Origin of the sequence: Microbulbifer taiwanensis, assembly GCF_014904815.1 — a bacterium.
Classification (GTDB): Bacteria; Pseudomonadota; Gammaproteobacteria; order Pseudomonadales; family Cellvibrionaceae; genus Microbulbifer; species Microbulbifer taiwanensis.
The window spans coordinates 1-43,132 of sequence record NZ_JACZFR010000015.1; the positions used below are offsets into that span (position 1 = coordinate 1).

Consider the following 43,132-nt stretch of genomic DNA (forward strand, 5'->3'; position numbering starts at 1 on the left):
TTTGGTTTTTTTTTTGTCTGGGCGCGCGGGGGGCGGGGGGGGCGCCCCCCCCCCCCCCCCCGTTCCTACAACTACCGATCAAATAGGAAGCCAATGGCAAAACTCTATCTGCTGCTCGCCGCCCTCCTCGGCGCGACCGGCGTCATACTCGGCGCCTTCGGCGCCCACGGCCTGCGCGACAAGGTTGCGGAAAACCTGCTCGAGGCCTACAAGACCGGAGTGCACTACCAGATGATCCACGCGCTGGCCCTGCTCGGCGTTGCGCTGCTGATACAGCAGTGGGGCGCGCGCGCATCGCTGGCGACAGCCGGCGCGCTGTTTGCGCTGGGCATACTGCTGTTTTCCGGCAGCCTTTACGGCCTGACTTTCGGCGGTCCGCGCTGGCTGGGCCCGGTGACACCGCTGGGCGGCCTGATGATGATCGGCGGTTGGGTGGCGCTGTTTGTCGCCGCGTTGAATTACTCCAGATAATTTCCCCGCCGCTTCTACAATAAAGTTCGCAAATGAGGTCGCGAATAATGCAAGACGAATCCGCGGAAGACTTCCCCTACCGCACCGAGTACAAGAAAAAATCCATCCGCAGCTATGTGATTCGCGCCGGGCGCATGACCGAGGGGCAGCGCCGCGCCTTCGACAATTACTGGGGCGGATTCGGCCTGTCATTGTTCGGCGGCCCACTGGAACCGCAGCAGGCGTTCGGCCGCGAGGCGGAGCTGGTACTGGAAATCGGATTTGGCATGGGCGATTCGCTGCTGGCCATGGCCGAGGCGGAACCGGACAAGAATTTTATCGGCATCGAAGTGCACCCACCGGGCGTCGGCCGGTTGATCAACAACGCCGGCAAAGCGGGGGTAAAGAACCTGCGCGTCTATATGGCCGATGCGGTGGATGTGCTGAACGACTGTATCGCCGACGCATCGCTGGATCGTTTCCAGCTGTATTTCCCCGACCCCTGGCACAAGAAGAAGCATCACAAACGTCGCATAGTGCAGCCGGAATTCGTGCGCCTGATCTGTAGCAAACTAAAAGCCGGCGGCCTGCTGCATATGGCCACCGACTGGGAAAACTACGCCGAGCATATGCTGGAAGTGCTCGAGGCGGAGGAGATGCTGGAAAACACCGCCGGCAAAAATCATTATTCACCGCGCCCGGAATTCCGCCCGGAAACCAAGTTCGAGCGCCGCGGCCAGCGCCTCGGTCACGGTGTCTGGGACCTGCTCTACCGGCGCGTCGATTAATCCCTCCCCCGCCGGGTGACATTGCAGTCGACGCGCTGATTGGCGCGTCGTTGCGCTGCCGACATTGTCTGCTATCTTCAATCAGAACCGGGTATCACGCCCGGTGCCGGTAAAAGGAACTTCCGGAGCCCCCAATGACAAAAAGCCGCCCGCTCTTGCCGCTCCTCTTGTGCGTCGTTTTTCTCGGTGTCCTTACTGGCGGGCCCGCGTCGGCGGATGAAGAGGGCACTGCGACCCTGTACCTGAACGGCGGCCAGTACTGGTTCGACAGTGATCGCCTGAATGGCACGCCGCTGAAAGGCTTTGAACTGGAGGACACCACCGGTGGTGGCGGCGGCTACGGCTACATGATCACCGATCGCTGGGCCATGGAAGGGGTACTCGATTACTTCAGCGTGGGTGTCAAGGGTATCGACGAGAAAGTCGACGTCTACAACTATCACCTGGATCTCTTCTACCAGTTCGCCGGTCGCTTCTGCGGCAACTTCTGCTGGCAGCCGTATGTGGCCTTCGGTGCCGGTGAGATCCGCGTCGACTTCAATGATACTTCCGACGACGCCTTCGATTGGCACGATCGCCAGACCATGGTCAACCTGGGACTGGGGGTCAAATACCGCCTGGGACCGCGCTGGCAGGCGCGGGCCGATGCGCGCGCTTTCCAGGGTGTGGAGGAAGGCGGGCTGGACGGGTTCGTCAGTGTGAGTATCGGCTACCAGTGGGTCGAATACCCGGCCGTTTGGAGCGACCTGGATGGCGACGGTGTCGTGGATGGTGTGGACGCCTGCCCGCAGACGCCGCCCGGCGTTGCCATCCAGAGTGACGGCTGCCCGATCGATTCCGATCGCGACGGCGTGCCCGACTACCTCGATCGCTGCGCCAATACGCCCATGGGCACGGCGGTCAATGAGGACGGCTGCCCTTATTAGCAGCGTTGCGGCCCTGCCGCCGCCGACAGCAGGGCCGCAATGGAATCATCCGAACAGGATGGAGCATCCGGGTAACGATGAATAAACCGTCGTTCCTGGGGATCAGTCGGCGCGCGCCGCCTCCAGCTGTTCGGAAATTTCCAGCCACTGCATCTCCAGCTCTTCCAGCACATCCCGCTGCTGCGACTGCTCGCGGTTGAGGCGCGCTATCTCCTCCTGTTGGCCGCCGCTATAGAGACTCTCGTCGGCGAGCCGGCTTTCCAGTTCGGCCAGTTTCTTCTCCGCGCGTGCCATCTGCTGTTCGATGTTCTTGAGCTTGTTGGTCAGTGGCTTCAGCTGCTCGCGCAGTGCGGCCGCGGCGCGGCGCTGGGATTTTCTGTCTTCCACCGGCTTTTCGGCACCGTCGTCTTTGTTTTCCTCGCGACGCTTCCTGTCCCGATCCTTTCTATCTCGATTAAAGCCCAGCAGCCACTGTTTGTAATCCTCCAGGTCGCCGCTGTAGGGCTCGGCCCTGCCGTCGGCCACCAGGATAAACTCGTCGGCGGTATTGGCCAGCAGGTGGCGATCGTGGGAGACCAGTACCACAGCGCCGGGAAATTCCGCCAGGGCCAGGGTCAGCGCGTGGCGCATCTCCAGGTCCAGGTGGTTGGTGGGTTCGTCCAGCAACAGCAGATTGGGTTTCTGCCAGGCCAGAATCGCCAGCGCCAGCCGCGCCTTCTCGCCGCCGGAAAAGCCTTTTACGGTTTCGAAAACCCGGTCGCCAACAAAACCGTAACCGCCGAGGAAGTCCCGCAGCGACTGCTCACTTGCGTCCGGCGACAGGCGTTGCAGGTGCAGCAGCGGCGAGGCGGCGACGTCCAGTGCCTCCAGTTGGTGCTGGGCGAAATAGCCGATCGCCAGGTGCTCGCCGCAGAGGCGCTCACCGCGCACGGGCGACAGTTCGCCGGCCAGTGTCTTGATCAGTGACGACTTGCCGGCGCCATTGGGGCCCAACAGGCCGACGCGCCGCCCCGGCTGTATGCCCAGCTGAACCTTGCACAGCACAGGCTCGTCGCCATAGCCGATATCGGCGTCGCGCAGGTCGATAAGCGGATCCGAAGTCTTTTCCGCCGCGGGCAGCGAAAAGCGAAATGGCGAATCGATATGCGCGGGGGCGATGGTCGCCATGCGGTCCAGCGCCTTGAGGCGGCTCTGCGCCTGCTTGGCCTTGCTGGCCTTGGCGCGGAAGCGGCGCACGAAGTCCTCCATATGCGCGCGCTCCGCCTGCTGCTTCTCATACTGGGCCTGCTGCTGTGCCAGCCGCTCTGCACGGGCGCGCTCGAAGGCGCTGTAGTTGCCGCTGTACAGCAGTAAATTCTGTTGCTCGAAGCTGACGATAGCGTCCACCACCGCATCGAGAAAATCGCGATCGTGGGAGATGATCAGCAGTGTGCCGGGGAAGCGCTGCAGCCACTGCTCCAGCCACAGGGTCGCGTCCAGGTCCAGGTGGTTGGTGGGTTCGTCCAGCAGCATCAGGTCCGCCGGACACATGAGCGCGCGGCCCAGGTTGAGGCGGATGCGCCAGCCGCCGGAGAAGCTGCTGACCGGACGCTGCTGGTCAGCGTGGGAAAAACCCAGGCCGTCGAGCAGCTGCGCCGCGCGTGCCGGGCCGCTGTAGCCATCTATCGCCGCCATGCGCTCGTGCAACTCCCCCAGCCTGTGGCCGTCGGCAGCGACGCTTTCCGCCTGTTCCAGCTGGCGCTGCAACTGGCGCAGCTCGGCATCGCCGTCCAGTACATAGTCCAGTGCCGACTGCCCGCTCGCCGCCACCTCCTGTGCCATATGCGCAATGCGCCAGCCCGCCGGCACCTCCACCCGGCCGCTGTCGCTATCCAGCTGGCGCAGCAGCAGTTTGAACAGGGTCGACTTGCCACAGCCATTGGCGCCGATAACGCCGACCTTGTGACCGGGGAAAATTCGGCAGTCCGCATTGTGCAGCAGCTCGCGTCCGCCCCGCTGCAGGGAGACGCCTTGCAAATTGATCAAAGAAAAAACCTCATACCTGTGGGCAGATGAATGCTAGGCTATTCGAAAACCTGTGGTGCGGAAGGGTCGTTGCCTTCCCCAGTGCCCGTAATAAGTGTGGCCGGATTCTAACGTGACAAAATCCACACCTCCATCTTCCTCCCTGGATAACCCCCTGTGGCAGTTCAGCCTGGATTTCTATCGCCACGGCGAGGTGGAGCAGTTCCTGCTCGACTGCCAGGACAGGAAAGGTGCGGATGTGTGCCTGCTACTGTGGGCCAGTTACGCCACCGCCCTCGATCGCCAACTGAGTGAGGAGAGCTGGCGCGTGGCCGACCGGGGCCTGGCCCCACGGCGGCGCATGATCGCGAGCGTGCGCCGATTCCGGCGCTGGCTGGGCCGGTTGCGCCCTCGCACCCGGGCTGTCTACGAATACTTCAAGCGTTACGAACAGAAGCTGGAGCAGCGCCAGCTGGCGGCGCTGTGGAAACTGCAGGGTGAAACCTGGCCGGAGGATCGCCCGGCCCTGGAGCTGGCGGGGCAGCAATATGGTCTGCTGCAAAAAGATCAGGCCCGCTGGGCGGGCCTGATCGATAGCTATAAAGCCGAGCGAGACTGACTACTCGTCGCCGGGGTTTTCACTGGAAAACAGGCTGTTGGGCGGCGTCGCGGGGGTGATACTCGGGGCCGGCTTGGTTTCGGCCGGGGCGCCGAAGGGGCGCGGTTCCGGGGTCTTGCCCAGGATGGGCGCGCTGCTCGGGGGAGTCGACTCCGGCTTCTTCGCAACCGGCGCTGAGGGTTTCTTCTCTGTCGGTGCCGGCTTGGGTTCGCTCGGTTTGGCTGCGGGCTTCTCGGCTGCCGCTTTTTTTACCGGGGCTTTCTTGACCGGGGCCTTTTTCACAGCGGGCTTGGTGGCTTTCGCGGACGGGGCCTTGGCCGCACTCGCTTTTTTCACGGCTGCCTTCTTGACGACGGCTTTCTTGGGCGCCGCCTTTTTCGGGGCTGCTTGCTTTGCGGCTGCTTTCTTTGGTGCCGCTTTCCTGGCGGTCGCCTTGGTCGCGGTGGCTTTCTTCCCGGCAGCCTTTTTCGCCGTCACTTTGGCGGTTTTTTTCGCTCCCGCCTTTTTGCCTTTGGCCTTACTGCCCGCAGCTTTCTCCGCCTTGGCGGCCACCTTGTTAACGGCCTCCGCCAGCTTCAGTTCTGTCTTGGCCGCCGCTTCCGCCTGCTTGGCCTCCGCCGCTGCGTCTTTCGCCTGTTGCAGGGCATCGGTCAGCTTTTCCACATTGGCCCTGGCGGTATCCACGCGTTTCTGTACCGCTGCAGTCTTGCCCTTTTTGGCCGCGGTGCGGGCCTGGGCGAGTTTGGCCTTGGCCTTGGACAGCTTGTCCTTGGCGGCGGTCAGCGCTTTTGCGGCTTTCTGAGCGGCTTTGCCGGCGTCGGCGACCTGTTTGGCCCGGGCCTTGTCCAGTTGAGCGGTGAGCTTGGCAATTTGTGCTTCCAGTTCTGCGACCGGATTGACAGCTTTACGTTTGGCAGCCATGAGTAAATATCCTGAGGTTTATTATCGATTCGGCGCATCCGGGCAGCGCGTCTACCCGGCGTTTGTAACCAGATGTATGCACTGATCGGTTGTTTCGGAAACGGCGGACCACTCCTGAAAACTCCGAAACAACAACCGGTGGAGGGCCGATAATAGCGCTGTTTCTTTAAAAAATGTATGCCGAAGCCGGCGAAAAAAGCGCTCGCGCCAAAATTTTTTCCAGGCTGTTTGGAACTAGCGCGCAAATGTGGTGCCTTGCACAGTATGAGCGGCCTCGGTATGCACCGCGAGTCATCGTAGGTTAGACTTGCTGGGCACTGGCGATAGGCACAGGGCCGGTCGGAGCGCCGAAGGAGCCCGAAACTGCTTAAAATGCCACTACAGGCCTTGGCCCCGGGTCAGGCGCGAATCAACAAATGCAATACGGACAAAGAGACAACTCCCATGAATAAATATCCTTTGGCTGCAGCAGTTGCCCTGGGCCTCGCGCTGGCCGGCTGTAACGAACAGGAATCCAAACAGGCCGCCGAAGTCACCCTGGATACCCAGGAGAAGAAGGTCAGCTACATCATTGCCGAAGATATGGCCAAGCGTCTGGAATCCCAGGATGTGAAGCTGGATCCCAAAGTCGTACTGATGGCGCTCGACGACGTGGCCAGCGGTCGCGACTCGCGCCTGTCCGACGAGGACAAGCAGCAGGTCATCGCCGTATTCCAGGAAAAGATGCAGGCCAAGCAGCAGGAGATGCTGGCCAAGCAGGAGGAAGAGTTTAAGGCGAGCGCGGAGAAGAACCTGCAGGAAGGCAAGGCATTCCTGGAGGAAAACGCCAAGAAAGAAGGTGTGATGACCACCGACTCCGGCCTGCAGTACAAGGTCATTACCGAGGGCAACGGCGATTCCCCCAGCGCGGAAAGCACTGTCGAAGTGGATTACAAGGGCACCCTGATCGACGGTACTGAGTTCGACAGCTCCTACGCTCGCGGCGAGCCGGTACAGTTCCCGGTCAATGGCGTGATCAAGGGCTGGACCGAAGCCCTGCAGCTGATGAAGGAAGGTGCCAAGTGGGAGCTGTATATCCCCTCGGACCTGGCCTATGGTCCGGGCGGCGCGGGCGGTATGATCGGTCCCAATGCGACACTGGTTTTCGAAGTGGAGCTGCACAAGGCCAACGTCGGCGCCGGTGAGGGCGACGCAGGGGAAGAGAAGAAGGAAGAAGCCGAGCAGGAATAAGCGATTATTCCCGACGGCAATGGTAAGGGCGGACCTTGTGTTCGCCCTTATTTTTTAGCAGTCAGAATGCAGTCCTGAATTCAGGCCAGCTGGTTCTTGTGCGCCGTGTGTAGCAGCGCGATCATCTGGTCTTCGGAGCTGAAGCGGGACTCGAGTGCCTCGCCCAGCTGCGACAGGTCGCTGACCAGGCTGGAGAGATCGTCGGTCTCCTGGTATTTATCGTTGAAATCCACCGCAATATCGGTGGTCTTGTCGATGTCCTTGTAGAGCTGGCGAGCCTGCTCCAGGCCCTGCTTGTCGTCAAACGCCTGGCCCTCGCGAATCAGCTGCTCGTAGACTTCGAAATGGCCTGCGGATACATAGTCCACCAGCAGCTGGCACAGCTGGCGCACGTTCTCTTCTGCTTCGGCGTCGCCCTCGCTGATTTCCTTTTTTTCCGACAGGCTGCAGAAGCGCACCAGCAGCGCCTGTCGCGAATGCAACCAGCGATCGATAATCTCGCTCACGCCGCCCCAACGCTCGCGCGCCGACTTACAATTTTCCAGCATCTCCAAGCTTCCTTTTGTTGCTCTTACCGCTCTGGACCGAACACCCGCAAGGGCGTTCACAAGGCCTTATGGCAAGATAGGAGATTCCCCCGCCGGCGGCAAGAAGGGCAGCGTATTGAGCGCCAAAATACCGCCGGCTAGTATGCGTCATTTCGCGCCTTATGCAGGGACAGATCTATGTATACCCCCAAGTCATTCCGCAATGAAGACCGGAAATCCATGCTTCGCCTGATACGCGAGTATCCGCTGGCAACCCTGGTGATCGAGGGGGCGGATGGCCCCGAGGTCAGCCATGTGCCGATGGTGCTGGATGTGAACGGCGAAGTGTTGCGCGGTCATATTGCCCGGGCAAACCCGCTGGCGCGGCAGTCGGGTAGCTTGCGGGCGCTGGCGGTGTTCCGCGGCGCGGACGCCTATATATCGCCGAACTGGTACCCGGCCAAGGCGGCGCACGGCAAGGTGGTACCCACCTGGAATTATGTCGCCGTACATGTCACCGGCGAGCTGCGGCTGGTGGATGAAGCGGACTGGCTGATGACGCAATTGCAGGCGCTGACGGATCAGCAGGAAACGCCCTCGTCCTCTCCCTGGACGGTCGAGGATGCGCCTGCGCAGTATATCGAGCGACTGGCGGCGGCGATCGTCGGCCTGGAGCTGCCGATTGAATCCCTCGAGGGCCAGTGGAAAGTGAGCCAGAACCAGAGTGGTGAGACCCGTGCGGCCGTCGCCGGCGGCCTGCGCCGGCGCGGGCGCGGCGCCGACCTGGCGATGGCGGGCCTGGGCGCGGGAGCCCCGTGAACCACGTGCGTTCTGGGGACTGAACGACGTCAGTTCAGGGCGTCGACCAGCAGCGGCAGTACAAGGGCGGTCAGGGCGCCGCACAGGCCCATGGCGAGCGCGGCAAAGGCACCGCACAGGGCGCTGAATTCCAGCGAGCGGGCGGTACCCACCGCGTGGGCATTGATACCCAGGGCAAAGCCGATAATGCGATGGTCGCGGATATTCAGGCGCTCCAGCAGCGGTGGTCCGAACACGGCGCCCACCACGCCGGTGAAAACGACGATGCCGGCGGTCAGGCTCTGGGCCGCGTGAATCTTCTCCGCCAGCGCCAGCGCGATGGGAGTGGTAATCGACTTGCCACTGAGCGCCAGCAGTACCGGTTCGGCGGCCCCGAACAGAAAGGCGATGGCGATGGCCACCACCGGGGCCAGGAGCGCGCCTACCGCCAGGGTCACTGCCAGCGGCCAGCCGGCGCGGCGGATAATCGCCAGGTTCTGTTTCAGCGGCACCGCCAGCGCGACCACCGCCGGGCCCAGCAGTGCGTACAGCAGGCCGCTGGCATTCCGGTAGTCGCTGTAGGAGATATCCAGGCTCCACAGGACCGCCGCCACCAGGAAGCCGGCGCCGACAATCGGGTGCAGCAGTGCGGTGCCGCTGCGCCTATAGATGGCGACGCCGAGCAGGAAAGCGCAGACGTTCAGCGGCAGCACAAACAGCGGACTCTGCAGCAGCTCACTCATCGCCGCGCTCCTCGCCATTGCGTGGAGATTGTTTCAGCAGCTGTTTCAGCAGCAGGGCGCAAAGAAGCAGGCTCAGCAGCGTGCCGAAAACCGTGGCGGCGAGCAGGCCCAGCCAGTCGGCTGCAGACAGGTCGCGCAGGTAGAAGACGCCCACCGCTGCGGGCAGGAACAGCAGTGCCAGCAGGCGCAGCAGCTGCTCGCTGACCCGCGCCAGTCCACGCGGCACACCGCCGTACACCATCAGCCCGAGCAGCAACAGCAGCATGCCCAGAACCGAGCCGGGTACCGGTAGGGAAAAGGCCGCGCTGATTTTGCGCCCGAGAAATTCACAGCCCAGCAGTATTGCCGCGCCGCAGAGCCAGTGTGCTATCTGTCGAAAAGAGTCCATTGATCTGTAGGGTGCGCTGTGCGCACCAACTGTGCCGAGGCCTGCGCCGTGGTGCGCGCGGCGCACCCTACGCAATATTCAGTGCTCAATGCTTGCGGAATGCCTGCCAGCCGCCAAACAGTATCAGGCCGGCGAAGCCGATCGCCGCCCAGCCGGGAATGCTGAGCCCCATCAGGGTCCACTGCACCTCGGCGCAGTTGCCGTCGCCGGTCAGCAGTGTCTTGATCACCTCTGCCATCGGGAAGGCATCCAGCATATAGGAAATACCCGGGCCGCAGGCCGGCACCTGGTCTTCCGGCAGGCTCTGCAACCACAGCTGGCGGCCGGCAAAATACAGGCCACCCATTGCCCACAGGGATACCAGCAGCCCGTAGATGCGCCGGCCGATGGTGGCCGGATTGTGCAGGAAGGCAATCAGCGAAACCAGGCCCACGCCGAGCAGCATCACCCGCTGGGTGATACACAGCGGACAGGGCTCCAGCCCCTTCACATACTCCAGGTAAAAGGCGGCACCCAGTAGAAAAATTACGGCGAGAAAAACCAGCAAAAACGTAACGCGCGGGTTGGGCAAACTCATGATTTATTGGATCCAGCTATCTGTTCGCAACCATTTACTTGTTGCTATTCATTCGTTCAGGTGTGCTGTCGAAACTGCTCGGCTTCGCGATTCAAGTCGGAAAACAGGTTTGTGAAATTGTGTTCCAGCGCATCCCGGGCGGCGATCAGCTCGGGCACTGCTTCGTGCAGTGCCACTGGCCGGCGCAGCCGTTGGCCGACCCTTTCCAGGGTGCGCGCTATCACCTGCTCGTCGCCGTAGCTCTCGAGAAGCTTGAACTGTTCGGCGCGCTGCATAAACGCCAGGGCGCGGGGCGGAATATACCGGCTGCGGGCGTGAAAGTCCCGCCAGCATTGGTCACAGAATTGCTCCAGCGGTTGCGGGTGCCAGAGGGACCACTGGTGGCAGAGCAGGTGATCGAACCAGATATCCAGAATGATACCCGCGTAGCGCCGCCAGCCGGGATCGAGTTGCGCCAGTGCATCGCGGTAATCGGGGTGTTCGTCGGTGCGGGCGTCGATGCGTCTGTGCAGGCGGATGCCCGCCTCTATCGCCGCCGGTCGCTCGCCGGTCAGCGGGCCCTTGACGAAGTCCCCCAGCAGCCCGCCCAGGCGCCAGTCCGGGTCGGGACCGGAGAGCAGCAGGTGGGCCAGGTAGTTCATGGTCGGATAATCGCGCCGCTACCGCTGGCAGAAAATGTACTGCGCATAGTAGTGGCCGAGAAAATCCTCGAAAGTTCCCCTGTCGGTGTCCTCGACCTGCGCCTGTTTCTGCAGCGATGCCTCTGCCTGTAGGGCGAATTCCCGCTGGGCGGTGCTGTCCAGCGGCCGCTCCAGGAAGTACTGGCGGTGCTGCTCGGCCTTGTCCGAGGCCCACTGGAAGAAGCTCTGGCCGCGCTCTTTCATTTCCGCGAGCATGTGCGCCGCCGGCGTCAGGGCCTCTCCGCTGACCTTGGCCCGCTGGGCGGCGAGTGCGCGACGGTAGTCGTCGCCGCCCCAGGCGCTGTCGAGCAGATCGGCGATGGGCTCCATTTCGTCCAGCAGGCGCGTGGCCCAGTCGGTCAGTTTCAACTCGCCGCCCCCGCCGTTCTGGGATAGGTGGATCAGCCGCAGTTCAGGGTCGCGGCCGCGGTAGACGATGCGGTTCTGGTTTTCCTGGGTCGCGCGGTAGTCGGCGTCGTCGGTCTTGGGGCTGTCGTGCAGTAGGCAGTGGAGCAGGAAGCTGTCGAGGAAGCGCATCTGCTGTGCGTCTATACCCAGCGGCGCGAAGGGGTTGAGGTCGAGGCAGCGCACCTCGATATACTCGACCCCGCGGTTGTCGAGTGCCGACAGCGCCGTCTCTCCCATCTTGGCCGGGTTCTTGGGGCGGATGGGCGAATAGAATTCATTCTCGATCTGCAACAGGCCGGTGGTCAGCTGCTGGAAATGGCCGTCCGCATCCTTCACACCCAGCTCGTGATAGGGGGCGTAGGGGCGGCTGATGGCCGCGCACAGGGTGGACAGGTAGCTGGGCAGGTCGTTGTAGCAGACGATCAGGGACTGCTGCGCGTCGCTGTTGTAGCCGAGGTCACCCATGCGCAGCGAGGTGGCGAAGGGGGTATGCAGTGTGTGGTCATCGCCATTAAATACTTCCAGGCTGTGCTCGCGCCCCTCGACAAACGAGGCGCACACCGCCGGCGCCGCGCCGAACAGGTAGATCAGCAGCCAGTAGTGACGGCGGAAATTGCGGATCAGGTCAAAGTAGCGGCGGGTCTTGAAGTCGCCCAGGGATTCGTCACTGCCCTCGCGCTCGTGCAGCCACTTCCACAAATCATCTGGTACGGAAAAATTGTAGTGAATGCCGGCGATGGTCTGCATGGCGCGGCCATAGCGCAGCCCCAGGCCCAGGCGGTAGACGGTTTTCATGGTGCCGCTGTGGGAGCTGCCGTAGCGGGCCACCGGAATCTCGTCATCGTCGCCGATACGACAGGGCATGCTGTTGACCCACAGGCGCTCGTCGCCGATCTGGCTGTAGGTGTAGCGGTGGATGCGATCGAGGATCTGCAGCGCTTCCTCCGGCGTGGCCACCGGCGGTGTGATGAACTCCAGCAGTGACTCGGCGAAGTCGGTGGTGATGCTGTCGTGGGTCAGCGCGGAGCCCAGTGTCGGGCCGTGGGGTGTCTGCGCCAGGGCGCCGTCCGCGGCGACCCTCAGGCTCTCTTTTTCAATCCCGCGGCGAATGCCCTTCAGCAGTTGCAGCGTCTGTGGCTGGGCCAGGGCGGCCAGGTGGTGGTTGGGCACTCGATACTCCTTTTTTAGTCGCCGCGGACACCGGGACGACTGCACCGTGACCGGCAGTTAAGAGGCCGATATGGGGGCGGCGGCCATTATCTCAATCGGCCCGCTCAACCGAAGTCGAGTACCGCGGCTCTCGCCCCGCCCGCTTCCGCGCCGGCCTCGTCCGGCTGTTGCGGCTCTATCTCCGGCGCTTCCTCGGGGGTCACTTCCGGGGCCTGTTCGGGCGGAGTCTCCGGAACCGGCTCCGGGTTCACTTCCGGATTGCTCTCCGGCGGTAGCTCTTCCGGTGCGCCCGGCTCGATTTCCGGGTTCCCCTGCGCGGTTTCCGCTGCGGTCATCGCCGACATCTCCCCCAGGGCGTCCGCGGGTATCTGCGGCTGCCCCCTGTCATTCAGTTCACACTGCAGCAGCTCGATACGCAGGCTCACATTGCGGGTATTGGCTTCGAACATCTGGTTGATGGCGACATCCTTGTGTTCGCTGCGGAACAGGCGGTTGACCTCGCGGCCGTCGATCCACTCGTTGCTTTTGCTCAGGAACTGCTGGTGCTGGTTGGTCAGCACAAAGACGTGACTCATGGGGTAGGACAACTTTTAACGCTGTAACAGAAGGGCAGTTTAGCGACGGGGGGACTGTGGCTCAAGAAGCGTGGCGGCGGGGCGCGGTCAGTACCCGCCCCCGCGGGGTAAGGTGCGGGGGCGGGATGGGGTCACAGTGCCTCGAGCGGATAGTGTTCCGGATAGGGCAGCCGCGCCGCGCCGCTGTCCACGGCCGCGCGCGCCACGGCGGCGGCCACTTCCGGCAGCAGGCGCGGGTCCGTGGGCTTGGGCAGTATATAGTCGGGCCCGAAGTTCAGCTCCACGCCGCCGTAGCCGGCGCGCACCGAATCCGGTACCGGCTGGTGGGCAATCTGGCGAATGGCCTCGATGGCGGCCAGTTTCATCTCCTCGTTGATACGTGCCGCGCGTACATCCAGGGCGCCGCGGAAGATAAACGGGAAGCAGAGCACATTGTTGACCTGGTTCGGGTAGTCCGAGCGGCCGGTGGCCATGATCAGGTCGTCGCGCACGCTGTGGGCCAGCTCCGGGGCTATCTCCGGGTTGGGGTTGGAGCAGGCGAAGACCACCGGCCTGGGCGCCATGCGCTTCAGCTGCTCTGCGGACAGCAGGTCCGGGCCGGATACGCCGAGGAAGACGTCGGCGCCCTCGATGGCGTCGTCCAGGGTGCGCATTTCGGTGTCCCGCGCCCACTCACCCTTGTAGGCGTTGATGTCGGTGCGGCCGGAGTGGATGACGCCGCGACTGTCGAGCATGGTGATCTGCTCTTTTTTCGCGCCGGCGGCCAGCATCAGCTTGCAGCAGGCGGTGGCGGCGGCGCCGGCACCCAGGCAGACCATGCGCACTTCGCCGATCTTCTTGCCCTGTATCTCCAGCGCGTTGAGCATGCCCGCTACGGTCACAATCGCCGTGCCGTGCTGGTCATCGTGGAACACCGGCACCTGGCAGCGCTCGATCAGTGCCTCCTCGATATGGAAGCACTCGGGCGCCTTGATGTCCTCCAGGTTGATGCCGCCGAAGGTGTTGGCGATGTCGGACACCGTCTGGATAAAGCGCTCGGGGCTGGGGCTGTCCACCTCGATATCCACCGAATTGATGCCGGCGAAGCGCTTGAACAGCAGCGACTTGCCCTCCATCACCGGTTTGGAGGCCAGCGGGCCCAGGTTGCCGAGGCCGAGGATGGCGCTGCCATTGGAGATCACCGCGACCAGGTTGCCCTTGCCGGTGTACAGGTAGGCTGCCTCCGGGTCCTTGGCGATCTCGCGCACCGGCTCGGCGACGCCCGGGCTGTAGGCCAGGGACAGGTCTTCCTGAGTCTGGGCGGGAGTGGTCACTTCTACCGAAAGCTTGCCCGGGGTCGGCAGCGCGTGGTAGTCGAGCGCGGCCTGGCGCAATGAATCCGTCATCTTGGAAATTATCTCTCGAATACTGCGGGGATGCCTCTGTGGGCCTCGCCCTGGTTACTGCGGGGGCGCTGAGAATAACCGACTGCGCCCTGTCGTCACAAGCGCAAAAATCGAGCGGGACCGTTAATTCCTACTAATTTCGATCGTGAATTTCGAGTCGATGGCAATGAAGAAGCGCTTATTCTGTGGAAACCGGGATGTGTATTTCGCGCCCCTGTCCACCAGCCAGCCCTTCACCTCTATTTGCGCTCCTTGCCAATCGCGCCGGTTCAGCTGGCCAGAATCCCCGGTCAGGGGTAGTCGCAGGGCCACGGGGCCGTCCAGTTCCAGCCACAGGTAGCGGTTGCGTTCGGCCTCGCGCACCCTGCCGCGCAGCAGCACGAAGCCGCCGTCGCCGGGGCGCACATCCGCGGCGCGCTTTGCCGGCCACACGCCGGGCGCCCAGACGCCGCGGCCGCGCCGGCGCGCGGAGGCTTCGTGTTTCGACAGGCACTCGGCCAGGGTCAGGTTGGGTGCCACGGCGATATGGAAGGCCAGGCCGTCGGACAGCAGCGCCGCCTCCAGGCTTTCGCCACGGTGGTTGTAGACATGGGCCAGCAGTCGCCCGTAGCGATCGCGCCTGTCGCGGTCGTAGGAGATTTTCAGGTCGCCGCCGGCCAGGAAGTGCCTGGTGAACGCCCGCGCCTCCCGCGCCAGCGGCTCCGCCGGGCGTCCGTCCCTGGCCAGTTCCGGCGTATTGACACCGATCAGGCGCAGGCGGCGGCCGTCGCGCAGCAGCAGGGTATCGCCGTCCTGAACCCGCTGAAGCGTCACCTCTTCATCCGCGGCACCGAGAGTGCAGCCGGCGGAGGCCGGCCCTGCCGGCAGCAGAGCGGTAATGCAGGCAATAAAAAAAGCACCGAGGGAAACCCAGGGTGCTTTTCTGGCCGGCGCTGTGGGCGACTTTGAAGTCACACTGCGCTCTGCGGCGTAGGCCCGAATTACTTGGCGATGCGGCTGCCGAAACGCTTCTTGAAGCGATCCACACGGCCGCCGGTGCTCGCTTCGCGCTGCTTGCCGGTGTAGAAGGGGTGGCATTGGGAGCACACGTCCAGCTGGATGTCTTTGCCCAGGGTGGACTTGGTCTTGATGGCGTTGCCGCAGGAGCAGGTAGCGGTAACGTCGACGTAATTCGGATGGATATCTGCTTTCATGATTGCCTCTTTTCGAATCCGCCACCCGATCTGTTGCCGGGCACGGAGCCGTCATTGGTGCAGGAACCGGAATGGTTCCGGGCTGTTTAAAAAGTCGGCGCATACTATCAGATTAGCGCGGTGGTTCAAGCGCAAATATACGGAACCGCCCGGCTCGCCGGAGCCGGGCACAACTGCGCTATCATGCGCCCCACGATCCAGCAGTACGGGAGGGGGCACTTGGCGAGCGACGGCGCAAATCCGGCAATTCTGCGACTGGCGGTACCGGTACCGCTGCGGCGCCTGTTCGACTATCTGCCGCCGGAAGGCATCGATCTGTCCACATTGAGCCCGGGCCAGCGCCTCTGGGTGCCCTTCGGCGGGCGCAAGCTGGTAGCGGTGCTGGTGGATATGGTCCCCGAGTCGCCGCTGGCGCAGCTGAAGCCGGCGCTGGAGCTGATCGACAGCGCGCCGGTCTTCGACGGCTGCTGCCGCGACTTCCTGCACTGGGCTGCCGACTACTACCAGGCGCCGGTGGGCGAACTCTACGCCGCCGCCCTGCCCGCCGCCCTGCGCAAGGGCAAGCCGGCGGACCACTGGGCGGAACAGTGGCTGCAGCTGACCACCGAGGGCAAGGGCCTACCGGAAACGGCGCTGTCGAGGGCGCCCAAGCAGCAGGCACTGCTGCAATTGCTACTGGAGCGCGGCCGCCAGAGCCGCACCCAGTTGAAGGCCCTGGATCACTCCACCGCGACCATTCGCGCCCTGCAAGATCGCGGCCTGGTGGAGTGGATCGCCGGCCCCACGGTCCCGCCTGCGATTCCCGCCGCCGAGGCCACAGCGCCGCCAGAGCTAAATGAAGAACAGCGACAGGTGCTGGATGCCATCCCGGTCGATCGCTTTTCCGCTTCCCTGCTCGAGGGCACCACCGGCAGCGGCAAGACCGAGGTCTACCTGCGCCTGATGGAGCAGGTGCTCACCGGTGGCAAACAGGCCCTGTTGCTGGTGCCGGAAATCGGCCTGACGCCGCAGACGTTGCGCCGTATCGCCGCGCGCTTCCCGGACCGCAGTATCGCCGCCCTGCACTCGGGCCTGGCCGAGGGCGAGCGCGCCCAGGCCTGGCTGTCCGCGGCCGCGGGCCAGGCGGATATCGTCATAGGCACCCGCTCGGCGATACTGACACCGCTGCCGAGATTGGGCGCGGTGATCGTCGACGAGGAGCACGACGGCTCCTTCAAGCAGCAGGACGGCGTGCGCTACTCCGCCCGCGACCTGGCTATGGTGCTGGGGCGCAACGCCGGTGTGCCAGTGCTGCTGGGCTCGGCGACGCCGTCCCTGGAGAGCCTGCACAATGCGCTCAGCGGTCGCTACCAGCATCTGCGCCTGCGCCAGCGCGCCGGCAATGCGCGCCCACCGCAGATTCACCTGGTGCCGACCCTGGGCCAGCAGCTGGAGGAGGGCTTCGCGCCCCAGGTGCTGCGCCATATCGGCGAAACCCTGGCGCGCGGCGAGCAGGCGCTGGTGTTTATCAACCGTCGCGGCTTCGCCCCGGCCCTGACCTGCGACGACTGCGGCTGGCTGGCCGACTGCCCCCACTGCTCCAGCAAGCTGACCATGCACCGCCGCCAGCGGCAGCTGCGCTGTCACCACTGCGACTACCGCAGGTCACTGGTGGATAGCTGCCCACAGTGTCACAGCCGCTCGCTCAGTGCCCTCGGCGGCGGCACCGAGCGCAGCGAGGAACTGCTCGCCAGGCGCTTCGCCGACTACCCGGTGATCCGCGTCGACCGCGACACCACCGCCAGCAAGCAGGCCCTGGACAGGCTGCTGGCGCCGGCGCGGGACGGCAAGCCCTGCCTGCTGCTCGGCACCCAGATGCTGGCCAAGGGCCACCATTTACCGCGGGTTACCCTGGTGGTCATCCAGGACGCCGACGGCGGTCTCTTCAGCGCCGATTTCCGCGCCCCCGAGCGCACCGGGCAGCTGCTTGAACAGGTGGCTGGCCGCGCTGGTCGCGGCGACCTGCCCGGGCGGGTGCTGGTACAGAGCCGCTACCCGGAGCACCCGCTGCTGCAGCTGCTGCTGGAGAAGGGCTACGGCCCCTTCGCCCGCCAGCTGCTGCGCGACAGGGCTGTGGCACAGCTGCCGCCGCTGCGGGCCATGGCGCTGGTGCGCGCCGAGTGCGAGGAGCCCAGGTGGGCGGAGGAATTCCTCGAGACGGCGCGCACGCAGATGCAGGCACTGGCGCCGCCGTCGCCACAGCTGTCCTACCTGGGGCCGGTGCCGGCGCTGCTGGAACGCAAGTCCGGCCGCTTCCGCTTCTATGTACAGATCACCGCGGAGAAGCGCGGCCAGCTGCAGCCACTGCTGGCGCGCCTGTGCCAGTGGGCCGAGGGCAACAGGAACCGCCGCCTGCGCTGGGCGGTGGATATGGATGCGCAGGAACTGTCGTGAATTTGAGTTCCGCCCGCCGCGGGCGGGGCGAATGGCGTTACAATTCCCCTGTCGAAAAAGCGTTAAAAAGTTAGGGAAGAGATTTTCATGAGCCGTCGCAACGCCAGCCGCCGCAGCAACAGTGCCACGGGCAAGCCCGCCTGGGTCTGGTTTGTACTGGGCAACTTCGTCGGCGGCTTCGTGGTCTTCATGATCTTCCTGCACGGCCTCAAGCAGGACGGCAAGCCGGTCACCGTCGCCAAACGCCAGCAGCCGGCCGAGCAGGCGGAGGACAAATCACAGGCGCCGCGTTTCGATTTCTACACACTGCTGCAGGAAAATGAGGTATCGGTGCCGCCGCCGAAAACCGCGCAGCCGACGCGGCGCCACGCCGACGATACCGGTTCTAAGAATACCAGTTCTGACAGGGCCGCCAGCGAACCGGCGCTGGTCTACATACTGCAGGCCGCTTCCTTCCGCGATAAGTCGGAAGCGGAGAAGCTGCGCGCCCAACTCACCCTGGCCAACCTGGACGTGCAGGTGGAAACCGCGAGCGACAGCCGCGGCACCTGGCACCGGGTGCTGGTTGGTCCCTACAGCAGCCGCTCCCGCGTCGCCAAGGCGCGCGAGGTGCTTGCTGACCACAGGCTGATGCCGCTGGTACTGAAACGCCCGGCGCGCTAGCTGAGCCCGACCTAGAGCTGCGACTTCACCAGCTTGCGCGTCAGCCAGTGCGCCAGCGGCGCGATCAGCGACACCAGCGGGAAGGCCACTATCCACGCCACCAAGAAGGCGCGCAGCCAGCGCATCCAGAAGCCCGCATCCAGGCCGGTGTTGATAAAGGTGATCACCCCGGACATCAGCAGTGACATCATGCAGGACATGAACAGGGCGAATACCAGGGTGTAGAAGCGCGAGGACAGGGAGCTCAATGCAATTCTCCAGGGGATACAGCTGCGCGCATTATAGCCATCTCTGTTGAAATTCCGCCCCGCCGACCACACTTACTGAATTCGGCACAGATTTCCCTTGTAGATACTCTGTCGCAAAACAAGCTTTAAATCGTTCGTCATACCGGCGAAAGCCGGTATCCAGTTCAGTGGCACCTGGATTCCGGCCTGCGCCGGAATGACGACAGTACTCTGTAGGGGCGAATCTTGTGTTCGCCCGGCCGCGGCCACCTGCAGGCACCGACCCGAAAACCAAGGGGCTCCAATTGGAACAATATCGCGGAACCACAATCCTCTCCTGCCGCCGCAACGGCAAAGTCGTCATCGGCGGCGACGGCCAGGTCTCCATGGGCAACACCGTCATGAAAGGCAATGCGCGCAAGGTGCGCCGCCTGCACGACAACAAGGTGATCGCCGGTTTCGCCGGCGGCACCGCCGACGCCTTTACCCTGTTCGAGCGCTTCGAGGCCAAGCTCGAGGCCCACGGCGGCCAGCTGACCCGCGCCGCGGTGGAACTGGCCAAGGACTGGCGCACCGACCGCGCCCTGCGCCGCCTCGAGGCCCTGCTGGCCGTGGCCGACGCCACCGCCAGCCTGATCATCACCGGCAACGGCGATGTGATACAGCCGGAGGACGACCTGATCGCCATTGGCTCCGGCGGCCCCTTCGCCCAGTCCGCTGCCCGCGCGCTACTGGACAACACCGACATGGACGCCCGCGCCATCGTCGAGCAGGGCCTGAAGATCGCCGGCGATATCTGTGTCTACACCAACCAGAATCACACCATCGAAGAATTGAGTTACTGACGAAGTACCGCACCCCGAATCGAAGGCGGCGTGCCGGGGCAAAGGTTTCAAAACTGTCGGAAACAGGGACGTTTCCGACAGAGCGTACAGGGACGTATTCACAGCGGTTTTGAAACCTTTGCCCCGGTGCGTCGCCGCCACCGCACCAGCTTAGTGGAGCGGGGGGGGTACCAAGAGAATTTGGACCGGGAATTTCCATGTCCGGATCCCCAATGACCCCCCCCGAAAACGTCCACGAACTCGACCGCCATATCGTTGGCCAGCAGGACGCCAAGCGCGCCGTGGCCATTGCGCTGCGCAACCGCTGGCGGCGCATGCAGGTGAGCGAGGAGCTGCGCGCGGAGATCACCCCGAAAAATATCCTGATGATCGGCCCCACCGGTGTCGGCAAGACCGAGATCGCCCGCCGCCTGGCCAAGCTCGCCGGCGCCCCCTTTATCAAGGTGGAGGCGACCAAGTTCACCGAAGTGGGCTATGTCGGCCGCGACGTCGAATCCATAGTGCGTGACCTGGTGGAAATGGCGGTGAAGCTGGAACGCGAAAAGGCCATGTCCGGCGTAGAGCAGCGCGCAATGGACGCCGCCGAGGAGCGTATCCTCGACGCCCTGCTGCCCCCGGCCCGCTCCACCGAGCCCGGCGACAAGGATTCCGGCACCCGGCAGCTGTTCCGCAAGAAGCTGCGCGAGGGCCAGCTGGACGACAAGGAAATCGAGTTAGACATGGCCGTATCGCCCATGGGGGTGGAAATCATGGCGCCCCCCGGCATGGAGGAAATGACCAACCAGCTGCAGGGCATGTTCTCCAATATGGCCCAGGGCAAGACCAAGAAGCGCAAGCTCACGGTCAAGCAGGCCCTGAAACAGCTCACCGATGAGGAGGCGGCCAAGCTGGTCAACGACGAGGAAATCAAGACTCGCGCCATCCAGTCCGCGGAGCAGAACGGCATTGTCTTCCTCGACGAGATCGACAAGGTGGCCAAGCGCCAGGAGAGCGGCGGTGCCGACGTGTCCCGCGAGGGCGTGCAGCGCGACCTGCTGCCGCTGATCGAGGGCAGCACCATCACCACCAAGTACGGCATGATCAAGACCGACCATATCCTGTTTATCGCTTCGGGCGCCTTCCACCTGTCCAAGCCGTCGGACCTGATCCCGGAACTGCAGGGGCGCCTGCCGATTCGCGTGGAGCTGAGTTCGCTCACCTCCGGTGACTTCCAGCGCATACTCACAGAGCCATCCGCGTCCCTGACCGAACAGCAGAAAGCGCTGCTCGCCACCGAGGGCACACAGCTGGAATTCTCCGAGGACGGCATTCGCCGCATCGCCGAAGTGGCATTCGACGTGAACGAGCGCACCGAAAATATCGGCGCGCGTCGCCTGCACACAGTGCTGGAGAGACTGCTGGAGGAAATCTCCTTCGACGCCGACGGCGGCAAGACGATTACCATCGACGCCGAATATGTGGACAACCACCTGGGCGAACTGAGCCAGGACGAAGACCTGTCTCGCTTTATCCTGTAATCCGGATCCCGTAAGAAAAGCGCCCCTCTCCCGCTTGCGGGGGAGGGGGCGAAAGTGGCCCCGACAACAGATAACTATGAAAGCCCCAAAAAAAATCCGCCTAAACCGTGCCGAGAAAACTCTGCAAGTCGCATTCGCCGATGCCGAATACCAGCTGCCGGCCGAATACCTGCGCGTCTTCTCCCCCAGCGCCGAGGTGCGCGGCCACGGCGCCAGTGAACCGGTGCTGGTCAGCGGCAAACTGCACGTGGGTATCGACAAGGTCGAGGCCGCCGGCCGCTACGCGCTGAAAATCACCTTCGACGACGGCCACGACAGCGGTATTTACACGTGGAGCTATCTGCGCGAACTGGGAGAAAACCGCGCGGACAACTGGGAGGCATACCTGCAGCGCCTGCGTTCTGCGGGAAAGGGCCGCGACCCGGACGAGAGCGCGGTAAAAATCATCGGCTGAGAAATCGATAACCGAAAATAATCGGAGAAATAAAAATCATCCTGCCCTGAATAATTTAACAGGCGCGTAATTCCCCCGTCATAATTCCGGACTCTAATGCGGGCCAAATCCATGAGTACCGGAGGCTCTCCATGGCAAAGCGATTTGCCCGCGCACTCGCTGCGTCCTGTCTTTTCCCCCTGATCCCCGCAGCGCAGGCTGCCGACCTGCCGGACTACCAGAGCAACAGCGACTGGTTTACCGACGGCGCCAGCCGGGTCGAATCCCGGGCCGCGGAATCCCGCAGCGACGTCACCGCGAAGAATGTAATCCTGTTCGTCGGCGACGGCATGGGCATCTCCACCCTGACCGCCGCGCGCATCCTCGAGGGCCAGCTGCGCGGCGAGGACGGTGAGGAAAATGCCCTCTCCTTCGAGGAGTTTCCCCACAGCGCCCTGATCAAGACCTACAACACCAACCAGCAGACCTCGGATTCCGCCGGCACCATGACTGCGATGATGACTGGGGTGAAAACCAGGGCCGGGGTGATCAATGTCGACGAGGAGGCCCTGCGCGCCGACTGCGCGGGCAGCCAGGGCAGGGAGCTGAACACCTTTCTCGAGCTGATGGAGAGCCGCGGCAGATCCACCGGCATCGTCTCCACCGCGCGCATCACCCACGCTACCCCGGCCGCCACCTATGCGCGCAGCCCGGAGCGGGACTGGGAATACAGCGCCGATGGCGACTGCACCGATATCGCCGCGCAACTGGTCGAACTCGAAGTCGGCGATGGCCTGGATGTGATCCTCGGCGGCGGCCGCCGCAACTTCATTACTGCGGACGACGGCGGGAAGCGCGAAGACGGCCGCGGCCTGACCGCCGAAAGGCTGCAGCGCTACGACGGCGGGCAGCAGGGCGTGTACCTGCAGAGCGGCGCCGAGCTGGCGGCTCTGGACCCGGCTTCCACCGACAAGCTGCTGGGACTCTTCACCAGCAGCCATATGAGTTACGATGCCGACCGGGTGGCAAAAGGCGCCGATGAGCCCAGTATCGCCGAGATGACCACTGCGGCCATCGACCTGCTGCAGAAGAACGACGACGGCTATTTCCTGATGGTTGAATCCGGCCGCATCGACCACGGCCACCACGCTGGCAACGCCTACAGCGCGCTGCACGATGCCATCGCCTTCTCCGATGCGGTACGGGCCGCGACGGAGAAAGTGGATCTGAAGGAGACGCTCATCCTGGTGACCGCCGACCACAGCCACGTACTGACCATCGCCGGCTACCCGACCCGGGGCAATCCGATTCTCGGCAAGATGATCACCAACGATGCCAGCGGTGCGCCGCAGGCAGAGGCCGGTGCGGCGGCGGACGGCCTGCCCTACACGACGCTTTCCTACGCCAACGGCCTCGGCTATGCCGACCGGGGAGACGAGACGGATGCGGACCTGCGCTACAACCTGGCCGCCGACACCGGGCGTGTGGACCTGAGCGCCGTGGACACAGCGGCGCCGGGTTTCCACCAGGAGGCGCTGGTGCCGCTGGGCTCCGAGAGCCACGCCGGCGAGGACATCAGCCTGCACGCCACCGGCGCCGGTAGCCGGCTGGTACAGGGCACTCTGGAACAGAGCGCCGTTTTTCACCTGATGGTCGGCGCAACCGGCCTGTCGGTGACCGCGGAATAATTTGGGGGTAATTGACGATGAAACCATTCAATAAACTGGCCCTGGCCTTTTCCATCGCCGCGCTGGCCGCGGGTTGCAGTGACGACAATTCCGGCTCCGATGACCTGGCCCTGCTGCCGGAACCGCAGCAACAGGTGCTGGGCCTGTCGCAGGCCCAGCGCGACAGCAGCTGGTTCGTGAGCGGCGAGCAGGCCGTGGACCGCGCGCGCGACCAGGTGATCGACAACACCCCCGGCGCGGCCAAGAACATCATCCTGTTTGTCGGCGACGGCATGGGTATCTCCACCGTCACCGCCGCACGCATCCTGGCCGGCCAGCAGCAGGGCCTGAGCGGAGAGGAATACCAGCTCAGCTTCGAGAAGATGCCCTTCGCCGGCCTGGTGAAGACTTACAACACCAACCAGCAGACGCCCGACTCCGCCGGTACCGCCACCGCCATGGTGACCGGCGTCAAGACCAAGGCCGGCGTACTCAGCGTGGCCGAGGACGTGGCCCGCGGCGACTGCGCCGCCAGCCTGGAGCGGCCGCTGACCACTGCGCTGGAGCTGGCCGAGGGGCTCGACAAGAGCACCGGTATCATCAGCACCGCGCGCGTCACCCACGCCACCCCGGGCGCCACCTACGCCAAGGTACCGGAGCGCGACTGGGAATACGCCGCCCCGGCGGGCTGTGTGGATATCGCCACACAGCTGGTGCAGCTGGCGGCCGGCGACGGCATCGACCTGGTACTCGGCGGCGCCCGCCGCAACTTCCTGCCCGACACGGTTACCGACCTCGAGGGCGTGGCGGGCAAGCGCGCGGACGGCCGCAACCTGGTGGACGAGTGGCAGGAGCGCTACAACGACGGTATCACCAATGCCGCCTACATCGAGGATCGGGCCGGCTTCGCCGGTGTCGACGTGGCCGCCACCGACAAGCTGCTGGGCCTGTTCAACGCGTCGCACATGCAGTATGAGGCGGACCGCGGCAACGACGTCGCCGGCGAACCGTCCCTGTCCGAGATGACCGCCAAGGGCCTGGAACTGCTGGGCAAGAATGACAAGGGATATTTCCTGATGGTCGAGTCCGGCCGCATCGACCACGGCCACCACGCGGGCAGCGCCTACAACGCGCTCACCGACGCGGTGGAGTTCGCCAGGGCGGTGCAGGTGGCGATGGACAACACCAATCCCGAGGATACCCTGATCATCGTCACCGCGGACCACAGCCACGTGATGACCATCGCTGGCTACCCGACCCGCGGCAACCCGATTCTCGGCAAGGTGGTGACCAACGACGGCAGCGGCCAGCCGGAAACGGCCCCGAGCCTGGCCGGTGACGGCCTGCCCTACACCACCATCAGCTACGGCAACGGCTTCGGCTACGCCGATTTCGGCGAGGAGACGGATGCGGACGAGCGCTATGAGCACGATATCGACGCCGGCCGCCAGGACCTGAGCCACGTCGATACCACCGCGTCCGGCTACCACCAGGAGGCACTGGTACCCCTGGCCTCCGAGTCCCATGCCGGTGAAGACGTCGGCGTCTGGGCCCGCGGTCCGGGTGCGCACCTGGTCAGTGGCACCAACGAGCAGAGTTACCTGTTCCACGTCATGGCCCGCGCCGGTGGCCTTCTGGGCGAATAACCCGGTCGCCTGAACGCAATAAAAAGCCTCACCGAGGGGGGGGCGCCGCCGGGGGGGCGTGTTTTTTTGTGTTTGCTGGCAGTGGTGACCACTGCCGGGGCTTTTTTCTGTTGGGATTCAAGCCGCGATTAGACCGCCGTCGCTAAAACCCTCCCGGTTTTCGCGAGCGGTTCCAGTGTCTCGATCAGTTGGCGGCGTATCGACGCATTGGAGATCTCCGCCCTGTCCATATCGAAGTTGTCGTAAAAGCTCGGCACGGACAGGGACGCGACTACGTCGCCGTCAAAGAAATGGGCCGAGTTCACCGACGCGGACAGCACACTGCTCGCGCCCCCGGGACCCGGGGAAGTCGCCAGCATCACGATCGGCCTGCCCTGATAGACATTGCGATTGTGGCGCGACGCCCAGTCGAACAGGTTTTTGTAGGCGACGGCGTGGCCCCCGTTGTGCTCCGCGTAGGAGATCAGCAGGGCATTGGCCCGGGCGATCCTGGCCAGGAATCGCTGTGCAGGCTCCGGAATGCCCTCTTCCTCCTCCAGGTCCGCGCTGTAGATCGGCAGCGGGAAGTCGTTGATATCCAGCACCTCGACTTCCGCCGTCTCTTCAAGCAGTTTGGCCGCGTAGCCAAGCAGCGCCTTGTTGATGGATTTGCGGCTGTTGGTCGCGGCAATTGCCAGTACTTTCATTGCAATTCTCCTCAATAAAATTTCGATCGATTCAGTGAATCTGTTACAGGCTGCCCAGGCGCCCGGCGGCGTAGTCCGCCTGCACCTGCTGCAACTCCTCGTCGGAACTCATCACGAATGGCCCCTGCTGGACGAAGTACTCGCCGATCGGCGATCCGGAAAACAGGGCAAAATGCCCGGCATCCGCCGCCATATTGGCGAGATCCAGCGGCAGGGCGCTGCCTGCAGAGAGGTTTCTGATCGCCACCGCGCGACCGGCGGGCAAGTGGATTGCGCGGTCGCCGGTGGATATCTGCAGGTCGCCGGCGACGGCGTAGAGCCAGGCACTGTGTTGCGCCGGCAGCGCGTGGGTGTAGCGCGCCCCCGCAGCCAGTTGGCCATCCAGGATGGTGAGCGGCAGCGCGGGCGAGCGGGCGCCGCTGACACCGCCGCTCTCCCCCAGCACCACGCGCACCCGCACCCCCGGCCCCTCGACAACGGGAATGGATTGCGCCTTCACGTGGAGCGCGGAAGGCGGCTCGCGTTTCAGTCGCGCCGGCAGGTTGACGAACACCTGCAGCCCTTCGATACGCGCGCCCTCCTTCGGCGCCTCGTCGTGCAGGGCACCGCGGCCGGCGTTCAGCCAGTAGAGGTCGCCGGGCTGCAGGTCGAGATCATTGCCGAGGGAATCGCGGTTGTTGAAGCGACCGCTGCTGTTCTCGAACAGCAGCGACACCGCGGCAATGCCCGCGTGGGGGTGGGCGCCGAAAGTCGGCTCTGTCATGGTGTAGTGATCCACCATGATCAGCGGATCCATCAGCCCGGCGAAGTGGCGCTCCCTAAAGCTGAGGGCCCGGAAACCACTGCCAATCGCCAGCGACTCCCCCCGCACCGCATCGGTGATATCGAAATGGGTGGCGGCTGTTTCCGTTGTATCCCGCCGTTCCCGCAATTCTGTTCCTGTCATGGCCAGGCTCCCGCTTCTCTGTTGCCTCAAGGTGTTTCAAGAATACAAACGGAACGATCTGCGAGAGAAGTGGCAAAAAATCGACTTAATGTTCTAAATATGGAACGATTGACCTGCAGTGGCCGGGACAGGGAGCGAGGCGATGATCGACTTGAATGACTACTTCTACTTTGTGCACGTAGTGGAGAAGCGCGGCTTCTCGGCCGCGGCCAAGGCGCTCGATATGCCCAAGTCCCGCCTCAGCCGGCATATCCGCCAGCTCGAGGAGCGGCTGCAGACGCGCCTGATCCAGCGTACATCGAGACAATTTACCGTCACCGATATCGGCGATGAGTTTTATCGCTACGCGCGAAATGTCGTGGACGAGATGGAGGCCGCGGAGGCCGCGGTGGACAGGCAGCGAAACCAGATTTCCGGCCAGGTCAGAATCAGCTGCTCCGTGGGCATGGCCCATTTCGCCCTCAGGCAGTTGCTGTCGCGATTCCTGCTCGAAAACCCGAATGTCACTGTGCAGCAGCAGGTCACCAATGCGTCCGTCGACCTGATTGGCGAAGGTGTGGATCTGGCCCTGCGCGGCCATATGGCGCCGCTGCCGGATTCCAGCCTGATCCAGAAACCCCTGGCCAGGGTCCAGTGGCATCTGTTTGCCGGGCCCGCCTATATCGAGGGCTGTGGGGCGCCGGCACAGCCGGAGGACCTGTGCCGCCACCGGGGCCTGAAGGTGGGCTGGCGACCCGCCGCCGGGCTCTGGTCACTGCAGAACAGCGCCGGGCTGACGGCGACAGTGCCGTTTTCACCGCAACTCTGCAGCGACGATATGAATACGCTGAAGCAGGCCGCATCCGACGGCCTGGGTATCGTCGCCCTGCCGTCCTACTGCTGCCGCGAGGAAATAAAAAGCGGCCAGCTGATCCGCGTGCTGCCCGACTGGATCGCCAATAGCGCCGATATCAGCCTGCTGATGCCCTCCCGCAAGGGCCTGGCCCCGGCGGTCAGGGCCCTGGCCGATTTCCTGGGGCGGGAATTTCCCGCGGCTGTCGGGGAGTAAGCGCCGGCCGCCGTTCGATGACGTCCACAGAGAACTTCTGCTATTATCCTGCCCGCAAAACCTAAGGGGTGGCTTCTGCCTGAGATGCTCCGTGAGCAAACCCTTGAACCTGATCCGGTTAATACCGGCGTAGGAATAGGTAGTCCCTAAAAGCTCTCCTCCGTCGCATCCCGGGTCTCTTTCACTTCAGCTTTTCCTGAGAGAGAACCATGAATTTTCCAACCAGAATAAATCCGCTTGCGCAGTCAATTTTCCTCGCCGGCTGCCTGACGACAGCTCAAGTCGCAGCACAAGACAGCAATGGGCTGGAAGAGGTCATAGTCACCAGCCAGCTGCGCGCCATAGAGCAGCTCGACCTGCCCGGCAGCGTCAGCGTGCTGGGTGAGGCCGCGATCGAAGCCCGCGGTGCCGCAAACCTTGAGCAGCTGCTGGGTATGGCCCCCAACGTCAACTTTGCCGCCGGCGCCTCCCGCGGCCGCTTCGTGCAGATCCGCGGTATCGGCGAACGCAGCCAGTTTATCGACCCGGTCAATCCGTCCGTCGGCCTGCTGATCGACGGCATCGACTTCACCGGTCTGGGCCTGGCCGCCAGTACCCTGGATATCGAGCAGGTGGAAATACTGCGCGGTCCCCAGGGCACCCTCTACGGCGCCAATGCCCTGGCCGGCCTGATCAGCATGAGCAGCGCCGCGCCCACTGCCGAACCCATGGCCAGGGTGTCCGCGGAAGCGGCGCAGTACAACGGTCGCACATTATCTGCGGTCGGCAGCGGCGCCCTGACCGACAAGCTGGGCTACCGACTCGCCGCGCGCAAACAGCAGTCCGACGGCACTATCGACAACGAATACCTGGGTCGCAGCGACACCAACAATATCGACGAGTCGATTGCGCGCGGCAAACTGCGCTATAGCGCCAGCGAAGACCTGCAGCTGGATTTCACCGCCCTCTATATCGATGTCGACAACGGCTACGACGCCTTCTCGCTCTACAATACCCGCGAGACATTGTCCGACCAGCCCGGCTGGGACCGGCAGGAAACCCTGGCCGGCGCGGTAAAAGGCCTGTGGAGCGGCAGCGATCTCTTCACCCTGGAAAGCACCCTCAGCGCGGCCAGCTCGGACACCGAGTACGGCTACGACGAGGACTGGACCCATGTCGGCTTCCACCCCTGGGAATACAGCTCCACCGACAACTACCTGCGCGACAGGGACAACCTCAGCGCCGACCTGCGCATCCTGTCCACCGACGCCTCCGCCCTGTTCAATGGCCTCGGCAGCTGGGTGGCCGGTGTCTATTTCCGCGATGAGAGCGAGAGCCTCGAGCGCAACCAGAGCTTTACCAGCGAGTTCGATACGCAGAACACCGCCGTCTACGGCCAGCTGCGCACTCGACTCGGCGACGCCTTTGCCCTGGTCACCAGTCTCAGGTTTGAGCAGCGCGATGCCGACTACGCCGATTCCCTGGCGGTGGCTTCCAGCAAGAACGAAGACCTCTGGGGCGGCAATGTCACCCTGGAATACAGCCACAGCGACAACACCCTGCTCTACGCCACCCTGTCCCGCGGCTACAAGGCCGGTGGCGTCAACGGCAGCATCATCGCCGCTTCCGCCAGCAACCCGAATATCGGCAGCGACCAGTTCGAATTCGATACCGAGCAGCTGCTCAACTACGAAGTGGGCCTCAAGGGCGCCTGGCTGGAAAACCGACTGCAGGCGCAGCTGGCGGCCTTCTACCAGGATCGCAGCGATGTGCAGGCCAAGCAGTCGGTATTCGACCCGAACGATTTTTCCTTCGACGACTTTCTCACCAATGCCGCCGGCGGCGAGACCACCGGTCTCGAAGTCGAGCTGAATTACCTCGCCAGCGATAGCCTGCGCTTCTTCGCCGCCGCCGGCTGGTTGAATGCGGAATTTGTGGATTTCGTCAGCACATCCCACGTCGACGCCCGCGACGATGGCAACGGCCTTGCCCTGGCACCGGTGGACTTCGATGGCCGCGACCTGGCCCACGCGCCCAACTACCAGTTCTTCACCGGTACCGAAATTTCCCTGCTGCCCGAACTGATACTGCGCCTGGAAGTGGAGGGCAAGGACGACTTCTATTTCTCCAACAGCCACGACGAGAAGTCGCAGGCCTACGAACTGCTGAACGCCCGCCTGACCTACCTGGGCGATAACTGGGAAGTCGCCCTCTGGGGCAGGAACCTGACCGACGAGGACATCACCACCCGCGGCTTTTACTTCAGCAACCAGTTCGGCAACAACCCGGAGAATTTCTATGCCCCGGAAGCCTACTACCAGTACGGCGAACCGCGCGTAGCGGGTATCAGCGGAAGCTACACTTTCTAACTGTTTGCGGCGGCCCGGCACCGCGCGAATTTATCGAGGAACTCTAAATAAACCCAATCTGTCATTCCGGCGAAGGCCGGAATCCAGGAGGCTCCGGTCCGGCAATGGATTCCGGCCTTCGCCGGAATGACGATATTCAGAGTCTTTTTGAAAGAATGTGCCCAGGAAGAACACCAATGAAACTCTCCGTAGAAATCAGCATGTACCCGCTCAAAGACGAGTACATCCCCAGTATCCAGGACTTTATCGACCGTCTCAACAGCCACCCTGGTTTGCGGGTAATCACCAACACCATGAGCACACAGATATTCGGCGACTACGACCTGCTGATGGACGTATTGAAACAGGAAATGCGCGAGTCTTACGAACAACACGGCCGCGCCATTTTCGTGTGCAAATTTATCGACGGCGACCTGGCCCCGGAAGCTGGCGATGTTTAACAACGAATTTTCCAGTGCGGTAAGCGCGTCCCTCGCCGCCATGTCGGGCTGGGAAATCATTGCGGTCGTGCTCGCCCTGGCCTACCTGCTGCTGGCGATGCGGGAGAAAATCCTCTGCTGGTACGCGGCCTTTGCCAGCACTGCCATCTACCTGTTCCTCTTCTGGGATGTCAGCCTGGTGATGGAATCCGCGCTGCAGGTGTTCTACCTGCTGATGGCCGTCTATGGCTGGTGGCAGTGGCGGCATCACCGCGACAGACAGCGCGACCTGCATATCCACCGCTGGCCACTGCGCACTCACCTCATTGTTTTTGCCGGCGTCGGCGTATTAACTGCGCTTTTTGGCTACGTGCTGGATACCAACACCGATGCCGCCCTGCCCTACCTGGATTCCTTCACCACCTGGGGGGCCGTGGTCACCACCTATATGGTGACGCGCAAGGTGCTGGAGAACTGGCTCTACTGGATTGTGGTCGACGGTGTCTCCATCTATCTGTACCTCGACCGCGGCCTCTACCTGACCGCGCTGCTGTTTGTGCTCTATGTGATTATCGTGATCGTGGGCTTCTTCCAGTGGTGGGCCATCTACAGGAGGGAGACAGCGGCGAGCGAAGGCGCAGCGGTACCCGCATGAGCGCAGCGCCGCCGGATCCAGCCCCAGCCGATATAGTCCCGCCCGACTGGCAGCGCTGGAGCGCCACCAAACCCTCGGTGCTCAGGCCGCTGACCGGCGGGCTGACCAACAAAAGCTATCTGCTGGTGGCGGATGGCGAGCGGCTGGTAATACGCAGAAACTCCGCCATCAGCGCCTCATTGGATCTCAATCGCACCGCCGAACACGAAGCCCTGCTGCGCGCCGACAGGGGCGGCCTCTGCGCGCCGCTGGTTTACTGCGACCCTGACCACCGATATCTGGTAACCCGCTATATCGAGGGCGGCTCCTGGCACAGCGAGCGGCCCGGGGCCCTGCGACAACTGGCGCAGCTTCTGCGCAATATCCACACGCTGCCGGCCATCGATACCCAGCTGGATATCGAAGCCAAGGCAGCCAGCTACTGGCGCTCAATCGACAGGAGCACGGCGCTCTATCCGGCGCTGCATGCGCTGCGACAGGAAATCCCGCAGCACATTGCTGCGGCCGGAGCCCTGGGCGACGGCCACTGCCTCTGTCACAACGATCTACTGAAGGCAAACCTGATTGTCGCCGACGATGGAAACCTGTACGCCATAGACTGGGAGTACGCCGCCATGGGCGATCCATTCTATGATCTGGCGGTAATTGTCGAAGAGTACGGGCTGAATGAAGGGCAACAGAATTTACTGCTCACGGAATACCTGGGCCTCCCGGTGACCCCGGGCCACTGGAAGCGGCTGGATCATTGCCGGGTGATCTACGGATACCTGGCGGTGCTCTGGTATGCGGTACAGTGGTGCAGCGGGGCCATGACCGAACCCCGTATCGGTGCGGAAATCAGCCAGAGGATCCGCGATTTATCTACACTGAGCTCCGCTACCGTATAGCGTGGCGCCGAGCCGGCCGGCAGCCCAAAACGGGTTCTGAAGAGCCGGCGCGGTGCAGGTGCGAACTTAAATTGACAATACGTCTTTAGGGCATTCGGAAGTCGCCAGAAGCTGGTTCTGGATCAACTGGCGCGCCTTCTCGTTGGCATTCCGATTGGATTTTACTCCCACCGTTGCCAGTGGACATATGCGGTCTGCCGATACGAGGCTGATGACCAGGCGCTCATCCATTTGAAACGGCGCCTCGTCCGTACCCCAGCGGAGGCGGAACACCATAAAGCGCAGATTTTCACCTTCGCTGTACCACTCGATCGCCGGCCCCGTCTCCAGCGGCAGGTCACCGCTCAATTCCTCAAACTCCGACATAGCCTCGGTGCCATCGTCCTTGAGACGCACCGTGAATACGGTGGGCGATTGCACGGTTATATGCACCTGGTGCTCGCCCACCTTGCCGCAGTCCAGGAGGGAAAAGGCCGCGTTGGCGTTGTCCACGGTTTCCCTGCAGGAATCGATGCGCGTATAGGACGTTTGCAGCCCATGTGCAGGGACGCTGTCACTGGCTTCGCTATCGCAGGCAGTAACAGAGAAACTCGCCAGTAGCAGCAGGGTCTTCAGTATGATTTTCATCTCTACTCCAATAACTTCCATCTACCGTCAAGAAGACGCCGGCTTGTCAAAGCCCGCGATAGTAAAATGCATACCGTCTTTCCTGGAGTAGTTGCCGCCCCAGAAGAAACCGGCATCGGTAAAACACTTCACAAACTCTTTCGACATCTTCGGTTTCTGCCCCAGGCCATTGCCGGTCATATTGATGTCGATGGCCAGTGCCCAGGAGTGCGAAGACCAATTTGTACTGCCCCGCGTCGAGCGGATATTGTGAGAGCCGCCAAACTCCTTCAAATCGCCCAGCAATCCCTGCTTTTGCAGATTTTTAAGCGATGTGTCGAGGAAGGGGTGCATCGACTTGTGACACCAGATTTTGCTGACATTGCGCTTCTTGGGATCATACACATTGACCCAGGCATAACTTTTGTCTTTGGTGATCGACTCCGGAATTTTATACATCTTCAGGTAGGTGCTTTTCTTCGCCCAGACCTTGTCGGCAGAAATGGCACCATAGGCCTCGGCAACCGCTGCGCGAGTCATCAGCTTTCTGGGATCATCGGTAACCGCGGCCACAGTATTTGCGGATGCCTTTTTCGGCGAGGTTGCACTCGCCCGGTCGGTAAACGAAAGCGCCGGGAAGATCCCGAGGCTGAACTCGTAGACCCGCTGCTTCTGTGGCGATGCGTAATTCTCCAATGCCTTTATTGTTCTGCCATTGGAATCGATACGTCCATCGGGATGTGCAAGGCCGACTATATGGCTCTGGAACTCCTTGATGCAGCCGATGGTTTGCGGGCCGCAGCGTCCGTCTACCTTGAGAAACCGCAAAACATAGATCGCCCTGGAGTCGATATACCGGTTAAGCAGTTTCTGCACGTAGATCACAACTTCCCTCTGGTTCGCACCGCCCAATCCCACACTGCTGCTGATCATTTCAATTCCTTCCCTTTGATTCAGATAGGTTCCAGATTAATGAGAACAGGTCCAATTCCCGCAAATAAAGTATTACTGTCTACCAGCGCTATGGATTATAAGGGAGACAACCCGTGTAATTGGTTGGTAAAGTCCCGCAAAGATAATATAAAAAATTCGGTTAGCAAGTATTTGGAGGGCATTCAAGCACAACTGTATGGGTACCCTGTGGCGATATGCGCGAAGATACAACCAGCCTCAAATACGCGTACATATCGTGGCGAAAGTCGCATTTCAAAACTATGAAAATCCTGAGCGCTTAAAAGTCATGCCACTGATCCCAGCCAACCAGATTCACAGTTTGTCCGTCTGGAGACTGCGCAATGACCTTCAGCTTCTGCCTGACCTCCGGTGTCATTACGGTAATGCGTCCGCGCTTACCGGGGTTTTTGATTAACTTTCTGCCGGGGGCCTGGGCGCCGTAACCCCTCTTCAGTTGCCAGCCTCCGCCCGGGGCCGGAACACCGATCCGGCCCGGATACTTCGGGTGGGCAACCGTCACGAATCCCGCGTAGCCCGCCACCATCGGCGTCAACGGGTGCAGAGCCTGGCAGAGGCTGCCGATATAGCTCTGGTTGATACCGGTCTGGATGTCATCCTCTGCCGTGGCTTTCAGGCTGTTGCCCACGTTGCAGGCGACCAGGCAGATTTTGCGAACGGCCCTGAACCCGAGCTCCAGGATCAGCGCCGCCAGGTCCGCGGCGCACAGGCCCCCGACATTATTGCCGGAACCGTGGGAAACAATATAGATACCCACATCGTCGCTCTCGATGGATTCAATATCCTGCTTATCGAGTGCGTGTTTCGTGGCAATATAATTTTGCCAGTTACTGCTGGACGGGAATCCGGTCGGATCAATGAATATCGGCCCGCCTTCACCGTGAATTTTCCCTAAAAACAGGCCCACCATTGACTCGATGACTTCGGACTCATCGCCGCCCCCCAGGCCGATCACAATCGTATATGCAGTTTTCAAAGGGTTCCCTTCGCGCTGTTGTCTCCATGACAGAAGTGCTCCGAATAGCAGCGTCGCGATAGGCAACAGTTGGTACGCATTTAAAAGGGCGCGGCTTCGGAAGCGCTGACAATATTATCGGTGATTGTGTGGCTTTGACAGTTTCGACCGGAAATAATAATTCGGGTCAGAGTGGAATTATAGAAACGCGCTTATTGGTATTATTTGGCGACAGGATTGCGGCTGCATCAGATATCGGATAAAGCTAAAAATGCCAACGCATATTGCGTAGTGATACGGACGCGCAGGCGACTCAGACACCCACAATCCGCGCGCGGAACTTGCGTCCCTTGACCTTGCCCGTGGCCAGTTTGCCCAGGGCTTTTTTGGCAAGGGGTCGCTCCACCGCGACAAAGGTGGAGAAGTCGAAAACCTGGATCTTGCCGATCTGGGTAGCGCCGATACCGCCGTCGCCGGTCAGGGCGCCGACAATATCGCCGGCGCGCACCTTCTGTTTCTTGCCGCCGTCGATCTGCAGGGTGGTCATCACAGGTCGGGCCGGCGCAAAGCCTTTCGGCAGGGGCGGTAGCTCCTGCAGCCTCAGCGGCTGCTGCAGCAGTTCCTCAAGACGCTCCAGCTTGTAGATCTCCTTCTTGCTGACCAGCGTCAGCGCCACGCCCTTCTGCCCGGCCCGCCCGGTGCGGCCGATGCGGTGCACATGTACCTCCGGGTCGCGGGACAGGTGGTAGTTCACCACCATCGGCAGCTCCTCGATATCCAGCCCGCGCGCGGCCACGTCCGTCGCCACCAGGATGGAGGCGCTGCCGTTGGCAAAGAGCGCCAGGGTGCGATCGCGATCCTTCTGCTCCATATCGCCGTGCAGCGCCAGCGCGGCAAAGCCGGCGCGCTTCAGCGCCTGGGCCGCTTCATCGGTTTCCCGCTTGGTGTTGCAGAAAACCACTGCCGAGGCCGCGTTGTGGCTCGCCAGCAACTGATGCAGCGCTGCGGGCCGCTGCTCGTTGTTTTCCACGAGGTAGAAACTCTGCTCGATGGTGCTCTCGCTGTGCGCCGCGGCCACTTCCACCTTGACCGGCTCGCGCAGCACCCGGGCCGCCAGCGCATCGATGGTTTTCGGGTAGGTGGCGGAAAACAGCAGTGTCTGCCGCTGCCGCGGCAGCGCCGCGACAATCTGGTCCAGCACTGCCTGGAAGCCCATATCCAGCATGCGATCGGCCTCGTCCAGTACCAGCGTCTGCACCTCGCCCAGGTCGAGGTTGCCCTTGCGCAGGTGATCCTCGATGCGCCCGGGCGTGCCCACCACGATATGGGCACCGTGCTTGAGCGAGCCTATCTGCGGCCCGAACGGCATGCCGCCGCACAGGGTCAGTATCTTGATATTGTGAATGGCCCGCGCCAGCTTGCGCAGCTCCCGCGCCACCTGGTCCGCCAGCTCCCGGGTCGGGCACAGCACCAGCGCCTGTACCCGGAATCGCTCCACCTGCAGCTTGTGCAAAAGTCCCAGCCCAAAGGCCACTGTCTTGCCCGAGCCGGTCTTGGCCTGCCCGATCACATCCCTGCCGGCCACAATCGCCGGCAGTGCGGCGGCCTGGATTTCCGTCAGGCGCTCGTAGCCCAGGTCCTGCAGGTTTGTCAGCAGGGGCTGCTGCAGCGGCAGCGACTGGAAATCGCGGGGGTGGTCGGTATTGGCTTTGGTCACAGCGGGGGGCTCAATTGGCGGGATAGCCGGGCATTGTAGGCAAGCGCGGGCCGATTTCCTAATGGAAAGCGGCCGAGACCCGTTGCCTGTGGGTGGATATGATCGAAACGGAGGCTTTCAACATCGGGAGCGCCCAAGGCGCAGAGCCCACTCTTAAGGGCACCTCTAGAAATTCGCTTTTCGTCACCCCCGCGAAGGCGGGGGTCCAGTGACCTCGGGACTACTGGATTCCCGCCTTCGCGGGAATGACGATTTTTTTAGAAGAACCCTTAAGAGGGGCTTTGGCGGGCAGTAAGCGCTATTGCTACTGGGCCTTACCCAGCTGCAAACCGGCATACTCCTTCTCGATCAGGTAGCGCGCTATGCGCAACCGCTCCGAGAAGGAATTGCCGAGAACAAGGTAGCGGCCGTTGATCAGGATAGAGGGCGTGCTGCGGACCTTGCTGCGCTGCATATGCTCGGTGGCGCGGCGCACCTTGGATTTGACGCTGAAGCTCTGCATAGTGGCGAGAAACTTTTGCGCGTCGGCGCCGTAGTCGGCATAGAATTCGGCGACCCTTTTCTCGTTGGGCATCTGTCCCTCGGCCGGAAGCCGCCGCGTCATGTGGATGGCATCGTAGGCCGCCTGGTGTGTCTCCTCGGCCAGACCGAAAATCTGTGCCGTATAGTAGGCGTGGGCGTAGGGCGTAAAGTCCTTGCGGAAGGCGGCCGGCACATGGTCCACCCTGACATAGGCTGGCAATTGTTTCGACCAGGCCAGGAATTGCGGCTCGAACTTGTTACAGGCCGGGCAGATATAGTTGAAGAACTCTTCGACGACGACCTTGCCTTCGGCGGGGGCCAGGGGGCGGCCATTGGGGATTTCGATGTAATCCTCTCCTGCCACTGGCGACTGAGCCATTGCCTGGGTAAATGCATTGCCCAACAGGAGCAGGAGTGACAGGGCAAATAAACGCTTCATGTAAGTCTCCTTTGATTAACCTGGAAGTCATTGGTGTAACAGCAATATTCCTGTATTTCACCCATTAAGTGAAATAAGTGCCAAGAATCCACACTCCAATGTTTCAATCCTCGATATTCTACTCGAATATCGAGGATTGCCTTTCAAAACAACATTAATCGACAGGGTTAATGCCTTGGTCTCCGGAATCTCCTGCCACCATCCGCGCATGTACTGGGTGTCGCGAGCAGGTTCACCGGCATCATCGGCGACCTGACGGATGTCACCAGGATGGTTGCGCCGGTGAAAATCGCACCGAGCAGCCGCAAGCTGACTGAGGGACAGACCACTGGCCCAAGTTGATCCGCGGGGAGGTTGTCGATTCGGCTCGAGTGGTAGTGCTGTCAATTTATCGTTCACGCCCGTCCAACAGCAGCACTTGTTTACCGATCAGCCCTCCCTCTTCCTGTCGGCGGTGCATGTTCCGAATATTGTCGGCCGATAAACCGGTGACGGTTTCCGTCAGGGTGGATTGTAATTGCCCTTCATCCACCAGGCGGGCGACAGCCTCTAGAATCTGCCCCTGCCGGCCCATGTCAGCGGTATGGTACTGGCTGCGGGTAAACATAAATTCCCACACAAAGCCGGCGCTTTTGCTCATCAAGGGTTGCAATTGGTGGGGTTCTTTTGTACTGGACAAGGCACAGATCAAACCCTGCGGCGCCACCAACCGCGCCATGGTGTCGAAGTAGCGATCGGTGTCGTGACAGCACAGAATGCGCGCAAAAGACGCTTCCGGCCACTGCGCCAATTCGGCGTGGTCGATCACGTCAGTGGCGCCCATTTGCCGGCACCAGTCCCGGCTCTGTGCCCGGCTCGCCGTCGCTGTTACGGGAATCCCCGCCAGGCGGCAAAGCTGCAATGCGATCGATCCCACCCCGCCGGCGCCATTGATGATCAACAGCGGGTTGGCGCGATTCCACTCGCTCGGCTCGGCGCTGTAGCCCAGCCTTTCGAACAGCGCCTCCCAGGCGGTCAGGCTGGTCAGCGGCAAAGCCGCGGCCTGTGCCGGTGTCAGGGACGCCGGCGACCGCGACACCAGTCGCGCGTCCACCAGCTGCTGTTCGGCATTGCTGCCGGCGCGCCCGTAGTCGCCGGCGTACCAGACCCGATCGCCGGGGCGGAATCCATCCACCTCAGGCCCGGTGGAATGGACGATGCCGCAGGCGTCCCAACCCAGCACCCGAAAACCGTCCGCCCCCACCGGAGCACCCAGGCGCACCTTGGTGTCGACGGGATTGACGGAAACAGCCTGCACGTTTACCAGCAGGTCCCAATCACCGGGGTGGGGCGTGAGGAGTTCCCGTTCAAGCAGCGCTTCTGGGTGATCGATGGGCAGGTTGTCGGTGTAACCGATGGCTTTCATGGAGTTGGCCTTCCCTGTGACTCATGGTTGAAGCGCCATCCTATCAGCCCGGGATCTCTGCTGTTAGTATGTACAGTCCTGTTCTATACACACACTTTGTATACCATGAGAGACAAAATCAGCCTCCGCAACACGACCACTGAGTGCGGCGTGGAGTCCGTGCTGGAAGTGATCGGCGGCAAGTGGAAAGGGGTGATCCTCTACCAACTCGCAGATGGCCTGAAGCGCTTCAACCAACTGGGCCGGTTGATGCCCAACATCACCCAGCGCATGCTTACCCGCCAGCTCAGGGAGTTGGACCAGGACGGGCTGGTGCATCGAAAGGTCTACGCCGAGGTGCCGCCGAAAGTGGAATACCGCCTGACCGAAAAAGGCCAATCCCTGGTGCCCATCATCATGCAATTGAAAGTCTGGGGTGAGGACAATGTGTTGCGCCCTGAGAAAAGAAAAAATGAATGACCCCAATTATTCATTATTCTATTTAAGCCGGGAGTAAAGACGTGGCGATTGCCCAGGCTTGGTACAGTTGACAAAAATCAAACCAGTCAATCCTACTGCCTCGTACGCCTGTTTAAACTCTTCGTTTGAAAACAGCATATTTGGTTGAGTTTAAGGCGTTTGGAACAGCGCTTTATCGCCAATCCTGGAAAGATCTATCGACGGCTTAAGCAGACGACCTATATTGCCATTGCGGCGGATACTGTATTGAGAAGTCGCCACCTCCAGTAATCCTCCCAGAGCTTCAAAGTCTTCTTTCTAAACGCGAAAAAGCCCGGCCCCAACCAGCTCACATCGGCAATAGAGCCCCGGAACTTTCCAGTATCGAGTATGCCAGTTCAGGCGGATTCCAGGATTTCACCTTGCTCTTGCCATTCAGTCAAAGCAAATCCGAATCGGTGGAATTCAAAGGCCCGATTCCCAGAAAGCGGTTGGCGTCAAACTCCAATTTGCAGGCATTCACTGTTCTGTCTACTTGAACAAGTCGCCCACGTCGCAGCGCAGGCTTTTCGTGATCTGATCCAGTGTCTGCAGAGTAGTGTTTTGGGAAGCGCTCTCCAGGCGGGTCAGCGTGGCCCTGCTAATACCCAATTTTCGGGCGAATGTCTCCTGCGTTTGTTGACCCCGAAGGGCTCTAAGGTTTCTCGCTAACTTCTCTGATAGATTCATGGTTCACATGTGAACACGCCTGAATGTTCACATGTGAACATTCTCTTGCTACACTTCCGTTCATATGTGAACGAGAAGCTATGGGAGAGATTTGACGCTATGGATAAGCATAATAGATCAACCGTCGATTTTAGGGCATTGGAAGAGCGGAGAGATCATAGTCGATCTGTATTCCAGCTTCAGCCAGAAATACCAGTGGATGTACTGCAAGAAGCCATCTGTCATCGGCTGGAAATGCTGTCCGGTGTGGTGCAGGTAATATCCAAGGTAGAGTTTACTTCGGTTGATGCCTGGCAGCTCCAGCGCTACAGCTGGGCAATGAGTGAAATGGTCGATGACCTAAAGGAATTGTTCTATTCCGCGTGGGAAAAGAGCCAATCGAATCGGTATAGCTAACCGTTTTTAGGATCCGATTAATTGTCCGGCCATCCTCTGATACCAATGCTGAGTGACAGGTTGATGAGCACAACTTTTCGTTGAAAACTGCGACAACTTTGAGATCGACGTGGGTAAGGCTTAAAGCTAACGCTTGAGCTCAGCCGCGTTTGAGGCGACGCCCGTTTTTGCGATAGCAAAAATGGGTGGCGGGTCAAACGTCGGCTGGAGCGATTTGTTAGCTTTCACTTCACCAAACCTCCCGGGATGCCCCTCTTGATGCCTCGACCAATGGCCAGCACCAATCTCCGGATCAACAAGCTGATCGGACGGGCGCCGGAGATGTTAAAGACGATCACGGCAGACAACGGCACTGGTTTCATGGCTACGCGAAGACCGAGCAGCGATGGGGCGTGAAATTCTATTTCTGCACCCCGTACCACTCCTGAGAACGCGGCACCAACGAGAACACCAATGGTTTGATCCGGCAATACCTTCCCAAGAGGTAATCGTGGAGCTCAGCCTAGCTGGTTTCCACACAAAACAACGGGGACCCGTATTTTCATTACTGACTGGTTAATCGTTGAAGCAAGGCGATTACTACTTCTTCCTTCGACGTGTTCTCTTTTCCAACTAATTGCCCTTTATTAAAGGCAGCAAAGAAGGGCAAGTTATCTACCCCAACAAGCTTTCGAGCCGCTTCGTTTTCCTCCGCGTTTACTTCTAAAAAAGTAATATTTTTAAAATCGTCGCTATTGCTTATGCGCTTATACTTGGGCGCAAGCAAACGGCACGACCCACTCCAGCTGGCATAAAACTTCACAATTACTTTTTCCTTTTCGGAGATTAAGGATTGAAAGTCAGCATCGGTACTGGTAATTACTGTCATAATTTATCCAAGTTAATAGGTTATAAAATGCTAAATTCTTGGTAGGCTTCATATACACCATACAAGCGGTATAACAGGTGCTGGAAGACCCAAGACACGCCTGCGACCAGACTTTTCTGCGAACTGGTCCAAAAGGGAAGCCCATTCCGGGATCTTCGGTACATCATCGGAAATAAGCCCTTCCCATTCCCTCCAATCGGCTCGATAGCCGTACAGGATGATTTCCTCCGGGGCACCAACCATCGGCAGGAATGCGCGATGAAGAGCGCCGTCAGTGTTCGCCCATCGTCGGTTCGTGTACTTCGAGGGCGTCAAGAACTTGACGTTTTTGAAGCTCGTGAAAACCAAACGGCACATAGAAGCCGACAGGTCGATTCTTTCGCTTCGATCCATCTCGGCGCTAATCAGCGAAAGCTAACGCCGCGCTCAGGGGCGGCTGACTTTATGCACTTCTTTGCGCAATAATAGGAGCGCAACGACTGCACAAAAATGTGCTTAAAGTTAGCCGTCCCCCCGCAGCACTCCGTTATATGTGAACCCCGCTACGAACTTCAATTAAGGCTCTGAAGGGCCTCCTCAATTTCTTTCAACTGTTCTTGAGGAACTTCAGAACTCTGTAGATTTTCTAGTGCTAGTTTATATGCAACACTGAAGGCGGAATCTCTGCCTGCTACAATATCAGGCTGAACGCCAGTACCTTCCCAATTTCCATTGGTGATAGGGTTAACAGCTTTTGCTATTGGAATAGATACCCTATAGTTATCAATTAGATCAAAAAACTTCCAGGGATTTGCACCACCTTTGGTTGTCTCCCCAATGATGGTTGCGCGTTCAAGCGCTTTTAAATTATATGCGAATTCTTCCGCTGCAGAGAATGTATCTTTACTGGTCAAAACATAAACAGGAACTTCAGATTGGGAGCTATTCTCTATGTCTGAGTACGTCCAAAATTCCGTAGTAGAATCACTTTCTTTCCAATAAATAGAATTCAGATGTACGCGACCTTTAAGTAAGTAACTGCTAATAAGACGAACCATATCAGCGCTACCGCCACCGTTATTCCTTAGGTCAAAGATAAGCGCATTTGTTTCTGAAACAAACTGCATAGCTGATTGAGCTCGAGATCTTGACTTATCATTGACGTTATCGAAACCCCAAAAATCAATATAACCAATATTTCCCTCCAAAATTTCAACTCGTTTAAAACCCGAGTTTTTCCTATCAAGTTTTGAGAACCACCCTTCGTATACAACTTTCTCATTTTTATGCGCAGGATCACTCCACCTTACGGCGAAATGTTTGTCATGTAGCTGTAGAGATGAGCTCAATATTTCAGAAATTTTAGCCGGATCATCAGAGCCACTGAACTCAGCTTTCATCTGCACGCTGGATAGAGAGCTAATGATGTCGGGAACCTTCTCCTCCATCACATAATTTTTAGTTATTTTTTCCTGGATAAGATTTACCAGCCGATCACTTTTGTGCTCTTGAGCGCTTACGATGGGTGTGATCAATACAGATAAAATTATATAAACTATTCTCATTTTACCCTCAATAGGTGATGCCTGGCTCAGACATATACCGCCCGCGGCAGGGGCCGCTTACTTTATGCGCGTTTTGCGCGAAAATGGGAGCGAAGCGACCGTGCAAAACGTGCACAAGGTAAGCCGTCCCGCGGAGGCCCGAAGGGCCGGAGCCTCGCTGCCTGTGATTGTTATATTTCGATGGTACTTTCAAGGTGCCGAGCCATGTTAATTACGAGATTTTCAGCGCGCTTACTCTTGGCAACAACGATAAACCCAGACCATACATCCCACTCAATACCTACCCGCTTCAACCCACGTATATAGCATTGAAAAACTTCATCCAATCCGTAGATTGTGATACCGAACGGAAACAACCCAAATTTCTTAACCAGCGAACTTTTGGTCTCATTGTATTTTTCGAGAGGAAAATCATTTATCTCGTAGCAAAGGCGCCCAGAAAAGTCTCTACATAAGACCCCAAATTTCAGCCTTTCTGCAACCTCTGTCTGATCGACTTTACTCATGCTCAAGAAATATAACGCCGCGCTCTGCGGAAATTTAGGAGCGCCAGCGAGTAAATTTTCCGTAGCAGCGCCTTGTATGGTCCAATATCCATATCAAACCACTCTCATCGATGTTAGGTTGAAGCCCGTAGCTAGCGGCAACTAGTTACCGGGGTGGCAGTCCGATGCATGCCAGGTACTCGATACCGTTAACAAGCTGGGACGCCACCCCGACCCGATTTTATCTCGAACAG

Annotated in this window: 44 protein-coding genes and 1 riboswitch; of the genes, 20 read left to right on the plus strand and 24 right to left on the minus strand. The window is 61.0% G+C overall.

Going from position 1 to position 43,132, the window contains the following annotated elements; all coding sequences use genetic code 11:
* Window positions 1-93: 93 nt before the first annotated feature.
* The 3 genes from IG627_RS05485 (at window position 94) to IG627_RS05495 (ending at window position 2,164) form a co-directional block, all read left to right on the plus strand.
* A complete protein-coding gene (locus IG627_RS05485) occupies window positions 94-471 on the plus strand; it encodes a DUF423 domain-containing protein (RefSeq protein WP_193190789.1) in 378 nt (125 codons plus the stop codon).
* Between the two features lie 47 nt (window positions 472-518).
* On the plus strand, window positions 519-1,238 hold the full coding sequence (gene trmB, locus IG627_RS05490; RefSeq protein WP_193190791.1) for a tRNA (guanosine(46)-N7)-methyltransferase TrmB: 720 nt from the start codon (window positions 519-521) through the stop codon (window positions 1,236-1,238).
* 134 nt (window positions 1,239-1,372) lie between these two features.
* Window positions 1,373-2,164, plus strand: a complete 792-nt coding sequence (locus IG627_RS05495) for an outer membrane beta-barrel protein (RefSeq protein WP_193190793.1) — start codon at window positions 1,373-1,375, stop codon at window positions 2,162-2,164.
* Between the two features lie 102 nt (window positions 2,165-2,266).
* Here the strand turns inward: IG627_RS05495 and abc-f are convergent, their stop codons facing one another.
* On the minus strand, window positions 2,267-4,189 hold the full coding sequence (abc-f, locus tag IG627_RS05500; RefSeq protein ID WP_193190800.1) for a ribosomal protection-like ABC-F family protein: 1,923 nt from the start codon (window positions 4,187-4,189) through the stop codon (window positions 2,267-2,269).
* Window positions 4,190-4,301: 112 nt separating this feature from the next.
* Here abc-f and IG627_RS05505 point away from each other — a divergent pair, with 112 nt between their 5' ends.
* The gene (locus tag IG627_RS05505; protein ID WP_193190802.1) at window positions 4,302-4,787 is read left to right on the plus strand and encodes a TIGR02444 family protein; all 486 of its coding nucleotides are present in this window, start codon (window positions 4,302-4,304) and stop codon (window positions 4,785-4,787) included.
* Here IG627_RS05505 and IG627_RS05510 read toward each other — a convergent pair whose 3' ends face one another.
* Window positions 4,788-5,708 carry a histidine kinase gene (locus IG627_RS05510; RefSeq protein ID WP_193190804.1) on the minus strand — a complete coding sequence of 307 codons (921 nt, stop codon included), beginning with the start codon at window positions 5,706-5,708 and terminating at the stop codon, window positions 4,788-4,790.
* Between the two features lie 444 nt (window positions 5,709-6,152).
* Between IG627_RS05510 and IG627_RS05515 the strand changes: the two genes are divergently transcribed.
* Window positions 6,153-6,938, plus strand: a complete 786-nt coding sequence (locus IG627_RS05515; protein WP_193190806.1) for an FKBP-type peptidyl-prolyl cis-trans isomerase — start codon at window positions 6,153-6,155, stop codon at window positions 6,936-6,938.
* A gap of 80 nt (window positions 6,939-7,018) precedes the next feature.
* Here the strand turns inward: IG627_RS05515 and rsd are convergent, their stop codons facing one another.
* Complete coding sequence (gene rsd, locus IG627_RS05520; RefSeq protein WP_193190808.1) at window positions 7,019-7,486, minus strand: sigma D regulator; 468 nt, start codon at window positions 7,484-7,486, stop codon at window positions 7,019-7,021.
* A gap of 177 nt (window positions 7,487-7,663) precedes the next feature.
* On the opposite strand from rsd, the gene IG627_RS05525 reads away from it, so the two are divergent.
* Entirely contained in the window at window positions 7,664-8,284 is a 621-nt protein-coding gene (locus IG627_RS05525) for an FMN-binding negative transcriptional regulator (RefSeq protein ID WP_226864756.1), read from the plus strand.
* A gap of 29 nt (window positions 8,285-8,313) precedes the next feature.
* On the opposite strand, the gene IG627_RS05530 is transcribed toward IG627_RS05525, so the two are convergent.
* The 9 genes from IG627_RS05530 to rpmE form a co-directional block, all read right to left on the minus strand.
* On the minus strand, window positions 8,314-9,006 hold the full coding sequence (locus IG627_RS05530; protein WP_193190809.1) for an LrgB family protein: 693 nt from the start codon (window positions 9,004-9,006) through the stop codon (window positions 8,314-8,316).
* Complete coding sequence (locus IG627_RS05535; RefSeq protein WP_193190811.1) at window positions 8,999-9,394, minus strand: CidA/LrgA family protein; 396 nt, start codon at window positions 9,392-9,394, stop codon at window positions 8,999-9,001. Before IG627_RS05535 ends, IG627_RS05530 begins: the two co-directional genes overlap by 8 nt.
* Window positions 9,395-9,479: 85 nt before the next feature.
* Window positions 9,480-9,971, minus strand: a complete 492-nt coding sequence (locus IG627_RS05540; RefSeq protein ID WP_193190813.1) for a disulfide bond formation protein B — start codon at window positions 9,969-9,971, stop codon at window positions 9,480-9,482.
* Window positions 9,972-10,027: 56 nt separating this feature from the next.
* Window positions 10,028-10,612 carry an acyl carrier protein phosphodiesterase gene (locus IG627_RS05545; protein WP_193190815.1) on the minus strand — a complete coding sequence of 195 codons (585 nt, stop codon included), beginning with the start codon at window positions 10,610-10,612 and terminating at the stop codon, window positions 10,028-10,030.
* Between the two features lie 18 nt (window positions 10,613-10,630).
* Complete coding sequence (gshA, locus tag IG627_RS05550) at window positions 10,631-12,229, minus strand: glutamate--cysteine ligase (RefSeq protein ID WP_193190817.1); 1,599 nt, start codon at window positions 12,227-12,229, stop codon at window positions 10,631-10,633.
* Window positions 12,230-12,333: 104 nt separating this feature from the next.
* Window positions 12,334-12,804 carry a hypothetical protein gene (locus IG627_RS05555; RefSeq protein WP_193190825.1) on the minus strand — a complete coding sequence of 157 codons (471 nt, stop codon included), beginning with the start codon at window positions 12,802-12,804 and terminating at the stop codon, window positions 12,334-12,336.
* A 131-nt stretch (window positions 12,805-12,935) separates the two neighbouring features.
* Entirely contained in the window at window positions 12,936-14,189 is a 1,254-nt protein-coding gene (locus IG627_RS05560; RefSeq protein ID WP_193190827.1) for a malic enzyme-like NAD(P)-binding protein, read from the minus strand.
* A gap of 123 nt (window positions 14,190-14,312) precedes the next feature.
* A complete protein-coding gene (locus tag IG627_RS05565) occupies window positions 14,313-15,143 on the minus strand; it encodes a thermonuclease family protein (protein WP_193190829.1) in 831 nt (276 codons plus the stop codon).
* A gap of 26 nt (window positions 15,144-15,169) precedes the next feature.
* Window positions 15,170-15,382 (minus strand): 50S ribosomal protein L31, encoded by a 213-nt coding sequence (rpmE, locus tag IG627_RS05570; protein WP_193190831.1) that lies wholly within the window; start codon window positions 15,380-15,382, stop codon window positions 15,170-15,172.
* A gap of 219 nt (window positions 15,383-15,601) precedes the next feature.
* Here rpmE and IG627_RS05575 point away from each other — a divergent pair, with 219 nt between their 5' ends.
* Both IG627_RS05575 and IG627_RS05580 read left to right on the plus strand, forming a co-directional pair.
* Window positions 15,602-17,815 carry a primosomal protein N' gene (locus tag IG627_RS05575; RefSeq protein WP_226864758.1) on the plus strand — a complete coding sequence of 738 codons (2,214 nt, stop codon included), beginning with the start codon at window positions 15,602-15,604 and terminating at the stop codon, window positions 17,813-17,815.
* Window positions 17,816-17,902: 87 nt separating this feature from the next.
* The gene (locus IG627_RS05580; protein ID WP_193190835.1) at window positions 17,903-18,478 is read left to right on the plus strand and encodes an SPOR domain-containing protein; all 576 of its coding nucleotides are present in this window, start codon (window positions 17,903-17,905) and stop codon (window positions 18,476-18,478) included.
* 11 nt (window positions 18,479-18,489) lie between these two features.
* Here the strand turns inward: IG627_RS05580 and IG627_RS05585 are convergent, their stop codons facing one another.
* Window positions 18,490-18,726 carry a DUF2798 domain-containing protein gene (locus tag IG627_RS05585; protein ID WP_226864759.1) on the minus strand — a complete coding sequence of 79 codons (237 nt, stop codon included), beginning with the start codon at window positions 18,724-18,726 and terminating at the stop codon, window positions 18,490-18,492.
* A 284-nt stretch (window positions 18,727-19,010) separates the two neighbouring features.
* Here IG627_RS05585 and hslV point away from each other — a divergent pair, with 284 nt between their 5' ends.
* The 5 genes from hslV (at window position 19,011) to IG627_RS05610 (ending at window position 24,813) form a co-directional block, all read left to right on the plus strand.
* Entirely contained in the window at window positions 19,011-19,550 is a 540-nt protein-coding gene (gene hslV, locus IG627_RS05590; protein ID WP_193190837.1) for an ATP-dependent protease subunit HslV, read from the plus strand.
* A gap of 212 nt (window positions 19,551-19,762) precedes the next feature.
* Window positions 19,763-21,067 carry an ATP-dependent protease ATPase subunit HslU gene (hslU, locus tag IG627_RS05595; protein WP_193190839.1) on the plus strand — a complete coding sequence of 435 codons (1,305 nt, stop codon included), beginning with the start codon at window positions 19,763-19,765 and terminating at the stop codon, window positions 21,065-21,067.
* Window positions 21,068-21,143: 76 nt separating this feature from the next.
* Complete coding sequence (locus IG627_RS05600; RefSeq protein ID WP_193190841.1) at window positions 21,144-21,521, plus strand: gamma-butyrobetaine hydroxylase-like domain-containing protein; 378 nt, start codon at window positions 21,144-21,146, stop codon at window positions 21,519-21,521.
* A gap of 131 nt (window positions 21,522-21,652) precedes the next feature.
* Window positions 21,653-23,188, plus strand: a complete 1,536-nt coding sequence (locus tag IG627_RS05605; protein WP_193190843.1) for an alkaline phosphatase — start codon at window positions 21,653-21,655, stop codon at window positions 23,186-23,188.
* 17 nt (window positions 23,189-23,205) lie between these two features.
* A complete protein-coding gene (locus tag IG627_RS05610) occupies window positions 23,206-24,813 on the plus strand; it encodes an alkaline phosphatase (RefSeq protein WP_193190846.1) in 1,608 nt (535 codons plus the stop codon).
* Window positions 24,814-24,941: 128 nt separating this feature from the next.
* On the opposite strand, the gene IG627_RS05615 is transcribed toward IG627_RS05610, so the two are convergent.
* Complete coding sequence (locus IG627_RS05615) at window positions 24,942-25,499, minus strand: NADPH-dependent FMN reductase (protein WP_193190848.1); 558 nt, start codon at window positions 25,497-25,499, stop codon at window positions 24,942-24,944.
* Window positions 25,500-25,542: 43 nt separating this feature from the next.
* Complete coding sequence (locus IG627_RS05620) at window positions 25,543-26,445, minus strand: pirin family protein (RefSeq protein WP_193190851.1); 903 nt, start codon at window positions 26,443-26,445, stop codon at window positions 25,543-25,545.
* A gap of 142 nt (window positions 26,446-26,587) precedes the next feature.
* Here IG627_RS05620 and IG627_RS05625 point away from each other — a divergent pair, with 142 nt between their 5' ends.
* The 5 genes from IG627_RS05625 to IG627_RS05645 all read left to right on the plus strand — a co-directional run bounded on the left by IG627_RS05625 (window position 26,588) and on the right by IG627_RS05645 (window position 31,802).
* Window positions 26,588-27,493 carry a LysR substrate-binding domain-containing protein gene (locus tag IG627_RS05625; protein WP_193190854.1) on the plus strand — a complete coding sequence of 302 codons (906 nt, stop codon included), beginning with the start codon at window positions 26,588-26,590 and terminating at the stop codon, window positions 27,491-27,493.
* 54 nt (window positions 27,494-27,547) lie between these two features.
* Window positions 27,548-27,646: riboswitch (TPP riboswitch) on the plus strand.
* A 56-nt stretch (window positions 27,647-27,702) separates the two neighbouring features.
* A complete protein-coding gene (locus tag IG627_RS05630) occupies window positions 27,703-29,841 on the plus strand; it encodes a TonB-dependent receptor (RefSeq protein ID WP_193190857.1) in 2,139 nt (712 codons plus the stop codon).
* Between the two features lie 176 nt (window positions 29,842-30,017).
* Window positions 30,018-30,281 carry a YkoF family thiamine/hydroxymethylpyrimidine-binding protein gene (locus tag IG627_RS05635; RefSeq protein WP_193190859.1) on the plus strand — a complete coding sequence of 88 codons (264 nt, stop codon included), beginning with the start codon at window positions 30,018-30,020 and terminating at the stop codon, window positions 30,279-30,281.
* Entirely contained in the window at window positions 30,274-30,915 is a 642-nt protein-coding gene (pnuC, locus tag IG627_RS05640) for a nicotinamide riboside transporter PnuC (protein ID WP_193190867.1), read from the plus strand. Before IG627_RS05635 ends, pnuC begins: the two co-directional genes overlap by 8 nt.
* A complete protein-coding gene (locus tag IG627_RS05645; protein WP_193190868.1) occupies window positions 30,912-31,802 on the plus strand; it encodes a choline/ethanolamine kinase family protein in 891 nt (296 codons plus the stop codon). The genes pnuC and IG627_RS05645 overlap by 4 nt, the downstream gene beginning before the upstream one ends.
* A 66-nt stretch (window positions 31,803-31,868) precedes the next feature.
* Here the strand turns inward: IG627_RS05645 and IG627_RS05650 are convergent, their stop codons facing one another.
* From IG627_RS05650 to IG627_RS05675, 6 genes are all read right to left on the minus strand, one after another.
* A complete protein-coding gene (locus IG627_RS05650; protein WP_193190870.1) occupies window positions 31,869-32,429 on the minus strand; it encodes a hypothetical protein in 561 nt (186 codons plus the stop codon).
* A 27-nt stretch (window positions 32,430-32,456) separates the two neighbouring features.
* Window positions 32,457-33,341 carry a M15 family metallopeptidase gene (locus IG627_RS05655; protein WP_193190872.1) on the minus strand — a complete coding sequence of 295 codons (885 nt, stop codon included), beginning with the start codon at window positions 33,339-33,341 and terminating at the stop codon, window positions 32,457-32,459.
* A 298-nt stretch (window positions 33,342-33,639) separates the two neighbouring features.
* Window positions 33,640-34,422 carry a hypothetical protein gene (locus tag IG627_RS05660; protein WP_226864760.1) on the minus strand — a complete coding sequence of 261 codons (783 nt, stop codon included), beginning with the start codon at window positions 34,420-34,422 and terminating at the stop codon, window positions 33,640-33,642.
* A 226-nt stretch (window positions 34,423-34,648) separates the two neighbouring features.
* Window positions 34,649-36,052: an ATP-dependent RNA helicase DbpA gene (gene dbpA, locus IG627_RS05665; RefSeq protein WP_319024506.1), complete on the minus strand. Its 1,404-nt coding sequence runs from the start codon at window positions 36,050-36,052 to the stop codon at window positions 34,649-34,651.
* A 304-nt stretch (window positions 36,053-36,356) separates the two neighbouring features.
* Window positions 36,357-37,013 carry a thiol:disulfide interchange protein DsbA/DsbL gene (locus tag IG627_RS05670; protein ID WP_193190876.1) on the minus strand — a complete coding sequence of 219 codons (657 nt, stop codon included), beginning with the start codon at window positions 37,011-37,013 and terminating at the stop codon, window positions 36,357-36,359.
* Window positions 37,014-37,401: 388 nt separating this feature from the next.
* Window positions 37,402-38,418 (minus strand): zinc-binding alcohol dehydrogenase family protein, encoded by a 1,017-nt coding sequence (locus IG627_RS05675; RefSeq protein WP_193190878.1) that lies wholly within the window; start codon window positions 38,416-38,418, stop codon window positions 37,402-37,404.
* A 105-nt stretch (window positions 38,419-38,523) separates the two neighbouring features.
* Here IG627_RS05675 and IG627_RS05680 point away from each other — a divergent pair, with 105 nt between their 5' ends.
* On the plus strand, window positions 38,524-38,877 hold the full coding sequence (locus IG627_RS05680) for a winged helix-turn-helix transcriptional regulator (protein WP_193190880.1): 354 nt from the start codon (window positions 38,524-38,526) through the stop codon (window positions 38,875-38,877).
* A 510-nt stretch (window positions 38,878-39,387) separates the two neighbouring features.
* Here the strand turns inward: IG627_RS05680 and IG627_RS21245 are convergent.
* Window positions 39,388-39,585, minus strand: a complete 198-nt coding sequence (locus IG627_RS21245; RefSeq protein ID WP_193190882.1) for a helix-turn-helix domain-containing protein — start codon at window positions 39,583-39,585, stop codon at window positions 39,388-39,390.
* Window positions 39,586-39,684: 99 nt separating this feature from the next.
* Here IG627_RS21245 and IG627_RS05690 point away from each other — a divergent pair, with 99 nt between their 5' ends.
* Window positions 39,685-39,981, plus strand: a complete 297-nt coding sequence (locus IG627_RS05690) for a hypothetical protein (protein ID WP_193190883.1) — start codon at window positions 39,685-39,687, stop codon at window positions 39,979-39,981.
* Window positions 39,982-40,525: 544 nt separating this feature from the next.
* Here the strand turns inward: IG627_RS05690 and IG627_RS05695 are convergent.
* Window positions 40,526-40,849 carry a thioredoxin family protein gene (locus IG627_RS05695; protein WP_193190885.1) on the minus strand — a complete coding sequence of 108 codons (324 nt, stop codon included), beginning with the start codon at window positions 40,847-40,849 and terminating at the stop codon, window positions 40,526-40,528.
* A 551-nt stretch (window positions 40,850-41,400) separates the two neighbouring features.
* Window positions 41,401-42,393, minus strand: a complete 993-nt coding sequence (locus IG627_RS05700; protein WP_193190887.1) for a S41 family peptidase — start codon at window positions 42,391-42,393, stop codon at window positions 41,401-41,403.
* Window positions 42,394-43,132 lie beyond the last annotated feature (739 nt).

Excerpts from the sequence above, each read along its gene's own strand:
- IG627_RS05485 (WP_193190789.1), top strand. The coding sequence starts at position 94 with ATGGCAAAACTCTATCTGCTGCTCGCCGCCCTCCTCGGCGCGACCGGC.
- trmB (WP_193190791.1), top strand. The coding sequence starts at position 519 with ATGCAAGACGAATCCGCGGAAGACTTCCCCTACCGCACCGAGTACAAG.
- IG627_RS05495 (WP_193190793.1), top strand. The coding sequence starts at position 1,373 with ATGACAAAAAGCCGCCCGCTCTTGCCGCTCCTCTTGTGCGTCGTTTTT.
- IG627_RS05510 (WP_193190804.1), bottom strand. The coding sequence starts at position 5,708 with ATGGCTGCCAAACGTAAAGCTGTCAATCCGGTCGCAGAACTGGAAGCA.
- IG627_RS05515 (WP_193190806.1), top strand. The coding sequence starts at position 6,153 with ATGAATAAATATCCTTTGGCTGCAGCAGTTGCCCTGGGCCTCGCGCTG.
- rsd (WP_193190808.1), bottom strand. The coding sequence starts at position 7,486 with ATGCTGGAAAATTGTAAGTCGGCGCGCGAGCGTTGGGGCGGCGTGAGC.
- IG627_RS05525 (WP_226864756.1), top strand. The coding sequence starts at position 7,664 with ATGTATACCCCCAAGTCATTCCGCAATGAAGACCGGAAATCCATGCTT.
- IG627_RS05530 (WP_193190809.1), bottom strand. The coding sequence starts at position 9,006 with ATGAGTGAGCTGCTGCAGAGTCCGCTGTTTGTGCTGCCGCTGAACGTC.
- IG627_RS05535 (WP_193190811.1), bottom strand. The coding sequence starts at position 9,394 with ATGGACTCTTTTCGACAGATAGCACACTGGCTCTGCGGCGCGGCAATA.
- IG627_RS05540 (WP_193190813.1), bottom strand. The coding sequence starts at position 9,971 with ATGAGTTTGCCCAACCCGCGCGTTACGTTTTTGCTGGTTTTTCTCGCC.
- IG627_RS05545 (WP_193190815.1), bottom strand. The coding sequence starts at position 10,612 with ATGAACTACCTGGCCCACCTGCTGCTCTCCGGTCCCGACCCGGACTGG.
- IG627_RS05555 (WP_193190825.1), bottom strand. The coding sequence starts at position 12,804 with ATGAGTCACGTCTTTGTGCTGACCAACCAGCACCAGCAGTTCCTGAGC.
- IG627_RS05560 (WP_193190827.1), bottom strand. The coding sequence starts at position 14,189 with ATGACGGATTCATTGCGCCAGGCCGCGCTCGACTACCACGCGCTGCCG.
- rpmE (WP_193190831.1), bottom strand. The coding sequence starts at position 15,382 with ATGAAAGCAGATATCCATCCGAATTACGTCGACGTTACCGCTACCTGC.
- IG627_RS05580 (WP_193190835.1), top strand. The coding sequence starts at position 17,903 with ATGAGCCGTCGCAACGCCAGCCGCCGCAGCAACAGTGCCACGGGCAAG.
- hslU (WP_193190839.1), top strand. The coding sequence starts at position 19,763 with ATGACCCCCCCCGAAAACGTCCACGAACTCGACCGCCATATCGTTGGC.
- IG627_RS05600 (WP_193190841.1), top strand. The coding sequence starts at position 21,144 with ATGAAAGCCCCAAAAAAAATCCGCCTAAACCGTGCCGAGAAAACTCTG.
- IG627_RS05605 (WP_193190843.1), top strand. The coding sequence starts at position 21,653 with ATGGCAAAGCGATTTGCCCGCGCACTCGCTGCGTCCTGTCTTTTCCCC.
- IG627_RS05610 (WP_193190846.1), top strand. The coding sequence starts at position 23,206 with ATGAAACCATTCAATAAACTGGCCCTGGCCTTTTCCATCGCCGCGCTG.
- IG627_RS05615 (WP_193190848.1), bottom strand. The coding sequence starts at position 25,499 with ATGAAAGTACTGGCAATTGCCGCGACCAACAGCCGCAAATCCATCAAC.
- IG627_RS05620 (WP_193190851.1), bottom strand. The coding sequence starts at position 26,445 with ATGACAGGAACAGAATTGCGGGAACGGCGGGATACAACGGAAACAGCC.
- IG627_RS05625 (WP_193190854.1), top strand. The coding sequence starts at position 26,588 with ATGATCGACTTGAATGACTACTTCTACTTTGTGCACGTAGTGGAGAAG.
- IG627_RS05630 (WP_193190857.1), top strand. The coding sequence starts at position 27,703 with ATGAATTTTCCAACCAGAATAAATCCGCTTGCGCAGTCAATTTTCCTC.
- IG627_RS05635 (WP_193190859.1), top strand. The coding sequence starts at position 30,018 with ATGAAACTCTCCGTAGAAATCAGCATGTACCCGCTCAAAGACGAGTAC.
- pnuC (WP_193190867.1), top strand. The coding sequence starts at position 30,274 with ATGTTTAACAACGAATTTTCCAGTGCGGTAAGCGCGTCCCTCGCCGCC.
- IG627_RS05645 (WP_193190868.1), top strand. The coding sequence starts at position 30,912 with ATGAGCGCAGCGCCGCCGGATCCAGCCCCAGCCGATATAGTCCCGCCC.
- IG627_RS05650 (WP_193190870.1), bottom strand. The coding sequence starts at position 32,429 with ATGAAAATCATACTGAAGACCCTGCTGCTACTGGCGAGTTTCTCTGTT.
- IG627_RS05655 (WP_193190872.1), bottom strand. The coding sequence starts at position 33,341 with ATGATCAGCAGCAGTGTGGGATTGGGCGGTGCGAACCAGAGGGAAGTT.
- IG627_RS05670 (WP_193190876.1), bottom strand. The coding sequence starts at position 37,013 with ATGAAGCGTTTATTTGCCCTGTCACTCCTGCTCCTGTTGGGCAATGCA.
- IG627_RS05675 (WP_193190878.1), bottom strand. The coding sequence starts at position 38,418 with ATGAAAGCCATCGGTTACACCGACAACCTGCCCATCGATCACCCAGAA.
- IG627_RS05680 (WP_193190880.1), top strand. The coding sequence starts at position 38,524 with ATGAGAGACAAAATCAGCCTCCGCAACACGACCACTGAGTGCGGCGTG.
- IG627_RS21245 (WP_193190882.1), bottom strand. The coding sequence starts at position 39,585 with ATGAATCTATCAGAGAAGTTAGCGAGAAACCTTAGAGCCCTTCGGGGT.
- IG627_RS05690 (WP_193190883.1), top strand. The coding sequence starts at position 39,685 with ATGGATAAGCATAATAGATCAACCGTCGATTTTAGGGCATTGGAAGAG.
- IG627_RS05695 (WP_193190885.1), bottom strand. The coding sequence starts at position 40,849 with ATGACAGTAATTACCAGTACCGATGCTGACTTTCAATCCTTAATCTCC.
- IG627_RS05700 (WP_193190887.1), bottom strand. The coding sequence starts at position 42,393 with ATGAGAATAGTTTATATAATTTTATCTGTATTGATCACACCCATCGTA.